The 41,690-nt window shown below is 73.2% G+C and carries 32 protein-coding genes (1 of these 32 only partly in view); 25 read left to right on the forward strand and 7 right to left on the reverse strand.

The features are described 5' to 3' along the window. The 5 genes from infB to POF43_RS21785 all read left to right on the forward strand — a co-directional run. Window positions 1-1,564, forward strand: the end of a protein-coding gene (infB, locus tag POF43_RS21765) for a translation initiation factor IF-2 (protein ID WP_282704701.1). Its footprint begins 1,592 nt before the window's first position; only the last 1,564 of its 3,156 coding nucleotides appear in the window; its start codon lies off the left edge, out of view; the stop codon is at window positions 1,562-1,564. A gap of 167 nt (window positions 1,565-1,731) precedes the next feature. After that, window positions 1,732-2,025: a DUF503 domain-containing protein gene (locus POF43_RS21770; RefSeq protein ID WP_271324854.1), complete on the forward strand. Its 294-nt coding sequence runs from the start codon at window positions 1,732-1,734 to the stop codon at window positions 2,023-2,025. Between the two features lie 78 nt (window positions 2,026-2,103). Next, window positions 2,104-2,661 (forward strand): 30S ribosome-binding factor RbfA, encoded by a 558-nt coding sequence (rbfA, locus tag POF43_RS21775; RefSeq protein WP_271324853.1) that lies wholly within the window; start codon window positions 2,104-2,106, stop codon window positions 2,659-2,661. Further along, a complete protein-coding gene (truB, locus tag POF43_RS21780; RefSeq protein WP_271324852.1) occupies window positions 2,658-3,557 on the forward strand; it encodes a tRNA pseudouridine(55) synthase TruB in 900 nt (299 codons plus the stop codon). The genes rbfA and truB overlap by 4 nt, the downstream gene beginning before the upstream one ends. A gap of 219 nt (window positions 3,558-3,776) precedes the next feature. Continuing rightward, a complete protein-coding gene (locus tag POF43_RS21785) occupies window positions 3,777-4,718 on the forward strand; it encodes a bifunctional riboflavin kinase/FAD synthetase (protein WP_271324851.1) in 942 nt (313 codons plus the stop codon). A 160-nt stretch (window positions 4,719-4,878) separates the two neighbouring features. On the opposite strand, the gene POF43_RS21790 is transcribed toward POF43_RS21785, so the two are convergent. From POF43_RS21790 to eccE, 3 genes are all read right to left on the reverse strand, one after another. Continuing rightward, window positions 4,879-7,506, reverse strand: coding sequence for an SCO5717 family growth-regulating ATPase (locus tag POF43_RS21790; RefSeq protein WP_282704702.1), 2,628 nt, complete (start codon window positions 7,504-7,506; stop codon window positions 4,879-4,881). 338 nt (window positions 7,507-7,844) lie between these two features. Next, window positions 7,845-8,663, reverse strand: coding sequence for a hypothetical protein (locus POF43_RS21795; protein WP_271323491.1), 819 nt, complete (start codon window positions 8,661-8,663; stop codon window positions 7,845-7,847). Continuing rightward, the gene (eccE, locus tag POF43_RS21800; RefSeq protein ID WP_271315626.1) at window positions 8,663-9,970 is read right to left on the reverse strand and encodes a type VII secretion protein EccE; all 1,308 of its coding nucleotides are present in this window, start codon (window positions 9,968-9,970) and stop codon (window positions 8,663-8,665) included. The genes POF43_RS21795 and eccE overlap by 1 nt, the downstream gene beginning before the upstream one ends. Window positions 9,971-10,173: 203 nt before the next feature. Between eccE and eccB the strand changes: the two genes are divergently transcribed. Together eccB and mycP (POF43_RS21810) are read left to right on the forward strand one after the other, a co-directional pair. Next, the gene (eccB, locus tag POF43_RS21805; RefSeq protein ID WP_271323490.1) at window positions 10,174-11,667 is read left to right on the forward strand and encodes a type VII secretion protein EccB; all 1,494 of its coding nucleotides are present in this window, start codon (window positions 10,174-10,176) and stop codon (window positions 11,665-11,667) included. Next, complete coding sequence (mycP, locus tag POF43_RS21810; protein ID WP_271323489.1) at window positions 11,667-12,860, forward strand: type VII secretion-associated serine protease mycosin; 1,194 nt, start codon at window positions 11,667-11,669, stop codon at window positions 12,858-12,860. Before eccB ends, mycP (POF43_RS21810) begins: the two co-directional genes overlap by 1 nt. A gap of 562 nt (window positions 12,861-13,422) precedes the next feature. On the opposite strand, the gene POF43_RS21815 is transcribed toward mycP (POF43_RS21810), so the two are convergent. Beyond that, window positions 13,423-14,532, reverse strand: a complete 1,110-nt coding sequence (locus tag POF43_RS21815) for a DUF8017 domain-containing protein (RefSeq protein WP_271315623.1) — start codon at window positions 14,530-14,532, stop codon at window positions 13,423-13,425. Between POF43_RS21815 and POF43_RS21820 the strand changes: the two genes are divergently transcribed. Then, window positions 14,531-14,845 carry a hypothetical protein gene (locus POF43_RS21820; protein WP_271323488.1) on the forward strand — a complete coding sequence of 105 codons (315 nt, stop codon included), beginning with the start codon at window positions 14,531-14,533 and terminating at the stop codon, window positions 14,843-14,845. The genes POF43_RS21815 and POF43_RS21820 overlap by 2 nt on opposite strands. 141 nt (window positions 14,846-14,986) lie before the next feature. Here the strand turns inward: POF43_RS21820 and POF43_RS21825 are convergent, their stop codons facing one another. Continuing rightward, complete coding sequence (locus tag POF43_RS21825; RefSeq protein WP_372516103.1) at window positions 14,987-16,696, reverse strand: beta-N-acetylhexosaminidase; 1,710 nt, start codon at window positions 16,694-16,696, stop codon at window positions 14,987-14,989. A 588-nt stretch (window positions 16,697-17,284) separates the two neighbouring features. On the opposite strand from POF43_RS21825, the gene POF43_RS21830 reads away from it, so the two are divergent. From POF43_RS21830 to POF43_RS21865, 8 genes are all read left to right on the forward strand, one after another. Next, window positions 17,285-17,755, forward strand: coding sequence for a DUF2563 family protein (locus POF43_RS21830; protein ID WP_271324348.1), 471 nt, complete (start codon window positions 17,285-17,287; stop codon window positions 17,753-17,755). Between the two features lie 54 nt (window positions 17,756-17,809). Continuing rightward, a complete protein-coding gene (locus tag POF43_RS21835; protein WP_271324347.1) occupies window positions 17,810-19,276 on the forward strand; it encodes a WXG100 family type VII secretion target in 1,467 nt (488 codons plus the stop codon). An 80-nt stretch (window positions 19,277-19,356) separates the two neighbouring features. Further along, window positions 19,357-20,523: a type VII secretion-associated serine protease mycosin gene (gene mycP / locus POF43_RS21840; RefSeq protein ID WP_271324346.1), complete on the forward strand. Its 1,167-nt coding sequence runs from the start codon at window positions 19,357-19,359 to the stop codon at window positions 20,521-20,523. 180 nt (window positions 20,524-20,703) lie between these two features. Beyond that, entirely contained in the window at window positions 20,704-21,048 is a 345-nt protein-coding gene (locus tag POF43_RS21845; protein ID WP_271315948.1) for a WXG100 family type VII secretion target, read from the forward strand. Between the two features lie 99 nt (window positions 21,049-21,147). Further along, window positions 21,148-21,447, forward strand: a complete 300-nt coding sequence (locus POF43_RS21850; RefSeq protein WP_271315947.1) for a WXG100 family type VII secretion target — start codon at window positions 21,148-21,150, stop codon at window positions 21,445-21,447. A 212-nt stretch (window positions 21,448-21,659) separates the two neighbouring features. Then, window positions 21,660-22,112 (forward strand): DUF2563 family protein, encoded by a 453-nt coding sequence (locus tag POF43_RS21855; protein WP_271324345.1) that lies wholly within the window; start codon window positions 21,660-21,662, stop codon window positions 22,110-22,112. Between the two features lie 12 nt (window positions 22,113-22,124). Next, window positions 22,125-23,456: a WXG100 family type VII secretion target gene (locus tag POF43_RS21860; RefSeq protein ID WP_271324344.1), complete on the forward strand. Its 1,332-nt coding sequence runs from the start codon at window positions 22,125-22,127 to the stop codon at window positions 23,454-23,456. A gap of 43 nt (window positions 23,457-23,499) precedes the next feature. After that, complete coding sequence (locus POF43_RS21865) at window positions 23,500-24,867, forward strand: S8 family serine peptidase (protein WP_282704704.1); 1,368 nt, start codon at window positions 23,500-23,502, stop codon at window positions 24,865-24,867. Between the two features lie 326 nt (window positions 24,868-25,193). Here the strand turns inward: POF43_RS21865 and eccCa are convergent, their stop codons facing one another. Next, window positions 25,194-29,144, reverse strand: a complete 3,951-nt coding sequence (gene eccCa, locus POF43_RS21870) for a type VII secretion protein EccCa (RefSeq protein ID WP_271322940.1) — start codon at window positions 29,142-29,144, stop codon at window positions 25,194-25,196. A 332-nt stretch (window positions 29,145-29,476) separates the two neighbouring features. On the opposite strand from eccCa, the gene eccD reads away from it, so the two are divergent. From eccD to POF43_RS21900, 6 genes are all read left to right on the forward strand, one after another. After that, window positions 29,477-30,916 (forward strand): type VII secretion integral membrane protein EccD, encoded by a 1,440-nt coding sequence (eccD, locus tag POF43_RS21875; RefSeq protein WP_271313957.1) that lies wholly within the window; start codon window positions 29,477-29,479, stop codon window positions 30,914-30,916. A gap of 191 nt (window positions 30,917-31,107) precedes the next feature. Further along, complete coding sequence (rpsO, locus tag POF43_RS21880) at window positions 31,108-31,395, forward strand: 30S ribosomal protein S15 (protein ID WP_271313956.1); 288 nt, start codon at window positions 31,108-31,110, stop codon at window positions 31,393-31,395. A gap of 365 nt (window positions 31,396-31,760) precedes the next feature. Then, a complete protein-coding gene (locus tag POF43_RS21885) occupies window positions 31,761-33,983 on the forward strand; it encodes a polyribonucleotide nucleotidyltransferase (RefSeq protein ID WP_271313955.1) in 2,223 nt (740 codons plus the stop codon). Continuing rightward, entirely contained in the window at window positions 33,980-35,353 is a 1,374-nt protein-coding gene (locus tag POF43_RS21890; protein WP_271313954.1) for a M16 family metallopeptidase, read from the forward strand. The genes POF43_RS21885 and POF43_RS21890 overlap by 4 nt, the downstream gene beginning before the upstream one ends. An 83-nt stretch (window positions 35,354-35,436) precedes the next feature. Further along, window positions 35,437-36,204, forward strand: a complete 768-nt coding sequence (gene dapB, locus POF43_RS21895; RefSeq protein ID WP_271313953.1) for a 4-hydroxy-tetrahydrodipicolinate reductase — start codon at window positions 35,437-35,439, stop codon at window positions 36,202-36,204. Window positions 36,205-36,219: 15 nt separating this feature from the next. Further along, window positions 36,220-36,672, forward strand: a complete 453-nt coding sequence (locus POF43_RS21900; RefSeq protein ID WP_271322939.1) for a tetratricopeptide repeat protein — start codon at window positions 36,220-36,222, stop codon at window positions 36,670-36,672. Between the two features lie 160 nt (window positions 36,673-36,832). Here the strand turns inward: POF43_RS21900 and POF43_RS21905 are convergent, their stop codons facing one another. Beyond that, on the reverse strand, window positions 36,833-37,375 hold the full coding sequence (locus POF43_RS21905) for an SCO5741 family PH domain-containing membrane protein (RefSeq protein WP_271313951.1): 543 nt from the start codon (window positions 37,373-37,375) through the stop codon (window positions 36,833-36,835). Between the two features lie 162 nt (window positions 37,376-37,537). On the opposite strand from POF43_RS21905, the gene thyX reads away from it, so the two are divergent. The 3 genes from thyX to POF43_RS21920 all read left to right on the forward strand — a co-directional run bounded on the left by thyX (window position 37,538) and on the right by POF43_RS21920 (window position 41,427). Next, window positions 37,538-38,281, forward strand: coding sequence for an FAD-dependent thymidylate synthase (thyX, locus tag POF43_RS21910; RefSeq protein WP_271313950.1), 744 nt, complete (start codon window positions 37,538-37,540; stop codon window positions 38,279-38,281). A 271-nt stretch (window positions 38,282-38,552) separates the two neighbouring features. After that, the gene (gene dapA / locus POF43_RS21915) at window positions 38,553-39,452 is read left to right on the forward strand and encodes a 4-hydroxy-tetrahydrodipicolinate synthase (protein WP_271313949.1); all 900 of its coding nucleotides are present in this window, start codon (window positions 38,553-38,555) and stop codon (window positions 39,450-39,452) included. A gap of 289 nt (window positions 39,453-39,741) precedes the next feature. Further along, the gene (locus POF43_RS21920; RefSeq protein ID WP_271313948.1) at window positions 39,742-41,427 is read left to right on the forward strand and encodes a ribonuclease J; all 1,686 of its coding nucleotides are present in this window, start codon (window positions 39,742-39,744) and stop codon (window positions 41,425-41,427) included. Window positions 41,428-41,690 lie beyond the last annotated feature (263 nt).

Here is a 41,690-nt window from a genome sequence, read left to right on the forward strand (position 1 = left end):
GTTCGGCGAGGACGAGGGCGGCGAGGAAGCGCTGGTCGCGCGGCCTCCGGTGGTCACCGTCATGGGTCACGTCGACCACGGCAAGACCCGCCTGCTCGACGCGATCCGCAAGACCAACGTGGTCGCGGGCGAGGCCGGCGGCATCACCCAGCACATCGGCGCGTACCAGGTGGCGACCGAGGTGAACGGCGCCGAGCGTCGCATCACCTTCATCGACACCCCCGGCCACGAGGCGTTCACCGCCATGCGTGCCCGTGGTGCCAAGTCGACCGACATCGCGATCCTGGTGGTCGCGGCGAACGACGGCGTGATGCCGCAGACCGTCGAGGCGCTCAACCACGCCAAGGCGGCCGACGTGCCGATCGTCGTCGCGGTCAACAAAATCGACGTCGAGGGCGCCGACCCGACCAAGGTGCGCGGTCAGCTGACCGAGTACGGCCTGGTCGCCGAGGAGTACGGCGGCGACACCATGTTCGTCGACATCTCCGCCAAGCAGGGTCTGAACATCGACAGCCTGCTGGAGGCCGTGATCCTCACGGCCGACGCCTCGCTCGACCTGCGGGCCAACCCGGAGCAGGACGCGCAGGGCATCGCGATCGAGGCGCACCTCGACCGCGGCCGCGGCGCCGTGGCGACCGTCCTGGTCCAGCGCGGCACCCTGCGGGTCGGCGACACCATGGTGGTCGGCGACGCGTACGGCCGCGTCCGGGCGATGCTCGACGACGCCGGCAACAACGTCGACGTGGCCGGTCCGGCCACCCCGGTCCTGGTGCTGGGTCTGACCAACGTGCCCGGCGCGGGCGACAACTTCCTCGTCGTCGACGAGGACCGCACCGCCCGCCAGATCGCCGAGAAGCGTGCCGCCCGCGAGCGGAACGCGGCGTTCGCCCGCAAGGGCATCCGGATCTCGCTGGAGGACCTGGACAAGGCCCTCAAGGCCGGCGAGGTCCAGCAGCTCAACCTCATCATCAAGGGCGACGCGTCCGGTTCGGTGGAGGCCCTGGAGTCCTCGCTGCTCCAGCTCGACGTCGGCGAAGAGGTCGACATCCGCGTCCTGCACCGCGGTGTGGGTGCGGTCACCGAGTCCGACGTGGACCTGGCGGCCGGTTCGGACGCGATCATCATCGGCTTCAACGTCCGCGCCGAGGGCCGCGCCACCCAGCGCGCCGAGCGCGAGGGCGTCGACGTCCGGTACTACTCGGTGATCTACCAGGCCATCGAGGAGATCGAGGCGGCCCTGAAGGGCATGCTCAAGCCGGAGTACGAGGAGGTGGAGCTGGGCACCGCGGAGATCCGCGAGGTCTTCCGCTCCTCCAAGCTCGGCAACATCGCCGGTGTGCTCATCCGTTCCGGCGAGGTACGGCGCAACACCAAGGCCCGCCTCATCCGCGACGGCAAGGTGGTCGCGGAGAGCCTCAACATCGAGGGCCTGCGCCGCTTCAAGGACGACGTCACCGAGATCCGCGAAGGCTACGAGGGCGGTATCAACCTCGGCAACTTCAACGACATCAAGATCGACGACGTCATCGCCACCTACGAGATGCGCGAGAAGCCGCGCGGCTGATAGCGGCTGACAGCGGCTGACAGCGGTTGACGGTGCAGGTCCGGGCCGGTCGGCGGAGATAATCCGTCGATCGGCCCGGCCTGCTGCCGGTACCGTGGAAGTGCGCACCGCGCGGGCGACACCGTGCGATCCCCCGAGGCCTCACAGGTCGGCTTGACCTGCTGCCCATGTATGTAGGGACGTTGTCCTTCGACCTGCTGCTCGGCGACGTCGCGTCGCTGAAGCAGAAGCGCTCCGTCGTCCGCCCGATCCTCGCCGAACTGCACCGCAGGTACGCGGTCGCGGTCGCCGAGGTCGGCGACCAGGACCTGTACCGCAGGGCCGAGATCGGCCTGTCGTCGGTGTCCGGCGACCACGGGCACCTCAGCGGCCTGCTCGACGCCTGCGAACGCTGGATGGCGGACCGGCCCGAGGTGGACCTGCTGTCCGTCCGCCGCCGCGTCCACGGCGACGAGGACTGACCGGACGGTTCCCCGGCCCCGGTGACGGGACCGGGGAACCGTCCGCACCCGAAGACCGAAGAAGAGAGAAGATCACCCATGACCGACACCGCGCGGGCGCGCAAGCTGGCGGACCGCATCCGGGTCGTGGTCGCGGAGACCCTCCAGCGCCGGATCAAGGACCCGCGGCTGGGCTATGTGACGATCACCGACACCCGGGTCACCGGCGACCTGCGGGAAGCGACCGTCTTCTACACGGTCTACGGCGACGACGAGGACCGCACCGCGTCGGCGGCCGCGCTGGAGAGCGCCAAGGGCGTGCTGCGTTCCGAGGTCGGCCGGCAGACCGGCGTGCGGTTCACCCCGACGCTGGCCTTCGTCCTGGACGCCGTCCCGGACAACGCCCGCACCATCGACGACCTGCTGGCCCGGGCCCGCGCCGCCGACGCCCAGGTCCGCGAGGTCGCGGCCGGCAAGGGCTACGCCGGCGACGCCGACCCGTACCGCAAGCCGGCCGACGACGAGGTGGAGGACGACTCCGCCGAGGGCGCTCCCGCCACGGACGAGGGTGCTCCCGGCTCCGGCGCGGCCTCGTCCTCGGACGGTCCCGCCCCCACCGCGGACGGCCCGGCCTCCTCCGGCGACGGGGACGCGTGAAGCGCAAGGGTGTGGGTCCCGACGGGCTGGTCGTCGTCGACAAGCCGGCCGGCCTCACCTCGCACCAGGTGGTCTCCCGCATCCGCAAGCTGGCCGGGACCCGGCGGGTCGGGCACGCCGGCACCCTCGACCCGATGGCCACCGGTGTGCTGATCATCGGTGTGGAGAAGGCCACCCGGCTGCTCGGCCACCTGGCGCTGACCAGCAAGACCTACCGGGCCACCATCCGGCTGGGCCAGACCACGGTGACCGACGACGCCGAGGGCGAGATCACCGCCACCGCCTCCGCCGCCCACGTCACCCGGCAGGCGCTGGAGGCCGGCGTCGGCACGCTGACCGGCGACATCCTCCAGGTGCCGTCCAAGGTCAGCGCCATCAAGGTCGACGGCCGCCGCGCGCACCGGCTGGTGCGCGCGGAGGAGGAGTTCGAGCTGGCCGCCCGGCCGGTCACCGTCTCCGGCTTCACCGTGCACGCGGTCCGCGAGGCCGCCGACCCGGCCGGCGTCGCCCTGCTGGACGCCGACGTCACCGTCGCCTGCTCCTCCGGCACCTACGTGCGGGCCCTGGCCCGCGACCTCGGCGCCGGCCTGGGCACCGGCGGCCACCTGACCGCGCTGCGGCGCACCCGGGTCGGCCCCTACGGCCTCGACGACGCGGTCACCCTGGAGGCGCTGGAGGAGTCCTTCGACGTCCTGCCGATCAACCGGGCCGCGGCGGCCGCGTTCCCGCGCTGGGACGTCGACGGCGAGCAGGCGCGTCAGCTCATCAACGGCGTACGGCAGAAGGCCCCCGGTATCGGTCCGGGGGCGATCGCGGTCTTCGGCCCCGACGAGCGCTTCATCGCCCTGGTGGAGGAGCGCCGCGGCGAGACGAAGATCCTCGCCGGTTTCGTGTGACCCGACCGGGCCGGACGGCGGCCGGGCGCACCGGATCTCCCGGCGGCCCGGCCGCCGCGGCGTACCCGGGACCGGGGCGCGCGGCGGGGCGCGCCGGACCGCCCGCGCGACCCCTGGCACGTCGCGGGCGCGCGGCATGGCAGGCTTGGACCCGGTAGTTGGTCACGGTCCGCAGTCCGCGTTCGCGGGCGCGGACGGGTTTCGGTGAGGAGCGGCACGGTGGAACGCTGGCGGGGCTTGGAAGACGTTCCCGGGGGATGGGGGCGGAGCGTCGTCACCATCGGCTCGTACGACGGTGTCCATCGCGGACATCAGCTGATCATCGGACGGGCGGTGGAACGCGCCCGGGAGCTGGGCCTGAGGTCGGTCGTGATCACCTTCGACCCGCACCCCAGCGAGGTGGTCCGCCCCGGCAGCCACCCGCCGCTGCTGGCCGCCCACCACCGCCGCGCCGAACTGCTGGCCGGCCTCGGGGTGGACGCCCAGCTCATCCTGCCGTTCACCGAGGAGTTCTCCCGGCTGTCGCCGCAGGAGTTCGTCACCGCGGTGCTGGACCGGGCGCTCGGCGCCGCGGTGGTCGTCGAGGGCCCCAATTTCCGCTTCGGCCACAAGGCCGCCGGCGACGTGGCCGCCCTGGTCGGCCTCGGCCGTGAGCACGGCTTCACCGTCGACGTCGTCGACCTGTACGTGCGCGGGGAGGCGGGGGGCGGCGAGCCGTTCTCCTCCAGCCTGGCCCGCCGCCTCATCGCGGCCGGCGACGTCTCCGGCGCCCGGGAGATCCTGGGCCGCCCGCACCGGGTCGAGGGCACGGTGGTCCGCGGCGCCCAGCGCGGCCGCGAACTGGGGTACCCCACCGCCAACGTCGACACCCTGCCGCACTCCGCCATCCCCGCCGACGGGGTCTACGCCGGCTGGCTGGAGGTCGCCGGCGAACGCATGCCCGCCGCCATCTCGGTCGGCACCAACCCCACGTTCGACGGCACGGAACGCACCGTGGAGGCGTACGCCATCGACCGCGTCGGCCTCGACCTGTACGGGCTGCACGCGGCCGTCGACTTCCAGGAGTACCTGCGCGGCCAGGAACGCTTCGAGACCATCGACGCCCTGCTGGAACGCATGGCGATCGACGTCAAGCGCGCCCGGGAGATCGTCACCCCCTGAACGCCGCTGCGGACCGTTCTTGCGGGGAACGCCGGTGCGGAGACTGTTCTTGTGGAGGACGCCGGAAAGCCGAGCGCCCGAGTGCCGTCAACGGCGTGGTGACGTCCCGTCAACGGAAAGGGCCCCGGACACCAAGTGCGGTGTCCGGGGCCCTTCGGCGTCACTGCTGCGGCGGCGGGGGCGGCGGGTAGCCGTAGCCCTGCGGTCCGGGCTGCGGGGGGCCGGGCTGCTGCGGGGGAGCCGGCGGCTGCTGGGCCGGGGGCTGCTGGGCGGGCGGCTGCTGGCCCCACGCGGGCGGCGGCGGTCCCTGCTGGGGGTACATCTGCTGGTAGGGCGCCTGCTGCGGCTGCCCCTGCGGGTATCCGCCGGGGTACTGCTGGCCCATCTCGGCGCCCGGGTAGCCCTGCTGCTGGTTCCACGGCGCCTGCTGCTGCTGGGTACGCGCGAAGTCCTCGGCGATCAGCGCGGCGAGGTTGAAGTACGCCTCGCGGGTCTTGGGCCGCATCATGTCGAGGTCGACCTCGGCGCCGGCCGCCAGGTGCTCGTCGAACGGCACCACGATCACGCCGCGGCAGCGGGTCTCGAAGTGCTGGACGATGTCGTCGACCTTGATCATCTTGCCGGTCTCGCGCACTCCGGAGATCACCGTCAGGCTGCGGTTGACCAGGTCCGCGTAGCCGTGCGCCGACAGCCAGTCCAGCGTGGTGCTGGCGCTGCTCGCACCGTCCACCGACGGCGTGGAGATGATGATCAGCTGGTCGGCCAGGTCGAGTACGCCGCGCATCGCGCTGTAGAGCAGACCGGTGCCGGAGTCGGTCAGGATGATCGGGTACTGGCGGCCCAGCACCTCGATCGCCCGCCGGTAGTCCTCGTCGTTGAACGTGGTCGACACCGCCGGGTCCACGTCGTTGGCGATGATCTCCAGCCCGGAGGGCGCCTGCGAGGTGAAGCGGCGGATGTCCATGTAGCTGTTGAGGTACTGGATGTTCTGCACCAGGTCGCGGATGGTCGCGCCGGTCTCGCGCCGCACCCGGCGGCCCAGGGTGCCCGCGTCCGGGTTCGCGTCGATCGCCAGGATCTTGTCCTGCCGCTCGGAGGCCAGGGTGGAGCCGAGCGCGGTGGTCGTCGTGGTCTTGCCGACGCCGCCCTTGAGGCTGATGACCGCGATCCGGTAGCACGAGGTCACCGGGGTGCGGATCAGCTCCAGCTTGCGCTGCCGCTCCAGCTCGGCCGCCTTGCCGCCGAGCTTGAACCGCCCCTGGCCGGGGATGTTGCTTCCGGGCCTGCGGGCCTTCGGCTGGTTGCGCAGCAGGCGGTCCGAGGACAGCTCGACCGCGGCGGTGTAGCCGATCGGCGCCCCCGGCACCGCGCGCTGGCGCTGGTCCGGGGTGACGGTCGGCCAGCCGGTGCGCGGATCGACCGCACCCGGCTGCGCGGCGGCCTCCGGCGGCGGCATCGGCACGCTGCCCTGATGCGGGAAGCCGTAGCCGGACTGCGGCTCGTAGCCCGACTGCGGCTGCTGCGCGGGCTGCGGCTGCCCCGGGACGCCGTGCGGGAAGCCGTAGCCGGGCGCCGGGGGCTGCTGCTGACCGGGCTGGCCGGGCTGTCCCGGGTACTGCATCGGCGGCTGCGGTTGCGGCGGCTGGGGCTGGGGCTGCATCGGCGGGGTCTGCTGGTGGGGCTGCGGCGCCGGCACCGGTGGCGGGGGTGCCGTGCCGTGCTGCGGGGGCGGCGGCGTGGCGTTGTACGGCACGGGCGGCGGCGGGAAGGTGTGCTGCGGACCCGGTGCCGGCGGCTGGACCGGCGCAGCGGCCTGCGGCGGCTGGAACTGCTGCTGGTCCGGGGCCGTGCTGTACGGCGGCTGGAACTGCGGCGGCAGCGGCGGCACCGCGTGCTGCGGCGGGACCGGCGGCTGTGGCTGGGAGCCCTGCGGCGCCCACGGGCCGGCCGGCGCCGGCGGCTGCTGCTGCCCCCACGGCTGACCCGCGGCGGGGGCGGGCGGCTGCTGGCCCTGCGGCTGCTGGCCCACCGGCGGCGGCAACGGCACCGGCGGGGTCGTCGGGGCGGCCTGACGGGGGTCGGGTCCGGGTGCCTGCGGGTCCGGCAGGGGCGGCGCCTGCGGACCGGGCGCCTGCGGGGCCGGCGGCTGCGGCTGCTGCTGAACGGGCGCGGGCGGGCCCGGCGGGGTCTGCGGGGCGGCCACCGGTGCGACGGGCGGCGGCGAGGTGACGGGCGGCGGCGGGGTGACGGGCGGGCCCTGCGGGGGCGGCGGCGTGCCGACCGGTCCGGCCTGCGGTGCGGGCGGCTGCGCCAGCGGTTCGCCCTGCGGCGGCGCCGGGCGCTTGAGCGACAGCGCCGAGAACCGCTCGGTCGACGCGGGCGCGACCGTGCCCCGGCCGTCGCCCGCGGTCTCGAACGGCCCCGGGGCGGGCGCCTCGGGCTCCTTGGCGCGCACGCTCTTGAGCGACAGCGCGGAGAACCGCATCGTGGAGTTGCTCTCCAGCGAGCCGGACGCCGGGCCCTCGGCGGGCTGCGGGGCGGAGTAGTCCGGGGTGGCCTGCTGCACCGGGGTGTCGGGCTGCGGCTCGGGCGGCTGCGCGGCCTGCGGCGGCTCGGCGGCCTGCGGAGCGGGTTCCGGGGCCGGTTCCGGGGTGGCGGAGGTGTCCTCACCGTTGGTCATGTACCAGGCGGGAGGGGTGTAGTCGATGCTGAACTCGCCCGTGTAGTCCGCGTCGGTCGGCCGTGCCCCGTCGCCGCCGGCCCGGCTGTCGTCCCGATCGCTGCTCACTGTTCCTCCTGGATAGCTGTCCTGCTCACGAACAGGCCGACCGCGAGCGGAGGTTCGGCCTCGTGCAGGCAGGGCAGGCGCATGCCACCCGACATCGCCCGGACCCTCCCCCCGTACGACGGCGCTCCGCGGCGCCCGCGGTCCGTCACCGGCCCGGGGAGCCGCTGTCCCGGAACGGGACCTCCACCGTGCGCCGTTCGTGCCGTCCCGCATACAGCCTAGGCCCTGCTCCGCCGGGCGCGCACGGACCCCACAGGTGCCCCACCCGGTCCGCACGGCCTGTCACCGGCCCGGTGACGGACCGCGGGCGGCCCACTGCCGGCGTACCCGGTGCCGGGTCAGTCCATCCGCCGCGGCGCCCCGAGCAGCCCGCTCTCGGAGTCCGTCGGCCGGGTCATCACCAGTTGGCGGTGGGTACGCGTGCACCACAGGGCGAACGCGTCCGCCAGCGTCGGCAGGGTCTGCGACTCGGTCGCCGGTATCGCCATGATGCGGCCGATCAGCCGGGACTCCTCCGGCGAGATCCGCTGCACGCCCACCAGGCTCGCGCTCTCCAGGAACCGCGTCGTGTTCGGGCCCAGGTAGGGCAGCACGGTCAGTACCGACTGCCACGGCGCCGCCGACACCCGGCCGCGCGGCGGACGGCCGCCCGCGTCGCGCACCACCAGCACCGGCGCCCCGACCGAGGGACCCAGCGGCGGAACACGGCCCACCTCGTGCAGCGTCACGCACTGCTGCCCGCCGCCGGCCGCCTGCGCCAGCGTCGACCACGCCTGCGGCCGGCCGGTCTCCACCGCCACCCGGGTCCCGGTCGCCGCCGCGCGCAGCGTCAGGACCTGCGCCAGCCACAACCCGCCGACCAGCACCATCTCCAGCGGCGTCGGCCGGTTCAGCCCCAGCACCGCCGGACGGTCGGCCGCGTCCACGCCGATGATCACACCGTCGTCCCCGACCGGCAGCCCGACCGCGGCCAGCTGCTCCACCCCGAGGGTGTGCCGAGGCCGCCGCGGCCCCAGCAGCCCGAAACCCAGCCGGCGCCGGGCCGGCTCCGCGGGCGGTCCACCGGGCGCCGGCGCACCCGGCGCCGGCGCCCCGAACGCACCGCCGCCGCCCGGGAACTCCGGCCGGCCGCGCTCCGGCGCGGTGGGGAACGCCATCAGCGCGCACCCCCCAGCGGCAAGGTGGCCAGCAGACCCGGCACCTGTTCGCGGTCCAGCCGCACCAGCTCCACCTTCACTCCCTGCGCGGTCCGCTCCAACTGGCGCCGTGCCGCGACCAGTTCACTGTCGCTGCGGCCGGTGATCCGTACGTGGCCGGTCAGTTCCGGCACGTCGCCCAGGCCGCGGCGCGCGGTCAGGCTGAAGGTGGTGGCCAGCGTCGGCAGCGACGTCAGCAACGCCACCAGATTCGGCGCCGGCGCCCCGCCCGCCGCGGTGCCCAGCCGGGGCCAGCGGCCTATCCAGTACGTGGTGTGCCACCGGTCGTCGCACCGCCAGGCCCGCGCGCTCTCCGCGGTCCGCCGCGGCGCGGCACCGGTACGCACCGTCTGCTCGGTGGCCCGGGGGTTGGCGCAGCTGGACGTGGCGACCGCCGCGACCACCTCGGGCTCGGTCAGCACGGTCACCCGGAAGCCCGCCCCGGTCAGCCGGCTCGCCAGCTGGTGCGCGGCCCGCACCAGCGACCGCTGCGCGCCGCCCAGCCCGCCGCCGCGCGCCGCCACCGCCTCCGGGCACAGCTCCGGGTTGAGCTTGACCGCCACCCAGGTCAGCCGCACCGCCGGTGCCCCGGACTGGGCCTGCAACGGGGCGTAACTGCGCACGGCTACCGCCTGCTGCGGCATGTGCGGCGCCGGGGCCGGCTGCGTGTGCTGGACGACCTGCACCGACTCCAGCCGGATGCCGTCCACCTCCAGGCCGTCGTACAGCACGTCGAGCGGCAGCGGATTGGCGGTGCGCAGCGGGCGCAACGGCACGTCGAGCGCCTCGACCTGGAGCACCGCGGTCAGGAACGTGCCGTCACCGACCATGCCGACCGGGCGGCCGGTGCCGCCGGTGTGGCTGAGGGTGCGCAGCGTCGGGTCGCACTCGGCGGCCGGCGCGAACGCCGGGTCGGTCAGCGCCGGCAGCGGCCGGGCGCCGCGCCGCTTGCGGGCCCGGGCCTCGACCACGGTCACCAGCCACTCCGGCACCGGGCGGTGGCGGCGGCGCACCAGCGCGAGCAGCACCAGCACCGCAGCCGGCACCGCGGCGGGCAGCAGCAGCAGCGGGCGGGTGGCCCAGGCCACCAGCAGCAGCGCCGCGGCCACCTCCACCAGCACCAGCTGCTGCACGCGCAACGGCCCGAACCGTCCCGCTCCCTGATGGGTCCTCGGCCGCGGCACCGCGCCCGCCGGGCCCGCGCCCCGCTGCCCGGGCACCTCGGCCCGGGACGCCGCGCTCGCCTTCGGCCTGGTCGCGGTGACCATCCCCCGTCGCCCCCTCGCACTGCGGACGTGGCCTGCCACGTCGTCCTGGAACGACCGATTCGCGCCCGGTCGTTGACGCCTTCCGGACCCGCCCCGTGCGGCGGGCCGCTTCCCGTTACCGGCATAGTAGAGGGCCGGTCGGACAATGACGGCCGGGGTGCGCGGGCACCCAGCAGGCGAATCCGGGGGAGACGAATCCAGCCATGGCCTCACGGCGGGACCAGCTCAACGCGTACACCTTCGCCAGGAAACGGATGGTCGCGGCGTTCCTTCAGCCGTCCGCGTCCGGTTCCGAGGAGGGCGCGCCGCGCCCGTTGCGCGCCATCGTGCCCAGCGTCGCGGTGGCCGCGCTGCTGCTGGCCGGATTCGGCGGCTGGGGGCTGATCAAGCCCAGCTCGCCGCCCGGCTGGAACGTGCCGTACGCCAAGGTCCTGGTGGGCAGCGAGTCCACCACCCGTTACGTGGTGACCGGCACGACCAAGCACCCGGAACTCCACCCGGTCCTGAACCTGGCCTCCGCGAAACTTCTACTGGATCCGACCAAGTTCGGCGTGCTGAAGGTCGACGAGTCGGTCCTGGACAACGGCACGATCCCGCACGGACCGACCCTGGGCATCCCCTACGCCCCCGACCGCATGCCGGACGCCGGCGACGCGGGCACCGCCAAACTCTGGTCCGTCTGCGAGCAGCCCGGCCGCGCCGCGGACCCGGACAAGGCCGCCTTCGTGCTGGCCGCGCGCGACGCGTGGCGGGTGGACGGCACCGGGCGGCTGAGCGGCGACCAGGCCCTCTACGTCCAGGGCCCGGCGCCCGCCCGCACCCGCTACCTGGTCGACCCGCGAGGCACCGCGTTCCCCCTGGAGGGCGGCACGACGCCCGGCGCCACCGGCACCGCCGACGAGAAGGGCCTGCTGGAGCGCGCCATCTTCGGCGACGGCGCCCAGCCGCAGCAGGTCACCGCCGACTGGCTCCGGACCCTCAACCAGGGCACGCCGCTGGCCTTCCCCGACATCCCCGGCTTCGGCGACCCCGCCGGCCTGAGCGCCCTCGGCAGCCGGGACAACCGCATCGGCATGGTCATCGAGGCGCCCAGCGGCACCACCGTGCAGAAGTACGTCGTCCTGCGGAACAAGGTCGAGCGGATATCCGCGCTGGTCGCCCAGTTGCTGCTGCTGTCGCCCGACGCACCGGCGCTGTACGGCAGGGGCACCCCGCAGGCGCAGCCCGTGGACAGCCAGAAGTTCAACCCCGACCCGGCCGCCTTCACCGGCGGAGGCCCCGACTGGCCGTCCCGGATGCCGCACCAGGCCAACGGCGTCAAGGACTCCACCGTGTGCAGCGTCTACCGCGGCACCATGAAGGGCAGCCGCGCCGGCCTCAGCGTGTGGACCGGCACCCGCTACCCGGCCACCGTCGTCAACGGCGGCGCCACCGCGTACGTGACGCCCGGCTCCGGTCTGCTCTACCGCCAGGTCACCGGCACCACCACCAGCAGCGGCGCGCTGTACCTGGTCACCGACACGGGCCTGCGCTACAACGTGCCGGGCACCTCCGGGGACACCGATGTCGCCGGCGCGCAGGTGCTCCTGGGCTACGGCTCGGTCACCCCGGTGCCGGTGCCCCAGGTCTGGTCCGCCTTCCTGCCCACCGGTCCCCAGCTGGACCCGAAGGCCGCCGCCCAGCAGCAGGGGTCGTGATGCGCGCGACACTGCGCCGGCTGGCCGTCGTACCGGCCGCCCTCGCCGTCCTGGCCTGCTGCCCGCCGGTTCTCGCCGACACCGGTACGAAGCTCGCGGGCGACGGCGAGTGCGACCTCGACGCCAAGGTCATCAGCGGTACTCCGTGGTCCCTCCAGCGGGTCCTGCTCAACCAGTTGTGGCGGGCCGGCACCGGCAAGGGCGTCCGCGTCGCCGTCGTCGACACCGGGGTCGACGACCACAACCCCCAGCTGCGGGAGGCGGTCGACGCCGCCCTGGGCCACGACTTCACCGGTCACGGCCACGGCGACGGCACCGACGACACCGACGGCCACGGCACCGAGGTGGCGGGCATCATCGCCGCCCGTCCCCTGGCGGGCACCGGCTTCGTCGGCATCGCGCCGGGAGCCACCATCATCCCGATCCGGCAGACCACCGACGGATCGGGCGTTGTCGCTCCGCTCGTGGCCGGCATCAACGAGGCGGTCACCGAGCACGCCAAGGTCATCAACATCTCCCAGGACGCCACCGATCCGGGCGTGAGCCTCTACAACGCGGTGGAGAACGCCATCGCGCACGGCGTCGTGGTCGTCGCCTCCTCCGGCAACGACGGGTCGGGCGGCGTGGCGCACACGACCTTCCCGGCCTCCTATCCGGGCGTCCTGGCGGTCGGCGCCACCGACCGCGACGACCAGCCCGCCGACTTCTCCCAGGCCGGCCCCTTCGTCGGCGTCGCCGCCCCCGGCGTCGACATGACCTCCACCGTGCCCGGCAAGGGCCAGTGCGTCGACAGCGGCACCAGCTTCTCCGCCCCCTACGTGTCCGGTGTCGCCGCGCTGATCCGCGGCAAGCACCCGGGCTGGACCGTGCGCCAGGTCGTCGCGCAGATCGAGGAGACCGCCGACCGGCCGGGCCGCGGCCGCACCGACGCCCTCGGCTGGGGCGTGGTCGACCCGGTCCGCGCGCTGACCGACGACACCCACCCGGTCGACAGCGCGGTCCCCGACCCGGCCCCCACCGGCACCGAGCGGGTACGCACGGCGGCCTTCACCGTCGACGACGGCCCACGGCAACGCGCCGTCCACGACGCGGTCTACACCCTGGCCCTCGCCGCCCTGGCCATCGCACTGATCGCCGGAGCGGCCGTCACCGTCCGCGACGCCCGCCGGCGCGGACCGGGACGCCGCCGGTAGGACCGGACCCCGCCCATGACGACGGCCCCGGCGCGATGACGCGCCGGGGCCGTCGTTACGAGGGGCGGACGTCGGGCGGGCGCAGGACATCCGCACGTACACCGGGCGGAAAACTGCGCGTACCGCCGCGGCGGCAGCCGCGGCGTACGTCCGGAGCGGAAAACCTGACGTGTACGTGGGCCCGAACGCCTGACGTATGACGTCGGCCCACGTGAACCCGCGCGTGCTTCGGGCGGCCCGACCCGCCGGAAAGCCGCACGTACTACGGCGGCCTGCGCCGGTCCCGGCGCCGGGACGTAATACGTGGGCCTACGTCGGGGTCGGGACCGTACGTATGACGTCGGCTCACGTCGGTCCCGGCGCCCGGACGTAATACGTCAGCTTTCGCCGGTGCTGGGACCGCGCGTAATAGGTCGGCCTACGGCGGTCCGGCGCCGGGACACAATACGTCGGCCTGCGCCGGTGCTGGACCGCACGTATGCCGTCGGCTCACGTCCGCGCTGCCGCCGGGGCGTCTCACGCCAGCCGTCCACCGGGCGCCCTGCCGTGCGCCGCCGGGGCGTCAGCTTCCGGTGTACGGGCGGACGGTGCTCATGATCTTCTCCATCTCGGCGTTGGTCAGCGCGTCCGGCACGCCCTGGTCGGCGTAGATGACCCACAGGCCGATCGACCCGTCCTTGAGCCGCATCGATATGCCGTGCGCCACGGCCTTCGACGGCACGCAGGCGCTGGGCCGGTAGATGCCGGTGGCGGTCGCCGTCGCGGTGTAGCCCTTGACGCCGTTGTGGTTCCAGGCCGTGGCCTTGCTGACCACGATGTGCTGGGGCTTGTGGCCGTCGGCGCCGCCGTAGGCCGCCCACACCCAGTTGCCCGCCACGTTGCGGGCGTTGTCCTGGAGGCTGCCCTTGGAGCTGCCCTGCTCGCCGACGGTGGCCAGCTGGCCGGTACCCGCCTGCACCGGGCCGGTGTGGCTGCCGGCCGTCTGGCAGCCCCCCAGGTGGTACTCGCTGCTGCCGCTCATCACGACGACCGGGTTGTTCTTCTTGTCGGTGTAGGCCAGCTCCAGGTCTGCCTTGTTGACCTTCCACTTCTGCGCGGCGGGCGGCACGTCGTAGGCGAACCCGTGCGACGCCTCGGCCTGCGTCTGCCAGCCGGCGATCAGCGGCTTGACGGTGGAGTTGGACAGCCCCGGGCCCTCGTCGCTCGGCGTCGGCTGCGGCACCGAGGTGGTCGCGGGGGTGCTGGGCCGGGCCACGGTCTTGTGCGGACTGTGCTTGCCGTGGGTCACGGCCAGCGTCACGCCACCCGCGACGACGGCGATCGCCACCACCGCGCAGGTCACGATCAGCCCGGTGCGCCGCTTGCGCGGCGGCGGGGGCGGCGGACCCGGCTGCGTGTAGCCGGGCGTCCCGTACGGCGGCGCCCCGGGCGGCTGCTGGCCGTACGGCGACTGCTGCGGGAAGCCGTAGCCCGCCGGGGCCTGCGGCTGCTGCGGGTAGCCGTAGCCGGGCGGCTGCTGGGGTTGCTGGGGTTGCTGGGGCTGCTGCCCGGCGGGCGGCCAGGCCGGCGGCGGTCCGAATCCCTGCGGCGGCTGCGGCTGCTGAGGACTCGAAGGCTGGGGACCGGGGGCCTGCGGCCGCTGCGGGTCGTCGGGGTTCTGGGGCCAGGACATGGCCGGTACCCTACGGCCCCCGTGTCGCCGCCGGATCGGCGCCCGGCGACGAAACGGCAACGGCCGCGCCGGCAACGGCCTTGCCGGCAGGGCCCGCACCGGCAAGGACCGCATCGGCAAGGGCCGTGTGCGCAACGGCCGCACCGGCATCGGTCGCACCGGCCAGGGCCGCATCGGCATGGGTTGCACCGGCAAGGGTCGCACCGGCCAGGGCCACACCGGCAAGGACCGCACCCGCAACGGCCACGCCGGCAAGGACCGCGCCCGCACCGGCCGGCCCCTCAACGGCCGCACCGGCGCCGGGAGTCGGTGAACCGGTGCGGCCGTTTGCGCTGTCCCGTGGGCCGTTCACACGTCGGACGGCGATCCGCGTCCTGCGGCCGGCGCGACGGCCCGGCCGGGGCCGCCGCCTGCGATCACGCCCCCGGCGCCGGCGGCAACGGGCGTGGTGCGGTCACGCGGTGTCCCACGGCACCTGCGGGGAGCGGTACCAGTCGATGCCCATGGCCTGCCAGCGCGGCCCCTGCGCCGCCAGTCGTGCGGCGAACGCGTCCCAGTCGTGCGACGCCGCCGCGGACCAGCCCAGTTCCGCCACGGCCGGCAGCCGTGGGAAGGCCATCAGGTCGATGTCCGCGTCCTTCGTCAGCGTCTCGGACCACAGCGGCGCCTCGACGCCCATGACCGCGCCGGCCGGCGCGCCGCGCAGGTACGTCGCGGGGTCCCAGTCGTAGGCGTCCTTCACCTCGACGTACCCCGCCCAGGCCAGGCCGAGCCGGGTGCGGGCGTCGTACTTCATGTCCAGGTACGTGTGGTTCGCCGGTGACAGCACGAACCGCGTCCCGGCCCGTGCCGCGGCGATCACCGCGGGCTCGGTGCCGCTCGTGCCCCAGTACTGCGCGATCGCCCCCTTCACCGGGTCCGCGCCGGTGATCTGGTTCCACGCCATCACGGTCTTGCCGGTGTCCGTCACCAGAGGCTGCACCTTGTCCATGAAAGCGCGGTAGTCCGCCGCCGATGTCGAATGCGCCTCGTCGCCGCCGATGTGCAGATACGGCCCCGGCGTCAACGCGGCGATTTCCCGCAGTACGTCACGGGCGAACGTATACGTCACGTCGTCACCGACGCACAGGGAGCTGAACCCCACGTTGACGCCGGTGTACAGCGCGGGCGCGACGCCGTCGCAGTCCAGCGAGGCGTACGACGCCAGCGCCGCGTTGGTGTGCGCCGGCATGTCGATCTCCGGAACCACCGTCATGAACCGGCTGCGCGCGTACCGCACGATCTGCTCGTACTGCGCCCGCGTGTAGTACCCGCCGGTGCCGCCGCCCACCTCGGTCGTCCCGCCGTACGCCGCCAGCCGCGGCCACGACCGGATCGCGATCCGCCAGCCCTGGTCGTCGGTCAGGTGCAGGTGCAGGTAGTCGACCTTGTACAGCGCCAGTTCGTCGATGTACCGCTCGACCCGCCCGACGCCGAAGAAGTGCCGTGCGACGTCCAGCATCGCCCCCCGGTACGCGTACCGGGGCCGGTCGGTGATCGTCCCGCCCGCCACCGTCCACGGCCCCGCCTGCGGGCTGTGCGCCTCCACCGCCGCCGGCAGCAACTGCCGCAGCGTCTGCACACCGTGGAACAACCCGGCCGGCGCCGCCGCGCTGATCACCACACCGGCCGGCCGCACCGTCAGCCGGTACCCCTCGCCACCCAGGCCGTTCCCGGCACCGGGGCCGCCCTGCGCCGCGCCGCCGTCCCCGCCGCCGCCCTCCAGCCGCAACGTGATGCCGCTCCCGTCCCCGCCGGGCACCACCGGCAGCGCGAACCCGGTCGACGGCCGCAGGAGGCCCGCCAGATACGTCCCGACGCCGGCCGCCCCCGGCACGTCGAGCGGCACGCCGATCACCGCGTCCCGCGACAGCACGTAGGGCGCCCCGCCCGGCCGCACGGACAGCGGCGCGGGGATGACGGAGGCGAGGGGACGGGGGGAGGCGGGGGCCGGGGTGCCGGCCGGGGCGCCGGGGTTGCCGGGGGATGCGTCGGCCGGGGCGCCGGGGGAGTGGCTGACGGTGGACGAGGCGTCGGCGGGGAGGTGGCTGACGGTGCTTCGGGGGGTCGTGGCGGGCGGTGTGGCGGTGGCCGGGGTGAGGGTCAGGCCGGTGGCCGCCAGCACGAGCAGCGCGCACGCTCCGCGCCACCGGCGCAGCGGCCCGCGGTCCGTCCGTGCGGCGTTCCCGGGAACCGGCCAAGCCTGCTGTCGCCTCACGAGCCGTTCCCTTCCGGAGGATTGCGAACCCGGCGCCTCTCGCACGCCGCGGGCCGCCCTGACGCACTTCCGATTACCTCCGGGAGCTGACGGCCCGTCAAGCGGACAGGCCCATACGAGGCGCCCGCACCGGCCATCCCCGCGATCCCGGTCACCCGGCCGGGGCAGCGCGTCACGCGGTGCGCGACGGCCGCGTCGGCATGCTCATTGGGCTTGTCATGACCACCGGCTAAAGTGGGAACGGCACCATGAGGAGTGCGCTGCGCGCGGGAGCGGTCACCACGCCACCCCGCGCGTTCTCCGACGCGGGGGAGGGTGTGTCATCGCTGGCGGCGTTGCGGGTGGACGACGAGGGGCCGGGCGGCCGTACACCGCCGCGTCGCAGGGCCTCGCGGTCGGCGCGTCCCGGGAACGGCCGGCGCTCCGGTGCCAAGGACTGAGCGGGCGTCACGCCATGGCGCGTCCGTTGATGAGGAATTCGGGGAGATAACGGGGATGCTGGAACCCATCGGGGCCGAGGGCGCTGTCCTGCACGTTCAGCTGGAAACGCTCAAGACGTTCAAGAGCCGCATCGACGGCGTGATCTCCACGCTCGACGGCTCGGCCGCCGCGCCGCAGACCGTGGGCAAGGACCGGGTCGCGCAGGGCCACCTCGGCAAGGGATTCGTCGAGGCCGAAGCGCTGAGCGCCACGTACAACCAGGTGCACGACCAGCTGGAGACCTTCTCCGGTCTCCTCGCCGACCAGATCCAGGCCATGCAGATCACCGTCGACGGCGCCCAGAACGGGTACCACAACGTCGACGTGGCCCAGCAGGAGAAGGTCTGGGCGATCTACCGCCGCACCCGGACGTACGACCAGACCAACGACCCGACGGGCGCGCCCGCCCCGCAGACCGGCGTGGTCTGCGCGGCGCCGTCCACCACACCGCAGCCGCAGGACGGCGTCGGCGGTATCTCCGGATGAGCCCTCATAGGAACATCGCACAATCGCCGAGCGGCGAAGGAGGACCGAGACCCCATGCGCGCTGACGAGACGGGCGGGGGCGCCCCGAGTGTGTGCGGCCCCTCCACCGACTTCGAGAGCCTGTCGCACCGCGAGATGCTCGCCATGCTGGTGGGCGTCAACCAGCGGCAGGTCACCACGGTGGCGACCAACCTGACGACCGCCGGCGCGGCGATCCAGGAGATCGCCGCCGACCTGAACACCCACATGTCCAACCTGGACTGGCAGAGCACCGCCGGCGACGCGTTCCGCACCTGGGGACACAAGGTGGCCAGCGCCACCTACACCCTGGCCGACTACGCCACGACGGCCGGTACGCAGATGTCCAACGCCGGCAGCGTCCTGCACGAGGTCAGCACCAGCATGCCCGCCATTCCGGAGGGCGCGGTCACCACCGCCGCCACCTACCGGCAGCACAAGGGCGTCTACGGCCCCTTCGGCGACGCCGCCGAGGGCACCCACGCCGCCCCCGGGGCCCCGACCCCGACCGCCGGCGAGTACAACGCCGCCGTGGCCGAGATGTCCGCCGCCCAGACCAAGGCCGCGGACAACATGATCAAGCTCGGCAGCGCGTACAGCGCGGCGACCGAGACCATGGGAGGGCAGCAGGAACCCGAGTTCCCGCCGCTGCCGGAGGCGATCCTGCCGCCGGATCCGCGCGGCGTCGACGACGCCAGCCACTCGGAGTACTTCGGCGGCAGCTCGGTCGGCGCACCGAGTGGCGCCGCCCCGGGCGCCGGGCCGGCGACCGCGAAGCGCGATGTGACGGGCGGCGGAAAGGATCCCGGCACCGGTACCGGCACGATCCACGTCGACGGCATCGGCGACGGCCGGCCGGGCGGCGGCACCCACGTCGCCGAGCCGCCCGCCACGCTCGGCACCCCGCACGGCCCTGGCGGCACGGTGCCGGTCCCGCCGCCGGCCACCGTCATCCCGGGCGAGCCCGGTACAAAGCCCCTGTACTCCGGGGGTCCTTCGCGCTCCGGTGGCCGCGGGTCCGGCGCGCTCGGCCCCGGTGACGACGAAGGCGGTCTCTTCGGAGGTTCGTCCGGCGGTGGCATCGGTGGGCGCTCGGCGCTGCGCACCGCCATGGGTGAGGGCATCGAGGGCGGAACGCTGGTCGAGCCGCCCGTCGGCGGCGTCGGCGGCAGCCCGCTGCGGTTCTCCGCGGGGACCGTCGTCGGCGACGATCCGGCCGGTACGACGCCGGGGATGTCCGAGGGCATCCGGGCCGGCGCCGGTTCGCCGTTCGGGCGGCCGTCGCAGGAGGCGTCCTACGAACGCAGCGGTGGTTCGGGCTTCGGTGAGCCGGGCGCCGGGGGCGCGGGCCAGGGCGGGTCCCGGATGGGCGGCCTGCCGCTGTCCGGCAGCCGGCGCGACGACCGCGCGCGGCGGGGCGGCAGCCGGCCGGACTACCTGGTCGAGGAAGAGGAAACGTGGGCATCCGGCGATATCGACATCGTCCCGTCGGTGCTCGAGTAACTGAGGAGCAGTGCATGTCGTGGTGGCGTCGCCGTCCGGAAGCGTCGCGCAGGGCCCTCGCGGTCGTGGCGCTTGCCGGAGTGGCAACCCTGACCGGTTCGATCGCGGCGGTCCCGGCGTACGCCGCCGACTCGCCCCGGCAGGACGAATGGCACATCAACGCCATGCGGTTGCCTGACGCCTGGAAGATCAGCGAGGGCAAGGGGATCACCGTCGCGGTGATCGACGGAGGAGTCGACGCCGCACTGCCCGATCTTCAGGGCCAGGTCCTGCCTGGCCACGACTTCTCGCCGAACGTCAAGGTGTCGGTGACCTCCGACGACGAAACGCACGGTACCGGGATGGCCAGTCTCATCGCCGGTACCGGGCGCGGCTTCGGCGGTGACGGTGCCGTAGGGGTGGCTCCGCAGGCGAAGATCCTCCCCCTGCGGGTCGCGTCGAACCTCAACGCGGCGGACGAGGGTGCCAACGAGGCGGTGTACATTCCGCAACTCGCCAGTGCCCTTCGGTATGCGGCGGACTCTTCCGCGCGCGTCATCAACATGTCGGTCGCCGTCAGCCACGCGACACCGGGCCTGAGGAGCGCCGTCGCCTACGCCCTGTCCAAGGGAAAGCTGATCTTCGCCGGTGCCGGCAACTCCAAGCAGGCAGGTAATCCGGTGGAGTATCCGGCAGGAATCCCGGGAGTGGTCGGTGTCGGGGCCCTCGACAAGCAGGGCAACGCCACCAGCGAGTCGGAGACCGGACCCCAGGTGGCGTTGTCGGCTCCCGGGACGGACATGCACTACACCTGCCCCGGTGGTTCCGATTACTGCGTCGCCCACGGCACCAGTGACTCCACCGCCGTCGTCTCCGGCGCCGCCGCCCTGGTGTGGGCCAAGCACCCGTCGTGGACCGGTGACCAGGTGCTGCGCGTCCTGATCAACACCGCCCTCGGGCCGCAGGACGGGGCGAAGCGCAACGACGACGTCGGCTACGGCCTGGTCCGGCCGCGGATCGCCCTGGAGCAGCCCGGCGACCCCGGTCCCGCCGACGTGAGCCCGCTCGCGCCGGCCTCCGCCGCGACCGCGTCGCCCACCCCGGCCACCTCGGCCTCGCCGGCCCCGAAGCCGTCCGCGAGCACCGCCGGGGCGCAGGCGTCGGCCTCCGGCGGCGGCAGCGACCTGCCGTGGATCGGGGCGGGCGTCGTGGTGGTCGTGGTGGCCGTCGCCGGCGGGGTCGTGCTGGCCCGTCGGCGGGCGCGGTGACGACGGGGAGCGTGCCGTTTCACAGCCGTGCCGCTGAAAGTTTCCCGCGGCAATTGTCGCGGATAAAAGCTCCGTTGGCCCTGTCAGTGCCAGCGGTTACAGTGTTCGGTGGCGTTGCGACAGCCGCGCCGCCGGGTGAAGTGCGAAGGCCACAACCCGAACTGATAGGCAGGGGGAAGCATGTCCAGCGGTAGCACCGTGAATGTTCAGTGGGAATCTCTCTCACAGCTCGAGAACGACATCAACGAAAAGGTGTCGATGCTCGACGGGCAGATCAAGCGGCTCAACGGGATAGTCGACAGCGTCAAGGCCAGCTGGAGCGGTCAGGGTGCCAGCGCCTACCAGGCGCTCCAGATGCAGGTGAACGAGGACGCCCGCCGCCTCAAGGAGGTCCTGTCGGCCATTCACGAGGCCGTGCACCTGGCCAAGGGCGGCTTCTCCGCCGCCGACGAGGAGCAGATGTCGAAGTTCAAGGGGCTGAACGGCACCACCGCCGACAACAGCATCCTCGACCGGCTTTCCTGACCGCGGCGCTCCTTTCCCGGGGCGACGCCGCCGGAGAACCGACGACCCGGCACCGCCCCATGCCTCTCCACCTTCCCTTCCACCATTCGGGGGTCACCGATGACCGGCACTGACGGAATCCACGCGAATCACGCGGGGATTCACAGCCACGCCTCGGACGTGCTCGACGTCGCCAAGACGATCCGCAACGGCCTTGACGAACTGAAGCACCAGGTCGCCCACCAGGCCGCCACCTGGACCGGTGAGGCGCAGACCGCCTACCAGGCGCTCCAGAGCGACTGGAACCGGAACGCCGACGACCTGCAGAACGTCCTCACCAAGATCGCCACGCTCATGGGCACCGCCGCCGACGACTACCAGTCGACCGACAAGAAGTACGCCAGCAACTTCGGTCAGTAGGAGTCGCTCTTCACGTCAGCTGTCGCGTCAGCCGTCACGTCAGCCATTTACGTCGTCCTGTCACGTCGTTCGACGTCCGGTGCGATGTCAGGTCGGACGTCACTTCGCACGACGCCTTTTCACGTCACGGCGGTCGGCGCCGCCCGGACCCCACCGGGCGGCGCCGCCGTGTGTGCGTCGACGGTCAACGGACCCCTGGGGGGAAACGAACGATGCTGCCGGAACCGGAGCCCGTCGGGGGCGTTCCGTCCCCGAAATCGCTGAAGATCACCAAGGACACGCTCACCAAGTTCAAAAAGGCGATCGACACCGCCCTCAGCGAACTCGACGACTCCGCGGCCTCCCACACCCGGGTCAGCCTCCTGACGATGGCCGCACCCGCCTACGGCCAGGGTTTCACCGCCGCGACCGAACTCGCCGCGTCCTACGTCAAGGTCCACGACAACCTCCAGACGCTCTCCAAGTCGCTCGGGGACCAGCTCGAAGCGCTCGGAATAGCGGTGGAGTGCGCGCACCGGGGGTTCGAGAACGTCGACGCGAAGCAGACGGAGCGCCTGCGGGCGATCCAGTCGCAGACGGAGAAGCAGTACGCGCGATACCAGGACAAGCAGCACCCCCAGCACCAGGCACAGGGCGGCAAGCACCTCGGTGGCGACGGGCTGTAAAGGGATCACGGCATGAGTGAATTCGAAGACAAGTCGCTGCCCGAACTGCACGCCATGATCGCCGGCGCGAACCCGAAGGACTTCTACGACCGGGCGGACGCGCTGAGCAAGGCCGCCTCGCACATGGACACGCTGAGCCAGCAGCTCCAGGCGCACGTCAACAGCGTCGAGTGGGACGGCGAGAGCGGTGACGCCTTCCGCTCCTGGGGCCAGCAACTCGTCAACACCACCACGGACTTCGCGGCCTACACCGGCAACGTCTCCCAGAGCCTGTACAGCGCCGGCGACGCGCTCACCACCGCGGTCAGCGGCATCCCGAAGCCGCCGCCCGTACCGGTCGTCCCGCCGCCCATCCTCCAGCCGTCGCTCACCCCCGGCCTCCCCGGCTCCACGGAGTTCGACCGGCAGGAGGCCATCAACCTGATGACGTCGGTCTCGTCGTCCTACACGACGGCGAAGACGGATTTCGCGGCGCCGCCCCCGGTGTTCAGGCCGATGCCGGCGGATATGGTCCCGGAGGGTCATGTCGGTGCAGGACAGGTCCGATTGGGTGAAGGCGAGGGGGCGGGACCCGAATCGCCTAACGCGCCCGCGGCGAGTCCGTACGAAGCGGCGGGCGAAACACCGCGTTCGACTGTTCACGACGACGGTCCCGACCCCGTACGCACGCCGAACACGTCCGGCGGCCGGACCAGTCTCGACTCCGTGCCGTCCGGTCCGCAGGGTGATCCTCCGCACCCGCCCCCGGGTTCTGTGCGCCCGTCCGGCGACACCCCGTCCGGCGGGCCGGGAACGGCCGGCCTGGTCCCCGGGGCCGGCCTGTCGCCGTCCGAAGGTGTCGGGACGACGGCCGGAAGGGGCAGCCGGGCCGGTACGCCCGACGGTGAGGGCCCGGAACCCGGGCTGTCCGGACGCGGTACGGGAAGCGGCCTGCCGGGTGAGTCCGGCTCCCGGGGGAGTGGCGCTTACCCCGGCGAGGAGGGCATCGTCGGCGGGACCACGGGCGGACGGTTCCCGTCCGGCACGCCCCGCGGCGGTCTGGTCGTCGGTGGGGAAGAGCCCGCGGTACCGCGTGGTCCGGGCCCGGGCGGCGCACCCGGCGAGGGCGGTCCGGCCGGCGCGGGGGAGTTCGGCTCCGGCACGTCCGGTGCCGGCCGGCGCGCTGCCGTCGAAGGCGAAGCCGGGCCGGCGTGCCCCGGCGTGCCGGGTGGCGGCTTCGGCGGGGCGACGGGTGCCGGTGCGGCCCGCCGCAGGCGTGCGGGCTCGCGTCCCGACTACGTCGTCGAGGACGAGGAGACCTGGTTGACGGATGGTGGCACGGTGCCGCCGGTGATCGACCAGTGATGGCGGACGAACTTCCCTGCCGGCCGACGAAGATGGATGTGTGATGCGGCGCATACGGTTCACGTTCCCCCGACGCACGGCGGCCGCGGGCGCGGCGCTGGCCGCCGCGCTCGGCACCGGTTTTGCCGCGGCGCCGGCGGCGCACGCGGAGGACATCAGGGCGCGGCAGTGGTATCTCGACCCGATGCAGGCGTCGGCGATGCTGAAGGTCGCGACCGGAGCCGGCATCACCGTGGCGGTCGTGGACACCGGGGTGAACGCCCAGCAGCCAGAGCTGCGCGGGAAGGTACTGCCGGGCAAGGTCTTCGGCCGCTCCGGCGACGGCCGGACGGATCCGGACGGTCACGGGACGACCATGGCCATGCTGATCGCCGGGGACGGGCTCGGCGGAAGCGGCGTGCAGGGTCTGGCCCCGGGAGCGAGGATTCTTCCGGTCGTCAATCCCACGGAAGGCCAGATGGCCGAGGCCATTCGCTACGCGGTCGATCACGGCGCCAAGGTGATCAACGTTTCGGAGGCCATTTCGCCATTGGCGCTCCCCAGCGAATTGGCACCGATAGCGTCCGCCGTGAAATACGCGGACGAGCACGGCGATCTTGTCTTCGCCGGAGTGGGAAATGACGGGAAGAAAGGCGCTCCCGTGTCGTATCCGGCCGCGACCGAAGGCGCAGTCGGGGTTACCGCCCTTGACCAGAAGGGGGACGTCGCCAGCCTGGCCAGTTACGGCCCGCAGGTGGCTCTCGCCGCTCCCGGTGTCGCGCTGCCCGGCCACTGCATCAAGTCCCTCGGACACAGCGAAGGCTATTGCCTCGTCGACGGCACCAGTGGTGCCACCGCGCTCGCCTCCGCCTCGGCCGCCCTCATCTGGTCCGCCCACCCGCACTGGACCGGCAACCAGGTGCTGCGGGTGATGATCGACACCGCCAGCAGGCCGACGACCGGGAAGGTCCCCAGCGACTACCTGGGCTACGGAGGTGTGCGGCCCCGCCTGGCCCTGCTCGGCGCCCACGTCGACCCCGGCCCCGCGAACGTCAGCCCGCTCTACCCCGACCTGTTCGCGAAGCCTTCCGCGAAGCCGTCGGCCCCGGCGTCGGCCGCACCCTCGCACTCCGCGTCCTCGGGCGCCGGGTCCGCCGCCGGGACGTCGGACAACTCCTCGTCCGGCAGCGGCCCGCTGTGGATCGCGGTCGGCGCCGCCGCGGTCGTGGTGATCGCCGCCGCCGTCGGACTGCTCACCGTCCGCCGCCGACACGCCGCACCGCCCACGCCACCGCCGACCGCCAACGGCCCGACCGCCTACGGTCAGTTCCCGTACGGCACGCCTCCGACCGGGTACGGACCGCCGTCCGGCGGATCGGTCCCCCCACCCGGCGGAACGCCCCCGCCCTACGGCCCCCCGTCCGACCGCTGACCGTCCCGCATCGCCGGACGTACGGCGGTGCGGCGCACGACGTAGCGCTTCGCAACGGATGCCGCCCTGACCCCGATCCGCGGGCCACGGTGGCATCCGTCCGACGTCCGACCGCCGCGGACTCGAACCGGGTGCCGATGCGTCACCGCCCCAGCCCGCCCTCACCGTCCACGGCCACACCGTCACCTCGCGAACCGGCCCCCGCCGCCCCGGCCCAGCCCCCACCCGCGGCGCACACGCCCGCGGCGCACACGCCCGCGGCGCACACCCCACCCGCGACGCACACCCCCGCGGCGCGCGCACCCCCCCCGCCATGAAGACCCCTCTCACGTCTGCGGCGGCAGCCACCCCGTCTGGATCAGGCGGGAGCCCTTGCGGCGCGAAACGTAGACGCCGCGGCCCGGCGGCATGGGGCGGGGGCGGGTGTTGCCGAGGAGTTCGCCCTCGCCGGGGTCGCCGGACAGCACCACGCCCTGCGCGCCGAGTTCCTTCAGGCGCTGCATGAACGGCTCGTAGCTGGAGCGGCTCGCGCCGGCGCTGGAGCGGGCGATGATGAACCGCACGCCGATGTCCCGGACGTAAGGCAGGTTCTCCAGGACCCGGGTCATCGGGTTGGACGACGAGGTGGCGACCAGGTCGTAGTCGTCGATCACGATGAACGCCAGCGGGCCGGACCACCAGTCGCGGGCCCGCAGTTGCGCGGCGGTGACGTCCGGACCGGGGACGCGGCGCTGCATGATCGTGTTGATCTGCTCCATGTCGCTCTCCAGCGGGCCCGGGGACGCCGCGTACTTCAGCAGGTGCGCGTCCGGGACCGCGCCGAGCAGCCCGCGCCGGTAGTCGCCGACGACCACCAGCGCCTGCTCGGGCGTGTACAGCTCGGTGATCTGCTTGATGATCAGCCGCAGCAGCGCCGTCTTGCCGGACTCGCTGTCACCGAAGACCACGAACAGCGGATCGGTGTCGAAGTCGACGTGGACCGGTTCCAGGTCGCTCTCGTCGATGCCGATCGCCACACCGCGTTCGGGGAACTCGAAGCCCTTCGGCAGCTTGGCCGCCGACAGCTGTGTCGGCAGCAGCCGCACCCGCGGCGCCGAGGGGCCGGTCCACGCCGCGGCCACCTTCCGCACGAACTCCTCGGTGCCCTCGGCCAGGTCCTCGGTGTCGGGCGAACCGTCGATCCGCGGCAGCGCGCCCAGGAAGTGCAGCCGCTCCTGCGTCAGGCCGCGGCCCGGCGCGTTGCGCGGCACGTTGATCGCCGTCCTGCGGTCCACCTCGGAGTCGCTCGGGTCGCCCAGCCGCAGCTCCAGCCGGTTGAGCAGCAGGTCCTTCAGGGCCGGCCGCACCTCCATGTAGCGCGCCGCCGTGATGACCACGTGCACGCCGAAGCCCAGACCGCGGGCCGCGATGTCGGTGACCAGCGGCTCCAGCGCGTCGTAGTCCGACTTGAACGACTGCCAGCCGTCGATCACCAGGAAGACGTCGCCCCACTGCTCGCCCGGCAGCTCACCGGCCGCGCGCCGCTTGCGGAACGTGCCGACCGAGTCGATCGCCTCCCGCCGGAACAGCGCCTCGCGCCGGTTGAGGATGCCCGCGACCTCGGCCACCGTCCGGCGCACCGTGTCGCGGTCCAGCCGGGAGGCCACCGACCCCACGTGCGGCAGGCCGTTGAGCGCGATCATGCCGCCGCCGCCGAAGTCCAGCCCGTAGAACTGCACCTCGGCCGGGGTGTGCGTCAGCGCGAACGCGCCGACCAGCGTGCGCACCAGCGTCGAACGCCCCGACTGCGGACCACCCACGATCAGGCCGTGGCCGGCCGCACCGGAGAAGTCCCGGTAGAGCGGATCACGCCGCTGCTCGAACGGCTTGTCCAGCAGACCCACCGGCACCGTCAGCCGGCCCGCCGCCGGATAGGCCGCGGCCGTCAGACCCCGGCCCGGCACCACCGACAGGCCGTGCAGCAACTGGTCCAGGCTCGGCGCCCGGTCCAGCGGCGGCAGCCACACCCGGTGCGCGGCTGGCCCCTGCCCGTCCAGCCGGCCCACGATCACGTCCAGCACCGTGTCGGCCAGCGCGTCCGGCGCCGACTCCGGCCGCTGCTGCGCCGCCGGCAGCGGATCGGCGTACGTCACCGCCACCGGCGCGGCGGTGAACAGCACCGGCTGCCGGTCCAGCGGCAGCGGACCACCACTGGCCGCCACCGCCGTGCGGTACGCGCCCGAGACGTACGCCGCCTTGAACCGCAGCATGTCGTCCGTACCGAACTTCAGATAACCCGAGCCCGGCACCGGCGGCAGGTGGTACGCGTCCGGCACCCCGATCGCCGCCCGCGACTCCGCCGCCGAGAACGTCCGCAGACCGATCCGGTACGACAGGTACGTCTCCAGCCCCCGCAGCCGGCCCTCCTCCAGGCGCTGCGAGGCCAGCAGCAGATGCACACCCAGCGACCGGCCGATCCGGCCGATCTGGATGAACATGTCGATGAACTCCGGCTTCGCCGTCAGCAGTTCGCTGAACTCGTCGATGACCAGGATCAGCGACGGCAACGGCTCCAGCGCGATGCCCGCGGCCCGCGCCCGCTCGTAGTCGTGGATGTTGGCGTAGTTGCCGGCCGCCCGCAGCAGCTCCTGGCGCCGCTGCAACTCACCGGTGATCGAGTCGCGCATGCGGTCGACCAGCGTCAGGTCGTCCGCCAGGTTGGTGATGACCGCCGCCACGTGCGGCAGCGTCGACATCCCGGCGAACGTCGCGCCGCCCTTGAAGTCGGCCAGCACGAAGTTCAGCGTCTCCGAGGAGTGCGTCACCGCCAGCCCCAGCACCAGCGTGCGCAGCAACTCCGACTTGCCGGAACCCGTCGCGCCCACGCACAGGCCGTGCGGGCCCATGCCCTCCAGCGCCGCCTCCTTCAGGTCGAGCATCACCGGCTCGCCGTTCTCGCCCACCCCGATCGGCACCCGCAGCCGGTCGTGCGCCGACCGCGGCCGCCAGGTCTGCGCCACGTCCACCGAGTCCGCGTCGCCCAGCCGCAGCAGATCGGTGAAGTCCAGGTTCGTCAGCAGCGGTTCGTCCTCCCCGCCGCCGCCCAGCCGCAACGGCGCCAGCTGCCGGGCCAGCGCCTCGGCCGCCGCCGGGGCCAGCGCGTCCGGCACCCCCTGGTACTGGCGCCCGCTCGGCGACGCCAGCGTCAGCGTGCCGGACTCCACCGACACCACCAGACCCGCGCGCTGCTCCGCCGAACCGCCCGGCAGCACCTCGAAGACCGTCACCCCCAGCAGCCCCTCCGGCGCCGCCAGCACCGACTGCGCCGGGATCACCCCGCCGTCCAGCACCACCACCACGTGCGGCTGGTCCAGCAGCGGATGCGCCTCGCGGTGGAAGCGCGGCCGCCCGGCCAGGTGCTCCGCCAGCATCCCCTCCAGCTCGGTCAGGTCGTCGGAGAACATCCGGCGCGTCCCCGCACCGTCCACCGGGCCCGCCAACTGCGTGTGCGGCAGCCACTTCACCCAGTCCCACCGCCGCGCCGCAGCACCGCCCGCGCACACCGCGATCACCACGTCCTCCGGCGCGTGCAGCGTCGCCAACTGCCCCACCACCGCCCGCATCGCCCCCAGCGCCGGCTCCGGCTCACCGGTGACCGTCACCCGGTGGAACGCCCGCAGACTCACCGCCATCGGCAACCCGTCGACCGCGCCGTGCGCACCGAGGAACCGCCGCATCGCCTCCGCCGTCAACGGCTCCAGCTCGTCCAGCGGAGCCGTCGTCGGCGCCACCAGCGCCGACGCCAACTGCTGCGGACCCACCCCGAACCGCACCTGCGCGAAGTCGTCGTCACCGGCCCGCCGCTCCCACAGCCCCTCACGCCCGGCCACCACCGACCACAGCTGGTCCGGCGCCGGATGCAGCCGCAACTGCGCCGCCCGCTGCGCCGCCGCCGTGCGCCGCACCCGTTTGCGGGTCTGCGCCAGGTACGCGAAGTAGTCCCGCCGCGCCTGCGACAGCGCCCCGTCGGCCCCCTGCCGCGACTTGACCAGCTGCGACAGCGCCATCGCGATCGTGGAGCCGAGCATGAGCACGCCCATGATCTTCATCAGCGACGACGACCCGGCACCGAAGAAGAAGATCGACGACGACGCCATGCCCAGCGTCGGCAGCAACGCCATCAGGGCGCTCTGCTCCTGACCGCGCGGCAGTTCCGGAGGCGTCTCGATCCGTATCGGCTCGGAAGGGACTTCTGGCGGCACCGCCCGCGGCGGGCGTTTGACGACGACCAGGCTCACCGAAGAATCAGTCCTCAAATCCTGCGGACGGAAAGGACAGCCGGTCGCATCCCGCCGACGCCCCCGTGGCGACGCTCGCCCTCCGCGTGACCGCACATCCTACGGGTCATGACAACTCGCAGCCCCGGTAGGGTGACGTCCCGACGCGTGCCGGACACCCGGACCGCGGCGGCCCGCACGGCGCCGCCGAAGCCCGCCGCCGCACCGCGGCGGCCCGGTCCGGCCACCGCCGCGCGACCCGGCCGGACGCACCCCGCGCCCGCCCGCCGCACCGCCGCACCACGGCGCCGGCCGCCAGCCACAGCCGCCCGCAACCGAGGGGGAACCGCGAGGTGAGCACGACCGCAGCGACCGGCTTCTGCCGGATCACCGTCGTCGCACCCGACAGCCGAATCGACGTCGCCCTGCCGGACGACATCGCACTCGCCGACATCTACCCGGAGATCCTCCGGCTGTCCGGCCAGCACCAGGACCCCGCGGCCCCGGCCGGCTGGCACCTGGTGCGCACCGACGGCACCGTGCTCGACGGCTCCGGATCGCTGGCCGCCCAGCACGTGCTGGACGGCGACATCCTCAGCCTGCGCCCGTTCTCCGCCTCGCTGCCCGCCGCCGTGCACGACGACGTGGTCGACGCCGTCGCCTCCGCCGTCGGCCGCGACCACCGGCTGTGGAACGACCAACTGCTGCGCGCCGCCGGGCTGACCGCGGCCGTCCTGCTGCTGGCGCTGCTCGGCCTCGTGCTGTGGTTCGCCGACCCGGTCCGCCACGACGCCCACGGCCTGCCCGGCGTCGTGGCCGGCGCGGCCGGTGCCGTGCTCACCGCGCTGGCCGCCGTGCGGGCCCGGGTCTACCGCGACCGCGGTTCCGCCGTCGCCCTCGGCCTCGGCGCGCTGCCCTCGCTGCTGGTCGCCGGCAGCGGCCTGGCCGCCGCCGACCCCGGCCACGGACCCGGCCGCCTGCAGTTCCTCATCGGCTGCGCCGTCGTGCTCGTCGCCTCCGCGCTGCTCATCGCCCTGACCCCGACCGGCGACGCGCCGTTCGTCGGCGCCGCCTTCACCGCCGCCGTCGGGCTGCTCGCCGCCTTCGCCGCCGTCCTCACCCGCGCCGGCGCCACCGAGGTCGCCGCGGTCTGCGCGGTCGCCGCGGTCGGCGCGGTGGCGTTCCTGCCCGCGCTGTCCGCCCGCTTCGCCCGGCTGCCCATCGGCTACGACACCGCGCCGGACGGCCGGAGCGCGGCGGCCGGAGCCATCGACGACGCCCGGATCGCCGCCCGCGCCCGCCGCGGCCACGAACTGCTGCTCGGCCTGGCCGGCGGCTGCTGCGCGGTCGTCACGGTCAGCGCCGGCGTCCTCGGCTTCTCCTCGTCCACCTGGGCCCGGGTGCTCGCCCTCGCCGTCGGACTGGCGATGCTCAGCCGCGCCCGGCTCTTCCGCTACACCGCCCAGGTCGCCGCCATGCTCACCGGCGGCATCCTGGCCGTCGCGCTGCTGGTGGCCGGCATGGCCCTGAACCCGCCGGCCGCGATGGTCCGCGACCTGGCCGCCGGCCAGCAGTCCTCCGCCGACCTGCGGGTGCTGTGGCTGGCGGCGGGCGTGGCGGCCGGCGCCGCGCTGCTGGCCGCCATCGGCCTGCTGGTACCGCGGCGCGGCGTCTCCCCGTTCTGGGGCCGGCTGCTCGACATCACCGAGGGCCTCGTGCTGCTCAGCCTGGTCCCGCTGTGCCTGGCGGTGCTGGACGTCTACGCGGCCGTGCGCGGCGTCACCTCCGGCTGACCCCCGCCCGCCCCGGCCACCGGGCCGGACACCACACCCAGGCCGCCGGCCGGGCCCCGCGGACGAAGGCCCGGCCGGCGGCTGGTACTGTGTGTGACGGCCGTGTGTACGCCCGGCTGGCCCATCGAGTATCGAAGAACCCCTGAGAATCAGACCAGGGGCGCTCGCGGGCACGAACCCAAGGAGTGCGCGTGTCGCTCGACGCCGCCACGAAGAAGCAGATCGTCGCTGATTTCGGTACCAAGGAAGGCGACACCGGCTCCCCCGAGGTCCAGGTCGCGCTGCTGACGCGCCGCATCACCGACCTCACCGAGCACCTCAAGACCCACAAGCACGACCACCACTCCCGTCGTGGCCTGCTGCTCCTGGTCGGCCAGCGCCGCCGCCTGCTGCAGTACCTGGCCAAGAAGGACATCACGCGCTTCCGTGCCCTCGTCGAGCGCCTCGGCATCCGCCGCGGCGCGGCGGGCGCCCGCTGACACGTCGTGCAGGGGGAGCGGTTCCCACCGGGGAGCCGCTCCCCTTTGACGTACGTTGACACCGTCCGGCACACCCGGACGTGTCGTCGTACGTGCCGCCGGACCGGCCCACCGGGTTTGTAGTCTGGCAAGGAACAACACAGAACGAGCAGGAGCGCTCGCGCGCCGGCCGCATGCCGGCGCCGGCGGAGCCGGTCCTCGGTAGTGGCCCCCGGGCAGCACGCGTACTCCGCGTCCCGGAGGCTTCGATCGAAGACCGGTCCTCGGCCCCCCGCGCCGCGGGGCGGCCGCGCACGGCGGGCGCTCCACCGCGCAAGGCTCCCGGGCAGGTGCCCGGGAGCGGACGAAAGAGGAGAAACCCCATAGTGGAGAACGAGACCCACTACGCCGACGCCGTCATCGACAACGGATCGTTCGGCACCCGCACCATCCGCTTCGAGACCGGCCGCCTGGCCCGTCAGGCCGCCGGCTCCGCCGTGGCCTACCTGGACGACGAGACCATGGTCCTGTCGGCCACCACCGCCTCGAAGCACCCCAAGGACCAGCTCGACTTCTTCCCCCTCACGGTGGACGTCGAGGAGCGCATGTACGCGGCCGGCCGCATCCCCGGCTCGTTCTTCCGCCGCGAGGGCCGCCCCTCCGAGGACGCCATCCTCACCTGCCGGCTGATCGACCGCCCGCTGCGCCCCTCGTTCAAGAAGGGCCTGCGCAACGAGATCCAGGTCGTCGCCACCATCATGGCGCTCAACCCGGACCACCTGTACGACGTGGTGGCCATCAACGCCGCCTCCGCCTCCACCCAGCTGGCGGGCCTGCCCTTCTCCGGCCCGATCGGCGGCGTCCGCGTCGCGCTGATCCGCGGCCAGTGGGTGGCGTTCCCGACCCACACCGAGCTGGAGGAGGCCGTGTTCGACATGGTCGTCGCCGGCCGGACGCTGGAGGACGGCGACGTCGCGATCATGATGGTCGAGGCCGAGGCCACCGCCAGGACCATCAAGCTCGTCGAGGACGGTGCCGAGGCGCCGACCGAGGAGCTGGTGGCGGCCGGTCTGGACGCCGCGAAGCCGTTCATCAGGACGCTGTGCAAGGCGCAGGCCGAGCTGGCCGCCAAGGCCGCCAAGCCCACCGGTGAGTTCCCGGTCTTCCTCGACTACCAGGACGACGTCCTGGGCGCGCTCACCTCCGCCGTCCGCGACGAGCTGGCGCAGGCGCTGACCATCGCCGGCAAGCAGGACCGCGAGGCCGAGCTGGACCGGGTCAAGGCGCTGGCCGCCGAGAAGCTGCTGCCGAAGTTCGAGGGCCGCGAGAAGGAGATCTCCGCCGCCTACCGCGCGCTGACCAAGAAGCTGGTCCGCGAGCGCGTCATCAAGGACAAGGTCCGCATCGACGGCCGCGGGGTCACCGACATCCGCACCCTGTCCGCCGAGGTCGAGGTCGTCCCGCGCGTCCACGGCTCGGCGCTGTTCGAGCGCGGCGAGACCCAGATCCTGGGCATCTCCACGCTGAACATGCTCCGCATGGAGCAGCAGCTCGACACCCTGGCGCCCGAGACCCGCAAGCGCTACATGCACAACTACAACTTCCCGCCGTACTCCACCGGTGAGACCGGCCGGGTGGGCTCGCCCAAGCGCCGCGAGATCGGCCACGGCGCGCTCGCCGAGCGGGCGCTCGTGCCGGTGCTGCCGACCCGCGAGGAGTTCCCGTACGCCATCCGCCAGGTCTCCGAGGCGCTCAGCTCCAACGGCTCCACCTCGATGGGCTCGGTCTGCGCCTCCACCATGTCGCTGCTGAACGCCGGTGTGCCGCTCAAGGCCCCGGTCGCCGGCATCGCCATGGGCCTGATCTCCCAGGAGATCGACGGTGAGACGCACTACGTGACGCTGACCGACATCCTCGGCGCCGAGGACGCGTTCGGCGACATGGACTTCAAGGTCGCCGGCACCAAGACCTTCGTCACCGCGCTCCAGCTCGACACCAAGCTCGACGGCATCCCCGCCTCCGTGCTCGGCGCCGCGCTCAAGCAGGCCCGCGACGCGCGCCTGCACATCCTGGACGTGATGAACGAGGCCATCGACGTCCCCGACGAGATGTCCCCGAACGCGCCGCGGATCATCAGCATCAAGATCCCGGTCGACAAGATCGGCGAGGTCATCGGCCCCAAGGGCAAGATGATCAACCAGATCCAGGAGGACACCGGCGCCGAGATCGCGATCGAGGACGACGGCACCGTCCTGATCGGCGCCTCCGAGGGTTCGGCCGCCGAGGCCGCCCGTGCCACGATCAACGGCATCGCCAACCCGACGATGCCCGAGGTCGGCGAGCGCTACCTGGGCACGGTCGTCAAGACCACCACCTTCGGCGCGTTCATCTCCTTGATGCCCGGCAAGGACGGTCTGCTGCACATCTCGCAGATCCGCAAGCTCGCCGGCGGCAAGCGGGTGGAGAACGTCGAGGACGTGCTCAAGGTCGGCTCCAAGGTCCAGGTCGAGATCGCCGAGATCGACCAGCGCGGCAAGCTCTCGCTGATCCCGGTCATCGACGGCGAAGAGGCCCAGGACGACGACAGCCAGGACGAGTCCGCCAAGTGACCTCGGCCACCCGGCGGCAGACGGCCCGCTCCTCCTTCGAGGGGCGGGCCGTCCCCCGTGCCGCGACCCGGACCGGCGGCACCGGCGGGCTGGTGCGCACCACCGTCCTGCCCGGCGGCCTGCGGGTCGTCACCGAGGCGCTGCCCACCGTGCGCTCGGTGACCTTCGGCATCTGGGTGGCGGTCGGCTCCCGCGACGAGACCCCCGCCCTCAACGGCGCCACCCACTACCTCGAACACCTGCTGTTCAAGGGCACCGAACGGCGTACCGCGCTGGAGATCTCCGCCGCGATCGACGCGGTCGGCGGCGAGATGAACGCGTTCACCGCCAAGGAGTACACCTGCTACTACGCACGGGTGCTCGACACCGACCTGCCGCTGGCGGTCGACGTCATCTGCGACATGCTCACCGGCTCGCTCATCGCCCAGGAGGACGTCGACGCCGAACGCGGCGTGGTCCTGGAGGAGATCGCGATGACCGAGGACGACCCGGGCGACCAGGTCCACGACCTGTTCGGCACCGCCATGCTCGGCGACTCCCCGCTCGGCCGCCCGGTGCTCGGCACCGTGGAGACCATCAACGCGCTCACCCGGCCGCAGATCGCCCGCTTCTACAAGAAGCACTACGACCCCACCCACCTGGTGGTCGCCGCGGCCGGCAACCTCGACCACGACGACGTCGTCGCCCAGGTCCGCGAGGCGTTCGAACGGGCCGGCGCCCTCGGCGACCCCGACACCCCGCCGGTCGCCCCGCGCACCGGCAGCCGCCTGCTGCGCGCCGCCGGCCGGGTGGAGATCCTGGACCGCTCCACCGAGCAGGCCCACCTGGTGCTCGGCATGCCCGGCCTGTCGCGCACCGACGACCGCCGCTGGGCGCTGGGCGTGCTCAACGCGGCCCTCGGCGGCGGCATGAGCTCCCGGCTGTTCCAGGAGGTCCGCGAGAAGCGCGGGCTGGCCTACTCGGTCTACTCCTACACCTCCTCGTTCGCCGACTGCGGCCTGTTCGGCGTCTACGCCGGCTGCCAGCCCGGCCGGACCGCCGAGGTGCTGAAGATCTGCCGCGGCGAGCTGGCGGACGTGGCGGCCAACGGCCTCGGCGAGGAGGAACTGCGCCGCGCCGTGGGCCAGTTGTCCGGCTCGACGGTGCTGGGCCTGGAGGACACCGGGGCACTGATGAACCGCATCGGCAAGAGCGAGCTGTGCTGGGGCGAGCAGATGTCGGTCGACGACATGCTGGCCCGGATCGCCGCCGTCACCCCCGACGACGTCCGCACGATCGCCGCCGAGGTACTGGGCCACCGACCCTCGCTGGCCGCCATCGGCCCGCTGGGCGACAAGCACCGGGCCCGACTGCACGAATCCGTCGCCTGACCGCCGGACGGTCGACCGCCCGGCAACCACCGGCGGCCGACCGTCCGGCGGCCGGCCGTCCGACCAACGAGTGGGAGTTCGCGATGAGCAAGATCCGGGTGGCCGTCCTCGGTGCCCGCGGCCGGATCGGTTCCGAGGCCGTCCGGGCCGTGGAAGCCGCCGACGACCTGGAACTGGTCGCCGCGATCGGCCGCGGCGATCCGCTGGAGGCGCTGACCGCCGCGCACGCCGAGGTCGCCGTGGAGCTGACCACCCCGGACGCGGTGATGGACAACGTCCACTTCTGCGTCCGCAACGGCATCCACACCGTCATCGGCACCACCGGCTGGACCCCGGAACGCGTCGAACTGCTGGAGGGCTGGCTCGCCGACTCGCCGCGGACCGGGGCTCTCATCGCCCCGAACTTCTCCGTCGGCGCGGTGCTGACCATGCGGTTCGCCCAGCAGGCGGCGCGGTTCTTCGAGTCCGCCGAGGTCATCGAGCTGCACCACCGCGGCAAGGCCGACGCGCCGTCGGGCACCGCCGCCCGCACCGCGCAGCTGATCGCCGCCGCCCGCGACCGGGCCGGCCTGGAACGGCAGCAGGACCCCACCACCCACGCGCTGGCCGGCGCCCGCGGTGCCGACGTCGACGGGATCCCGGTGCACTCGGTCCGGCTGCACGGCATGCTGGCCCACCAGGAGGTGCTGTTCGGCGGCATCGGGGAGACCCTCACCATCCGCCACGACTCCTCGCACCACAGCAGTTTCATGCCCGGCATCCTGCTGGCGGCGCGGGAGATCGGCGCCCACCCGGGTGTCACACTGGGCCTCGAACACTTCCTGTTCGACTCCCCGGACGACGAGAGCTGACGAGAGCCACCCGATATGCGCGCGAAGATCACCTACTTCGTCACGGCCGCCGTGCTGGTCGTCTACTTCGTCCTGGCCGGCGACCGCGGCATCCTGCTGATCGAGGCCGGCAGCCCGGTCACCGTGCCGCTCGGCGTCGCGGTACTGGTGCTGCCGCTCATCGGCGTGTGGTTCCTGTGGCAGACCACCCGGTTCGCCACCTCCGCCGACCGGCTCGCCAGGGAACTGGATGCCGAGGGCGGCCTGCCGGTCGACGAGCTGGTCCGCACCCCGGCCGGCCGCATCGACCGCGACTCCGCCGACGCGGTCTTCGTCCGCCGCCGCAGCGAGACCGAGGCCGCCCCCGACGACTGGCGTTCCTGGTTCCGGCTCGCCGTCGCCTACCACGACGCCCGCGACACGCCCCGTGCCCGCAAGGCCATGCAGCGCGCCATCGCCCTGCACGACGGCCGCCCGGTCCGCGCCTGACCCGCAGCCACGCGGCAGGGGCCCGTCCCGCCCCGGGACGGGCCCCCGCGGCCCGCCCGGCCGCCCCTGCGCGGCCGGGACGGCGCCGGACCCGGCGCCCTCAGTCCTGGCGCCCTCAGTCCTGGCGCCCTCAGTCCTGGCGCCCTCAGTCCTGGCGCCCTCAGCCCCGGCGCAGCAGCCGCGCCCAGCCCTCGACCGCGTCGGCCGCGCGGTCGAACCGCTCCGGGCGGCCCAGGAAGTCCGGACAGCGGTCGGTCAGCAGCACCGGCAGCACCGCGCCGTCCGTGCGCCGCACCACCAGCGCCTGGCCCTGCACCGTGCGCGGCAGGTACAGCCACCGCACCGGCTGCTGGACGGTGCGCACCGAGGCGACCCGGTCCCACGGCAGCGTCGAGGTGCGCAGCAGCCTGACGGTCCGCAGCCCGTCACCGCTGACCCAGACCCCGACCCGCAGCATCCGCAGCGCGACCGCGGTCAGCAGCACCGCGCCCACCAGCAGGGACACCGTCGCGGAGCTGTCGCCGGCCAGCCGGTCGACGAAGGCGGCGACCAGCAGGTACGTCACCAGCACCAGCAGGCAGGCGGCCGGGCCCACCCGGAACGGTCCGAGCGGATAGGGCCGCCGCCACCGCCGGCCGAGCCGGCGCACCGGATCGTCGGCGCCGGCCGGTCTTCGGTTCGCGGTCGCGTGGGGGAGTGACACAGCGCGTCGTCCTCCTGGGTCGGGACGGGACGGGGGACCGTGACGGGTGACCCTAACCAGCGCTCCGGCGCGGCACAAGGGTCGCCGCCCGCGGGAGCCGCCGCCCGACTGGCTAAGCTCGGCCCCAGCACACGCACGCCCGTACAGTGAGGAAACACCCAGGTGACCGACACCCCCAGGCCCACCGCCCCCGAACCGGAGTTCCGCGACGACGTGCACGTGGAGCTGGTCAAGCACAACGCGGCGGACTCGGACGTACTGTGGGCGGCCCGGGTCTCCACGGCCGGCGAGCAGTCGCTGGAGGAGCTGGCCAAGGACCCCGAGCGCTCCACGGGGCTCATCAACTACCTGATGCGCGACCGGCACGGCAGCCCGTTCGAGCACAACTCGATGACCTTCCTGGTGAGCGCCCCGATCTTCGTCTTCCGCGAGTTCATGCGGCACCGGGTCGGCTGGTCGTACAACGAGGAGTCCGGCCGCTACCGCGAGCTCCAGCCGGTCTTCTACGTGCCGGGCGCCGACCGCAGGCTGGTGCAGGAGGGCCGCCCGGGCAAGTACCACTTCGTCGAGGGCAGCCCCGGGCAGCACAAGGCGGCCCGGGAGGCGATGGAGACCTCCTACCGCCACTCCTACGACGCCTACCAGCGGATGCTGGCCGAGGGCATCGCCCGCGAGGTGGCCCGCGCGGTGCTGCCGGTCGGACTGTTCTCCTCGATGTACGCCACCTGCAACGCCCGCTCCCTCATGCACTTCCTCGGCCTGCGCACCCAGCACGAGCTGGCCGCGGTCCCGTCCTTCCCGCAGCGCGAGATCGAGATGGTGGCCGAACGCATGGAGCTCGAGTGGTCCCGGCTGATGCCGCTGACCCACGCGGCCTTCAACTCCAATGGCCGTCAGGCCCCGTAGCCCGCTTCCCGGGCGGGCACCGGGCCGACGCCCCCGGACGCACCAACGCCCGAAGCGCCCCAATTGCAGGTATTAGTGAAGTTCATCTAGGCTGCAGAAACGGATTCCGGCGCTGCTTGGACCCCCGAGCAGGCAGCGCCGGAGTCCCACCTCCGGCCCTCGCCCCGCCCGTGTTGACGCAGGCCCGCGCCGTACCGGCCGCCCTGTCGCGGCCCCGCCGGAGGTCCCCCGACAGGGCATGGCGCGGCCGGCTACGAGTAGCGTGGGACCCATGGCTCCGACTTCCACACCGCAGACCCCCTTCGGCCGGGTCCTGACCGCGATGGTCACACCGTTCACCGCGGACGGTGAACTCGACGTCGACGGCGCCCAGCGCCTGGCCGCCCACCTGGTGGACAACGGCAACGACGGCCTGGTGGTCAACGGCACCACCGGTGAGTCGCCGACCACCAGCGACGCGGAGAAGGAGCGCCTGGTGCGCGCCGTCGTCGAGGCCGTCGGCGACCGGGCCCACGTGGTCGCCGGAATCGGCACCAACGACACCCGGCACAGCGTCGAGCTGTCCCGGCAGGCCGCCCGTGCCGGAGCCCACGGACTGCTCGCCGTCACGCCGTACTACAACAAGCCCCCGCAGGAGGGCATCCACCAGCACTTCACGGCGATCGCCGACGCCACCGAGCTGCCGGTGATGCTCTACGACATCCCGGGCCGCACCGGCGTGCCGATCCAGACCGAGACGCTCATCCGGCTGGCCGAGCACCCGCGCATCGTCGCCAACAAGGACGCCAAGGGCGACCTGGGCCGCGCCAGCTGGGCCATCGCCCGCTCCGGCCTGGCCTGGTACTCCGGCGACGACATGCTCAACCTGCCGCTGCTGTCGGTCGGCGCGGTCGGCTTCGTCTCGGTCGTCAGCCACCTGGTCTCCACCGAGCTGCGCGACCTGCTCGACTCCTACCTCAGCGGCGACGTGGCCAAGGCCGCCGAGCTGCACCTGCGCCTGCTGCCGGTCTACACCGGCGTCTTCCGCACCCAGGGCGTCATCACCGTCAAGGCGGCGCTGGCCGCCCTCGGCCTGCCCGGCGGACCGCTGCGCCTGCCCCTGGTCCCCCTCACCGAGGAGGAGACCGAGCAATTGAAGAGGGATCTGGCCGCCAGCGGGGTAGAGCTTTAACCAAAGACTTCACAACTGAATACGGCTGTACCCGGCACGACTTCACCACCGAACACCGAACACCGGACGCACGAGTGGACCGCCGGGCGCCGACAGGCCGCCCGCACCACCGCACGTCCGACAACCGAACACCACGCACACGTCACTCGCGCTGCCCGCCCCACGGGAACGCCGAGCCGACCGCGCCCGCCTCCCGGCCCAGGTCATCAGACCGCCGTACCGGGGCCGGCGACCGCGGCACGGCCCGTCCCCGTGGGCGCGGTCACGCGAGTGCGGAGATGGAGAACCTTTGAGTCATCCGCACCCCGACCTCGGATCCCCGCCGGCGCTGCCGGAAGGCGGCCTGCGCATCACGCCGCTCGGCGGGCTCGGCGAGATCGGCCGCAACATGACCGTCTTCGAGTACGGCCGCCGGCTGCTCATCGTCGACTGCGGCGTGCTCTTCCCCGAGGAGGAGCAGCCCGGCATCGACCTGATCCTGCCGGACTTCACCTCGATCCGGGACCGCCTCGACGACATCGTCGGCATCGTGCTCACCCACGGCCACGAGGACCACATCGGCGGCGTACCGTTCCTGCTCCGCGAGAAGCCGGACATCCCGCTGATCGGCTCCAAGCTGACCCTGGCGCTGATCGAGGCCAAGCTCCAGGAGCACCGGATCCGCCCCTACACCCTGGAGGTGGAGGAGGGCCGGCGCGAGCGCATCGGGCCGTTCGACTGCGAGTTCGTCGCCGTCAACCACTCGATCCCGGACGCCCTCGCCGTCGCCATCCGCACCCCCGCGGGCATGGTCGTGCACACCGGCGACTTCAAGATGGACCAGCTGCCGCTGGACGGCCGCCTCACCGACCTGCCGACGTTCGCCCGGCTCGGCGAGGAGGGCATCGACCTGCTGCTCGCCGACTCCACCAACGCCGAGGTCCCCGGCTTCATCCCGCACGAGCGCGACATCTCCCCGGTGCTGCGCCAGGTGTTCGCCAAGGCGGACCGCCGGATCATCGTGGCCAGCTTCGCCAGCCACGTGCACCGCATCCAGCAGGTGCTGGACGCCGCCTACGAGTACGGCCGCCGCGTCGCCTTCGTCGGCCGCTCCATGGTCCGCAACATGGGCATCGCCCGTGACCTGGGCTACCTGCGGGTGCCCGGCGGCCTGGTGGTCGACGTCAAGACGCTCGACGACCTGCCCGACGCCGAGGTGGTGCTGATCTGCACCGGTTCGCAGGGCGAGCCGATGGCGGCGCTGTCGCGGATGGCCAACCGCGACCACCAGATCCGCATCGTGCCGGGCGACACCGTGGTCCTGGCCTCCTCGCTGATCCCCGGTAACGAGAACTCCGTCTACCGGGTCATCAACGGCCTGACCCGCTGGGGCGCCAACGTCGTCCACAAGGGCAACGCCAAGGTCCACGTCTCCGGCCACGCCTCGGCCGGCGAGCTGCTGTACTTCTACAACATCTGCAAGCCGCGCAACCTCATGCCCGTGCACGGCGAATGGCGGCACCTGCGGGCCAACGCCGACCTGGGCATCGCCACCGGCATCAAACGCGAGGGCGTGGTCATCGCCGAGGACGGTGTGGTGGTCGACCTGATCGACGGCCGCGCCAAGATCGTCGGCAAGGTCCAGGCGGGCTACGTCTACGTCGACGGCCTGTCGGTGGGCGACGTCACCGAGACCTCGCTGAAGGACCGCCGCATCCTGGGCGAGGAGGGCATCGTCTCGGTCTTCGTCGTGGTGGACACCAGCAGCGGCAAGGTGGTCGGCGGTCCCGACATCCAGGCGCGCGGCTCCGGCATCGAGGACGCCGCGTTCGCCCCGGTCCTGTCCAGGATCGAGGAGGCGCTGCTGCGTTCGGCCTCCGACGGGGTGGCCGACCCGCACCAGTTCCAGCAGATCATCCGCCGCACGGTGGGCAAGTGGGTCTCCGACACCTACCGCCGCCGGCCGATGATCCTGCCGGTCGTCGTCGAGGTCTGACGGCCCGTCACGGAGGGGGCCGCCCGGATTTGCTTCCTGGCGGCCCCCTCCAGTACGTTGTGACAACCGCCGCAAGGGAAGGCCAGGGAAACCGGGCCACTTGAGGCGGAGGGAAATCCGGAAGTAAATCGGAGCCGAAAAGCTCTGATAGAGTCGGAGACACCGAAGGGAAAGCCCGGAGCGGCCGGTGAAACGGTCTCGAAGGTAGCTTCCGTTCCTTGAGAACTCAACAGCGTGCTAAAAGTCAACGCCAAATATGTTGA

The organism is Streptantibioticus silvisoli (assembly GCF_027947535.2).
Classification (GTDB): Bacteria; Actinomycetota; Actinomycetes; order Streptomycetales; family Streptomycetaceae; genus Streptantibioticus_C; species Streptantibioticus_C silvisoli.

Coding starts and splice junctions, on each gene's coding strand:
- POF43_RS21770 (WP_271324854.1), top strand. CDS start 1,732: ATGTATGTAGGGACGTTGTCCTTCGACCTGCTGCTCGGCGACGTCGCG.
- rbfA (WP_271324853.1), top strand. CDS start 2,104: ATGACCGACACCGCGCGGGCGCGCAAGCTGGCGGACCGCATCCGGGTC.
- POF43_RS21795 (WP_271323491.1), bottom strand. CDS start 8,663: ATGGCGTTCCCCACCGCGCCGGAGCGCGGCCGGCCGGAGTTCCCGGGC.
- eccE (WP_271315626.1), bottom strand. CDS start 9,970: ATGGTCACCGCGACCAGGCCGAAGGCGAGCGCGGCGTCCCGGGCCGAG.
- eccB (WP_271323490.1), top strand. CDS start 10,174: ATGGCCTCACGGCGGGACCAGCTCAACGCGTACACCTTCGCCAGGAAA.
- mycP (WP_271323489.1), top strand. CDS start 11,667: ATGCGCGCGACACTGCGCCGGCTGGCCGTCGTACCGGCCGCCCTCGCC.
- POF43_RS21820 (WP_271323488.1), top strand. CDS start 14,531: ATGGCCGGTACCCTACGGCCCCCGTGTCGCCGCCGGATCGGCGCCCGG.
- POF43_RS21815 (WP_271315623.1), bottom strand. CDS start 14,532: ATGTCCTGGCCCCAGAACCCCGACGACCCGCAGCGGCCGCAGGCCCCC.
- POF43_RS21830 (WP_271324348.1), top strand. CDS start 17,285: ATGCTGGAACCCATCGGGGCCGAGGGCGCTGTCCTGCACGTTCAGCTG.
- POF43_RS21835 (WP_271324347.1), top strand. CDS start 17,810: ATGCGCGCTGACGAGACGGGCGGGGGCGCCCCGAGTGTGTGCGGCCCC.
- POF43_RS21845 (WP_271315948.1), top strand. CDS start 20,704: ATGTCCAGCGGTAGCACCGTGAATGTTCAGTGGGAATCTCTCTCACAG.
- POF43_RS21850 (WP_271315947.1), top strand. CDS start 21,148: ATGACCGGCACTGACGGAATCCACGCGAATCACGCGGGGATTCACAGC.
- POF43_RS21855 (WP_271324345.1), top strand. CDS start 21,660: ATGCTGCCGGAACCGGAGCCCGTCGGGGGCGTTCCGTCCCCGAAATCG.
- POF43_RS21860 (WP_271324344.1), top strand. CDS start 22,125: ATGAGTGAATTCGAAGACAAGTCGCTGCCCGAACTGCACGCCATGATC.
- POF43_RS21865 (WP_282704704.1), top strand. CDS start 23,500: ATGCGGCGCATACGGTTCACGTTCCCCCGACGCACGGCGGCCGCGGGC.
- dapB (WP_271313953.1), top strand. CDS start 35,437: ATGAGCAAGATCCGGGTGGCCGTCCTCGGTGCCCGCGGCCGGATCGGT.
- POF43_RS21900 (WP_271322939.1), top strand. CDS start 36,220: ATGCGCGCGAAGATCACCTACTTCGTCACGGCCGCCGTGCTGGTCGTC.
- dapA (WP_271313949.1), top strand. CDS start 38,553: ATGGCTCCGACTTCCACACCGCAGACCCCCTTCGGCCGGGTCCTGACC.